We start from the raw sequence: 57671 nt of genomic DNA, 5'->3' as shown, positions 1-57671 counted from the left end.
ACCTTGAAGTTGGCAAGCCGCTCCCGCGTGTACGCGGTGAGTTCCGCCGCGTCGACCGGCGCCCCGCCCGCCGGTACGCAGTAGGCGACGCCGACCTCGCCGAGCCGCGCGTCCGGAGCGCCCACGACGGCCACGTCGAGGACGGCCGGGTGACCGCGCAGCACCTGCTCGACCTCCGCCGGGTACACGTTGAAGCCGCCCACCACGAACATGTCCTTCAGGCGGTCGGTGATCCGCAGGAACCCGCGCTCGTCGAGCACGCCCACGTCCCCCGTGTGCAGCCAGCCGTCCGCGTCGACGGCCTGGGCGGTGGCCTCGGGGTCGTCGAGATAGCCGTGCATCACGTGGTAGCCGCGGGTGAGGATCTCGCCCGGCTGTCCGGGCGGCGCGTCCACGCGCAGTTCCGTGCCCTCAAGGGCCGTCCCCGACGTGCGGGCCAGCGTCTCGGGGGACTCGTGCGGCGGGCAGATCGCGACCACGCCCGTCGACTCCGTGAGCCCGTAGGCGGTGTTGACGCTCCGCGCGCCCAGCTCCGTCCTGATCTCCTCGATGAGCGCCGTGGGGATGTTCGCGGCGCCCGTGACCGCCATCCGCATCGACGAGAGGTCGTACGACTCCCGCTCCGGGTGGTGGAGGAGGGAGGTGAAGACCGTCGGTGCGCCCGTCAGGACGGACACGCGTTCCTCCTGCATCCGCCCCAGCACTGCCCCCGCGTCGAACACCCGCTCCGGGAGGATCGTCGCCCCGCGCAGCAGGCAGGCGAGGACCCCGGCCTTGTAACCGAAGGTGTGGAAGAACGGGTTGACCAGGAGGTACCGGTCGCCGCGCCGGAGCGTGACCGTACGCGCCCAGGCGTCGTACACGCGCAGGTTCTGCTCGTGGGTGGTCGGCACGCCCTTGGGCCTGCCCGAGGTGCCGGAGGTGAACAGGATGTCGGCGGTGTCGGCGGGTCGGACGCCGGCCGAACGGGCGCGGCGCTCCTCCCCGGTCACCCGGTCCGCCTCCGCGAGGAAGGCCGGCCAGTCCGCGGAGTGCAGGGTCACCGTCCGTTCCAGGAGGGGGAGTTCCTCGCCCGAGGCGGCGAGCAGCACGCGGTAGTCCGTGCCCAGGAAGTCGTGTTCGGTGAACAGGAGCCGGGTGCGGGACCTGCGCAGGATGTCGGCGGCCTCCGCCGCCTTGTAGCGGGTGTTCACCGGGACGAGCACCCCGCCCGCCGCCACCGCCCCCAGCGCGGCCACCACCCAGCGGGCGCTGTTGGGCGCCCACACGGCCACCGCGTCACCGGGCCGCAGGCCGTGCGCGATCACCGCGCGGGCGGCCCGGTCGACCCGGTCGCGCAGCTCCCCGAACGTCCAGCGCTCCGCACCGAAGACCAGGGCCTCCTCGTGCCCGTACCTCTCCGCGGCCCAGTCCGCGAGCCCGGCGATCGTCTGCGCGCCCCTCATGATCTGTCACGTCCTCCCTGCGGCCCGGCCCCTCGGCCGGGGCGCGGGCGGTGGAACCACGGCGGATCGGAGCCTGTCAGGGAGGGGCTGTCCGGCGCAGGTGGCGGTTCCCGCTCACCGGGAAGTACGGGCGATCGGGCCCCGGCGCCCGGCCCCTTGACGCTCTTCGCGCGCCTCCCTACTGTCACGCCAGCATTTCGAACTATGTCCGAAATCCCGAACGCGAAGGGCAGTACGTGACCGACGCTTCCTCCCCGACCCTCCGCCGGCCCGCCGGGGAGGCGCTCGCCGCCCTCGGCCTGGGGGCACCGGCCCCGGCACCCGCCGACGCCTCACCGCACACCTTCCCCGGCGGCGGCCGCTGGCGCACCGAGATCCCCTCCTGCGAGGGCCCCGAGGTGCTGGACGCGGTCCTGGCCGAGGCCGAGCGGCTCGACGTACCGGTGCACCGGATCAGCCAGGGCAGCGGCGTCTGGATGCTGACCGACGCGGAGATCGCCGCCATGGTCGCCGCCACCGCCGAACGCGGCATCGAGCTCTGCCTGTTCACCGGCCCGCGCGGCACCTGGGACATCGGCGGCTCCGCACGCACCGACTCGCGCGGCGCCGGCCCGCGCGCCCGCGGCCACGACGCCGTCGCCGGCTGCGTCGAGGACGCCGTCCGGGCCACCGGACTGGGCGTCACGTGCCTGCTCGTCGCCGACGAGGGCGTCCTCTGGACACTGCACCGGGCCCGCCTCAAGGGCATCCTCCCGGCCGGCACCACGCTCAAGGTCTCCGCCCTGATCGGCCCGGCCAACCCCGCCTCGTACGCCGTCTACGAACGACTCGGCGCCGACTCCATCAACGTGCCCAGCGACCTGACGCTCGATCACCTCACCGGCATCCGGCGGGTCTCGGCCGCCCCCATGGACCTCTACATCGAGGCCCCCGACGACCTCGGCGGCTACGTGCGGATGTACGAGCTCGCCGAGCTCATCCGGCGCGGCGCCCCCCTCTACCTGAAGTTCGGCCTCTCCAAGGCCCCGGGCATCTACCCGTACGGCACCCATCTGCGGACCCTCGCCCTCGACACCGCCCGCGAGCGGGTCCGCCGCGGCCGGCTCGCCCTCGACCTGCTCGCCCGCCACGGCGCGGACGGCGCGATGGCGCCCCTCGGCTCCCGGCTGCCGGGGCCCCTGCACCGCTTCTACCCCGACGACGACGCCGTCGACCCCGACGACGCCGTCGACCGGCGGCCGGGGCGGGCGAGGAATAGACCCCGATCCACCGGACAGGCCTAAGACGCGGACCGCCCGCACCACAGCCGCCCCCGGAGGACACCTCACCATGGCCAAGCAGCTCGCGCGTCGGGAGACGCCCGTCCACGGTCCCGCCGACCCCCTGCGCCTGCTCCTCGTCGGCGCCGGTCTGCGGGGCAGAACGTACGCGGACCGCGCCGCCGACACCGGCCGGGCCGAGCTCGTCGCGCTCGCCGAACCCGACCCCGAGCGGGCGGCCTCCGCGCGGGCGAGGCATCCGAAGGCGGTGCGGTACGGGGACTGGCGCGAGCTGGCGGAGTCGGCGCCCGAGGCCGACGCGGTCGTCATCGCCACCCAGGACGCCGATCACGTCGAACCCGCCGTACGGTTCGCGGAACTCGGTTACCACGTCCTCCTGGAGAAGCCGATGGCCACCAGGGAGGAGGACGTACGCCGGATCGTGGCCGCCGTCACCGAGGCGGGGGTGATGCTCGCCGTGTGCCACGTGCTGCGCTACACCCCGTACACCCGGAGCGTGAAGGCGGTGGTGGACTCCGGCCGGCTCGGCGAGATCGTCAGCGTCGAGCACCTGGAGCCGGTCGGCTGGTGGCACCACGCCCACTCCTTCGTACGGGGCAACTGGCGGCGCGAGGACCTGTCCACCCCGATGCTGCTCGCCAAGTCCTCGCACGACCTGGACTGGCTCTCGTACATCGTCGGCAAGCCGGTGCGCAAGGTCTCCTCCTTCGGCGGCCTCACGCACTTCCGCCCCGAGAACCGTCCGGCCGGCGCGTCGGACAACTGCCTCGACTGCGCCGTCGAGTCCGCCTGCCCGTACTCCGCCCCGCGCCTCTACCTCGGGTGCCTGGGCGACCCGGCCCGCGAGCGGTGGCCACTGGCCGCGGTCACCCCGGCCCGTACGTCCGAGGGCGTGGTCCGGGCCCTGCGCGAGGGACCGTACGGGCGGTGCGTGTACGCCTGCGACAACGACGTCGTCGACCACCAGGTCGTCAACCTCGAATACGAGGGCGGCGCCACCGCGTCCTTCACCATGACCGCCTTCACCCCCCATGCCCATCGCAAGACCCGTGTCTTCGGCACCCACGGCTGCCTGGAAGGCGACGGCACGACCCTCACCGTCACCGACTTCGTCACCGGAAGGACCGAGACCCTCGGACCCGGCGTCACCGGTGCCGACGCCGGCTCGGGGCACGGCGGCGGCGACCAGCGGCTCGTCGACGCCTTCCTCGACGCCCTCGCCACCGGCGACCCGTCCCACATCCTCTCCGACCCCGTCACCAGCCTGGAGAGCCACCGCGTCGCCTGGGCCGCCGAACGCTTCCGCCACCAGGGCACGGTCGAGCACCTCAGCTCCTGACCCAGGCCCGCGGGCCGGAGGGGCGGGCCCTTATCCTCGTGCCGTGAAGACCGACTGGGCGGCGGAGTGCCGACGCCTCCACCGCGGGCACCGATACGACCGCCTGGACCCGGAGACGGTGCGGCGCCACGGGAGTCCGCTCGGGCGGCGCCTCACCGAGGCGGAGGTGCGGGAGGCGGAGGACGACCTCGGGATCGTGCTCCCGGCCGAGTACCGCGACCACCTCCTCCGGCACGGCGACGCCGGCACCCGCTTCCGCCCACTGTGGCGCGGCCCGCGGGGCTGGGTCTGGTACGGCGACACCGACACCAACTACGACCTGCTCGCCGAGCCCTTCCCGCACCCCGACTCGTACCGCGCGTACGACGACGAGCTCGACGAGCGCGAGCCCTCGCGCGAGGACACGCGGGCGTGGGAGGCGTGGGACAACGAGTGCGAGGTGCTCCAGGAGCGGAAGACCGCGGGCGCGGTCTACCTCCAGGAGGGCGGGTGCGGCTTCTCCACGCTGCTCGTCGTCACCGGGCCGCACCGCGGCGAGATGTGGTTCGACGGCCGGGCCAGTTGCGACCTGATTCTGCCGCTGCGGCTGGGCGGACGGCCCGTGACCTTCGCCGACTGGGTGGACCAGGGCATGAGCATGACCCCGTGGTAGGGGAGGCCCGGGTCAGGTGCGAGGGCCCGCGCCGCGGAGCAGGGTGTCGATGATGCGGGTGGCGAGGGCGTCGGCGTCGGCACCGGCGGTGTCGCCGTGGAGCGATTCGCCGATGAGGGCGTAGTAGACCCGGCGCACCCAGTCGAGGTCGGCGGACTCGTCGATGAGCTTGTCGGCCTGGGCGCGCCGCAGGACGGCGACGCAGCGGGCGGCGATGTCGCGCTGAAGGGCGGCGGCCTCGCTGTCCGGGTCCTCCGGGAGTCCCAGGGCGAACGCCCAGGCGCCCTTGACCTGGAGGACGTTGGCGGTGATGCGGTGCATCGCCACCAGGGGCGGGGCGGTGTCCGGCCGGCCGTCGTCGACGGCCTGGGCGAGCTGGCGCGCCGCCGAGGTCGCCAGCGCCTCGACGAGTGCCTGGCGGTGTGCGAACCGGCGGTGGATGGTCGTCCGTGACACCCCCGCCGCCGCGGCGATCTGTTCCATGGACGCGCCCGGATCTTCGGCGAGTACGCGCTCCGCCGCCTCCAGGATCGCGCGGACGCTGCGCTCCGCGTCCGCCCGCAGGGGTTGTGCCGCCTTCTCGCCCATCGCGCCTCCCAGGCCCGCGTCCTACCAGTTGCTACCGGAGACGTTACACCTCCGATGCGCCCAACCGGATAACTGAAACAGCGTTGTTGCATCTTGCCGTGAAAGGGGTACTCTCGGTGTCAGTTGCCATTCGGTTCAGACGACGGAGGAACGCATGAACAGCACCGCCCTCATCACTGGAGCCTCGTCCGGACTCGGAGCCGAGTTCGCCGCACAACTCGCCGCCCGCGGGCACGACGTGGTCCTGGTGGCCCGCTCCGGCGACCGCCTCGCGGCCCTCGCCGAGCGCCTGACCGGCGAGCACGGCGTCCGCGCTCACGTACTGGTCCAGGACCTCGCCCAGCCGGACGCGGCCACCCGCGTCGCCGAGGAGCTCGCCGCCCGCGGTCTGACCGTCGACCTCCTGGTCAACAACGCGGGCTTCGGCACCTGCGGCCGCTTCGAGGAGATCGACGGGGCCCGCGACCACGACCAGCTGATGGTCAACGTCGTCGCGCTCGTCGACCTCACCCACGCGCTGCTCCCCGGCATGCTGAAGCGCGGCGGAGGCGCGGTCGTCAACGTCGCCTCGAACGCCGGCTTCCAGCCCTCTCCCTACTTCGCCGTCTACGGCGCCTCGAAGTCCTTCGTGCTGAACTTCGGCCTCGCCCTCCGCCAGGAGTACCGGCGCCGCGGCATCCGCGTCCTCACCCTCTGCCCCGGCCCGGTGGAGACCGCCTTCTTCGACACCATCGGAACCCGCAAGGCGGCCGTCACCGGCAAGATGACCACCCCCGAACCCGTCGTACGGGCCACCCTCCGCGCCCTCGACCGCGACCGCGCCTACATCGCCCCCGGCCTCGGCAACGCCCTGGGCGCGCACCTCAACCCCCGCCGCCCCCGCACCCTCGTCGCCGCCATCGCCGAACGCGTCACCCGCAAGGTCCTGGACCCGGCGGACACGGCCGCCGCCCCGGCGCCGCGGGAGAAGGTCGCGTGAACGCCCGCGTTCGCCCGGGCGCGGCCGGTGACTAACCGCGGGTCAGCAGGCCGTTCTCCAGGGCCACGACCACCGCGCGGGTGCGGTCGCCGACGTCGAGCTTGGCGAAGATGCGCAGCAGGTGCGTCTTGACCGTGGCCTCGCCGATGAACAGCCGCTTGCCGATCTCGGCGTTGGACAGTCCGTCGGCGACCGCGCGCAGGACGTCGCTCTCGCGGGCGGTCAGCGTCACCCGCACCGGCCGCCGCATGCGGGCGACCAGCTGCTGTGCCACCCGCGGGGCGAGGACCGTCTCGCCGCGGGAGGCGGCGTGGATGGCGTCCACCAGCTGCTCCCGGGTGGCGTCCTTCAGAAGGTAGCCGGTGGCCCCGGCTTCGACCGCCCGCTCGATCTCGCTGTCGGTGTCGTAGGTGGTGAGGATCAGCACCCGGGTCCGGGGGTGCGCGGCCGTGATCGCGGCCGTGGCGCCCACCCCGTCCAGCACGGGCATACGGAGATCGAGCAGGGCCAGATCGGGTGCGAGGCGCGCCACGAGTTCCACGGCCGCGGCGCCGTTCTCGGCCTCGCCGGCGATCTCCAGGCCCGGCTCGGCGGACAGCAGGGCCACGAGGCCGGCGCGCATCACCGTGTGGTCGTCCGCCACGACGAGCCGGAGGCGGCGGTCCGGGGCTGTGGGGGTCACGTCGTTTCCTCGCTCTGGGCCGGGATGAGGACGAGGACGCGGGTGCCGTCCCCGACGGAGCTGGTGACGGTCAGTTCCCCGCCGAACTCGGCGAGCCGCCGCCGCATCCCGTCCAGGCCGAAGCCGGGGGACGCTCCGACGACGAACCCGCGGCCGTCGTCGGTGACCTCCAGCTCGATGGCCCCCGGCTGCCGGGCCAGGACCACGGAGACGGTGGAGGCCGCCGCGTGCTTGCGGACGTTGGCCAGCGACTCCTGCGTGCAGCGGAGGAGCGCGATGCGGGTCGGCTGGTCGCAGTCGATCTCGGCGAGTTCCGCCTCCACCGCGAGACCGGTGTCCTCGGCGAACCGGTCCAGGGTACGGCGCAGGGTCGTGGCCACCGATCCGGCGGCGGCCCCGCCGGCCGGGGCGGCACCGACCAGGACCCGGGCCTCGGCCAGGTTCTCGCGGGCCGTCTGCTCGATGGACCGCAGCTGACGGGCAGTGCGCTCCGGGTCGGCGTCGAGCCCGGAACGGGCCGCCTCCGCCAGGACGACGATGGAGGCGAAGCCCTGCGCGAGCGTGTCGTGGATCTCCCGCGCCAGCCGCTCGCGCTCCTCCGCCGCGCCCTGCCGCTTCTGAGCCTCCGCCAGTTCCGTGCGGGCGCTCTCCAGTTGGGCCCGCAACCGGGCCCGGTCGTCGCGCAGCTCGAGCGCCCTGGGGGTGACCAGGACCGTCAGGGCGCTCACCGCGAAGACCCCGATGGAGGAGACGGAGTTGCCGGCCAGGTCGCCGAGGCTCCAGCCCTCGCGCAGGGTGCCGCCGACGCTGACCGCCGCCGCCCCGAGAGCGCTGGCGGCCAGCGCGGACCGCGCGCTGTTCGCGAAGACCACGAACTGCGGCAGGACCACGAAGTACAGGGCCCCGAAGCCGTCGCGCATCCACGACAGCGTGCCGAGCACGGCGACCAGCAGACCCAGATAGGCGTACCCGGTCCGGACCGGGTCGCCCCCGCGCCCCCGGCGCACGTACGCGTTCGCGGCCCCGAGGACGGCCATCAGCGCGAGCGACCCGTACGCCCGCGCGGCGGGCACGTCCCCGAAGACGGTGGTCAGGGCCAGCACGCCCATGATCGCCCAGCCCAGGAGTTCCCAACCGTGCAGCAGCCAGATCCAGTACGGGTCGCCCCGCCGCGGTCGTTGCATCACGATCATCAGCGTACGGGGGCCCGGAGCGGAGGCCACCAGGCACGCTCGCCGAGCAGCAGGAGCGCCGCGGGCAGGATCAGGAGCCGGATGACGACCGTGTCGAGCAGGACCGCCAGGGCCAGACAGAACCCCATCTGCTTCATCTCGGTCAGATGCAGGGCGACGAACGCCCCGAAGACGGTGACCATCACGACGGCCGCGCTCGTCACGACCTTGGCGGAGGCGCCGATGCCGTGCATGACCGCCTCGCGGGCCGGCATGCCCGCCTCGCGCGCCTCCTTGATCCGGCTGACGACGAACATCTGGTAGTCCGTGGACAGGCCGAAGAGGATCACCAGCAGGAACAGCGGGACGCGGGAGGCGATGGCGCCGAGCGAGTCGAAGCCGAGCGGGTCCTCGGCCCAGGTGCCCTGGAAGACCAGGACGAGCGCGCCGAGCGCGGCCGCGGCGGACAGCAGGTTGAGCAGGACGCCGAGCAGCGCGACGACCGCCGAGCGGAACGCGATCGCCATGGTGAGGAAGGACAGCAGCAGCAGGGCCCCGACGACCAGGGGAAGCTTGGCGCGCTCGTCGGCCACGTAGTCCTGACTGCGGGCGACGTCACCGCTGACCGCGGTCTCCACTCCCGGCAGGGCGCCGACCGTGGCGGGCACGAGACCGGAGCGGAGCCGGTCGAGCGAGGCGATGGCCTCGGCGGTCGGCGCGGCGTGCGGCACGGCCAGCCCGAGGACGTGGACGCGCTGGTCCCGTGAGGTACGCAGCCGGGGCGCCGTGTCCCCGGCGAACAGCGGGTCGGCCTGGGCCCGCCGGCCGAGTTCGGCGAGGGCCCGGCGGACCTCGTCGGCCCGGTCGGGAGCGGCGCGCACCACCACCTCGTGTTCGACGAGGAGCTCGGGGAAGGCTGCGGTGAGCCGGTCGTACGTCCGCATGGCGGGGATCGACCGGGAGAACGTGTCCTTGCCCGGGTCCACCAGCTTCATGCCGAGGGCGGGCGCGGCGAGCGCGAGCAGGAAGAGGACGGAAGCGGCGACGGTGGCGACCGGACGCCTGCGGGCGAGGCCGAGGAGCGCCGTGAGGACGCGGCCGTTGCCGTGGACGTCGTCGCGGTCGCGGCCGGCGCGGCCCCGGAAGCCGTACGGGCTCCGGATCGCCGGCTTGCCGCGCCTCGCGCGCCGCCGGGCCTTGCGGGCGGCACGCCGTACGGACCGCTGACCGGTCTTCACCAGGAGCGCGGGCAGCACCGTGATTGAGCTGACCATGGCCACGGCGACGACCAGGATGGTGCCGGTGGCGAGCGAGGAGAAGATGACGTCGGTGGCGAGGTAGAGGGTCGCGGTGGACGCGATGACGGCGAGGCCCGAGGTGACGATGGTCCGGCCGGCGGTGGCCGCGGCCAGCTCCACCAGGGCCTCGGGGCCGAGGCGTCCGCCTGCCCGCGCTCGCTCCTCGCGTTCCCGCTTGAGGTAGAAGAGGGTGTAGTCGACGCCGACGGCGAGTCCGATCAGCAGGATCAGATTGGTGCCGACACCGGCGTCGGGCAGCACGTGCGAGACGACCATCGACAGGCCGAGCGCGGCGGCGATCGAGGTGAGCGCGAGCAGCAGCGGCACCGCCGCCATCACCACGGAGCCGAAGACCAGCAGCAGCGTGACGACGGTGATCGGCAGCGTGATGCGCTCGGAGAGCGCCAGGTCCCTGCCCCGCTGGTCGTTGACGCCCTTGCTGATCGCGGGGGAGCCGGTCTCCTCCACCACCACACCGGGATGCGCGGCGGCGGCCATCGCCGTCTGCTCCAGGAGCGGCACGACGTTCTTCCTGCCTTCGAGCTCCGGTCCGTTCAGGACGACCCGTATCCGCAGGGCCGTGCCGTCCGCCGAGCGGACCGGCTGCCCCACTTCGGCCACCTCCGGCAGCCTCGCCATCCGGGCCCGGACGTCCCGGGCCGCGGCATCGGCCGCCGCCCGGTCCAGCGGGCCGGACTCCGCGCGGATCAGGACGTGCTCGGTGGGCCGGCGCTGCACGCCGCCGTCGGTGGCGATGGCCTCGGCCCGCCCCGCCTCACCGACGCGGAAGTCCTCGGCGGTCGCGGCGTTGTTGCCGAGCGCGATGCCGCTTCCCAGGCAGAGGGTGACGAACAGGAACCAGGACACGATCGCACGCCACGGATGCCGGGCACTCCAGCGTGCGGTCCGTACGGGAAGGTTTCTCATGTACGGAACTCTGGCCGCCGGGGCACGGCGCCCGGCAGCCTCGACCGGTGGAACCGGTTGTCCACCACCCGGTGGACAAGACCCGGCCGCCGTCCTCCGTCACGAAGCCGCGCGGGTCCTCTTCGGGGCGGTCGCGGGGGACGAGTCCTGCTGGTAGAAGATGTCGATGTCGACCTCCTCGCCGCCGACGATCAGGGTGTCCCACGCTCCGCTCTCCCACAGGGTGCGCAGGGTGGAGGAGTCGAGCGTCTCCAGGTGGGTGCGGAGGGTCGCGTCGTCGGGCATGCCGGGGAGGCGTGACGACAGGCGGTCGCGGATCGACCGGAGCCGTTCCATGAGGGCGTCGACGTCCGCGGGCCTGTCGAGGTCCTTGCCCTCGCTCTCCTCGATGCTCTGCGCGATCTTCTCCTTGATCGGGCGGCTGACGCCGTTCTCGTCGGTGGTGATCATCGTGTTCCAGGCCCGGCTCTTGTGCCGGTACTGGAGCATCGACATCGCCGCCTCGTGCCGCGCGAAGTCCGCGTCGCGGAACGGCCGTCCCGTCCAGGCCCCGTTGAGCGACCGGGCCAGCGAAACGGCGGAGCCCAGACCGCTGTTGAGCCCGCGACCCGGCCAGAAGTGGATGGCGTTGGCGGCGTCGCCGAGCAGGAATCCGTACGTCCCCGGGGACGTCGACGTGGCCGAGTGCAGCCGCGTGGTGAACCTGGGCCGCTGCACCATGTCGAGCCGGAACGCGGTGACGGCCCTCAGGTCCCGCTCGGCGACCCCGAACAGCGCCAGCCCCTCGAGGACCCGCCGCCACAGCGCCGAACCCTTCACCATGGCGGGCAGGAAGAGCGTGCTGTGCGTCGAGCACTGGAAGTCGCCGTGGTCGTCACGGCCCATGACGCACGGGCGGGAGGCGATGCATTCCTCGAAGACGTGCCGGACCGGATCGATGCCGACGACCTCCGCGGCCTCGGCGTCGGTCAGCCGCATGTTCAGGAATCCCTCACCGCGCAGGGCGTTGAGGAGAAAGCGGTTCTGCGCCACGGTCAGCAGCACCGTCATGGGGTCCGTCAGCGTCGATGTGACGCGCAGCCCGAGGACGACGTCCTGAATGTGCTGCCCGTGCAGCGAGTAGATGGATTTGTCGGCGCTCCCGAATTTGTCGGCGAAATGCTCCCGCGTCCGCGACCGGCCGCCCTCGCAAATGGCGAGCACGTGATCCTTGGCCCCGGACTTCTCGTGCTCGGCCGCGTCGAATACCTCGGGTACGAGCCGGATACGGTCCGGTTTCTCGTTGGCCAGTTCGAGAAGCGTGTCCTCGATGTAGGCGATACGGAGGTTCCGGGGGCTGTGACCCCGGACCGAATCGGGGCCGACCGGCCACATCTCGGAGTACGCGTCCCCGCGGAACAGCCGCGCCTGCACCTCCTCGGGGAGGTTCAGATACTGCCGGCTCTGCACCGTCACGACCTGCTGCCGCCGCACGTTGCCCTGGCTCTCGCTCTTCCAGACGACCTTCGTCCCCTCCTGGGTCCACCGGCCGTCGTACACCGTGATCGCCACCCGGTGCCCCATCAGGTGCTCCAGGAGCAGGGCGAAACTCAGCCCCACCGGACCGCCACCCGACACCGTCACGTTCAGGACAGGACCCGCCGCCAGGGTCGCCTGCGCGGAGGGGCCGAGCGGCCGCAGCACGGACAGGTCGAGAATCGTCTCCATCGCGTCGGCCGCCTCGAAGCGGAACGTCTCCGTGCCGATCCGGATGAGATCCCCCGGCCGCAGCTCGTGCGAGGTGACGCGCTCCCCGTTGACGTGCGTCCCGTTGATGCTGCCGCTGTCGTACAGAACGAATCCATGGCCCTCACGGCGCACCTCGGCGTGAAAGCGCGAGACGTTCTCACCCACTATCACGACGCTGTTGTCGCCGCTGCGACCCAAGGTCACCGGTGTGCTGCCGATCGGGAACTGCTGTCCAGCCAGGGAGCCTTGATGGCCGACAAGCCGAGGAGGCATGGGTCACCCAATTCCATGAGTCACGGATCCGATGACAACGGAACAATCTTAGGGTGGCCGCGAGGTCGCTGAGAAGGCATACGGACCGACTTGTCACGACACGGTGGGCGGTCCGTTACGAGGTAACTGGACAGCCTGGCAGGCTAGTTGAGGTGGATGTGAAAGGTGGGGCGGTCTCCCTCCCGTCCGGCCGTCCCGCGCCGCCGGAGGGCGTACAAGACGACGCCGTCGAGCAGCGGGACGCCGGCGTCTAGGATGTCGGCCGCGCGTCGACGAGCCACCGGGCCGGACGCGCGGGCAACTGATCCAACGGGGGAGAACGTCGATGTTCGGAATCATCAGGCCGTGCCGCCATCGCCTGGGCGAGGGCCTGCGGACCGAGTGGATGGCCCATCTGTGCGGGCTGTGCCTGGCCCTGCGCAGCGAGTACGGACAGTTCGCGAGGGTCGCCACCAACTACGACGGCCTGATCGTCTCGGTGCTGACCGAGGCGCAGTCGCAGCGGACCGGGGACTGGCGCCGGGCCGCCGGTCCGTGCCCGCTGCGCGGGATGCGGTCGGCGGACGTGGCGCAGGGCGAGGGTGCCCGCCTCGCGGCGACGGTGTCGCTCGTCCTCGCCGCGGCGAAGATACGCGACCACGTGGCGGACGGCGACGGTCTGGTCGGCCGCCGCCCGGTGGCCCTCGCGGCCCGCCGGATCGCCCACGGCTGGGACCGGGCGGGCGCGGTGGGCGGCGAACGGCTCGGCTTCGACACCGCGGTGCTCCTCGGCGCGGTCGCGCGCCAGCCGGAGATCGAGCGGTCGACCGGCCCCGGCGGCTCGCTCCTGACCGTCACGGAACCCACCGAGACCGCCACGGCGGCCGCCTTCGCGTACACCGCCGTCCTCACGGACCGCCCGGGCAACGTCGAGCCCCTCACCGAGGCCGGCCGCCTCTTCGGCCGCCTCGCCCACCTCCTCGACGCGGTGGAGGACCTGGACGCGGACCGGGCCTCAGGCGCCTGGAACCCCATCGCCGTCACCGGCGCGCACCGGGCCGAGGTCCGCCGCCTGTGCGACGACGCCGTCCACGGCATCCGACTCGCCCTGTCCGACGCCGTGTTCGTCGACGGCCGCCTCGTCCAGGCTCTCCTGAGCAACGAGTTGGAACGCGCCGTCGACCGCGTCTTCGACCCCCGCCACCGACACCACCGCACTCAGGAGCGGCACCGCGAGCCGCGGGGACCGCGCTTGCTGCCCTGGCTGGGTCGCCGCACGGCCACGGAAACGCCATCGGAGGCCTCCACCGGCACGACGTGCGGCGTCGGCGCGCTCGCGGTGCCCCCGGAGGCGTCGGGCCGGCAGTCGGAAGGCCACTGCCGACGCTGCCGCGAGTGGCGCCGGCTGTGCTCCTCCTGCGGCCTGTGCTTCAACTGCTGCGACTGCGGGGACGACGGCGACGGGGACCCCTTCCCGTTCGGTGAGGGGAACGGTGGCGGCGGATCCAGCAGGGACGGCTCCGGTCGTGACGGCTCCGGCCGGGACGGCTCGGGCGGCGACGGCTGGTTCGGCGGCCACGGCGGCGGCAACTCCGGCGGCTCTCACGGTGGTTCGGGTGGCGGCGGCAACGGATTCGGCGGTTCGGGCGGATCGGGTGGATCGGGAGGCTCCGGCGGTTGCGGCGACGGTTGCGGCGGCGGCGGTGGTGGCGGTGGCTGCTGCAACCCGTGCAAGTGCTGCTGCGACTGCTGCGACTGAACCACGGGCGCGCCTACACGGACTCGTCCCGTAGCCACGCCAGCTTCTCCTCGGCGGCCCGTTCGCGTGGATGCCCCGGCCCGTAGATGCGCCGGTAGTCGCGGACGCAGCGTTCGAGGAGGGCGGCCGCTTCGGCGTGGCGCCCCACGTCGATCAGGACGTTGGCCAGGTTGTCCCGGGTCGTGACGGTGATCGGGTGGTCCTCGCCGTTGAGGGCCACCCGGCCGGCCAGGACGTCCCGGAGGAGGGGGACCGCGTCCTCCTCGCGCTGCATGGCGTGGAGGACGGCCGCCAGGTTGTTGCGCGCGGTGAAGGTGCTCTCGTGGCGGCGCCCGACGGTCACCTCGAAGGAGCGGATGACGGCGCGGAGGTGCGTCTCCGCCTCGCTGTGGCGGTTCAGCCGGACGAGGACGGCCCCCAGGTTGGCCCGGGCCGCCGCCGTGCGCTCGTGGTCGGGGCCGAAGCGCTCCTCCAGCCGGGGCAGGAGAGCGCGCAGCGCCCGCTCGGACTCCTTGTGGCGGCCGCACTTGAGCAGGGAGCAGGCGTGGGAGTTGGCGGCGGTCAGCACGTCCGGATGGTCGGGCCCGAGGAGCCTGGTGCGGCGTTCGAGGACGTCCCGTTGCAGGGGTTCGGCCTCGGGGGCGCGCCTGAGGTCCTCCAGGACGGCGGCCAGTCCGGCCGCGCGGCGCAGGGTGTCGGGGTGATCGCGGCCCAGGGCCTCGGAGCTGCCGCGGAAGGTGTCGCGCCAGGCCGACTCGGCGAGTTGCAGCTGCCCGGTCCGGTGAAGGAGGTCGGCGAGTTCGGCGGAGGTCCGCAGGGTCTCCTCGTGCCGGGAGCCGAGCACGGTCCACTGGCCTCGGGCCACCTGCTGGTAGAAGGCGACCGCCTCCTCGTCGCGCCCCGGCGTCGAGGCGAGCACGCGGGCCAGGTCGCGTACGGCGTCGAGGGCTTCCGGGTGTTCGGCGCCGAGCCGCTCCATGACGGCGCGGGCCCGCATCGTGTGCCACTCCTCGGGGGAGAACTCGATGTCGATGATCTTCTCCTCGGGACGGCCCTCCGTCACCTCGGTGAGGGTGATGCGCCCGGCGACCGGCTGCCCGGCCCGCTCCTCCTGAGGCGGCGGCGACTCCGCCCGCTCTCGTTCGTCGGCCGTACCGTCCCCGCCGCCTTCCCCGTCCCCTTGTGCGCCCCTGCGCCGCCACCATCGGCTCATCGTGACCCTCTCCTCCGTGTCCGTGCGGGGTGCTTCAGGCACCCGCGTGTACATGTGCGGCCCACAGGCTCGGGGCGGCGGCGAACGCGGTGCGGCACTCCCGGAGCGCCCGGTGCAGCGCGACCGCCGTCCGTCCGTCGTCCAGGGCGGGCCCGCCCCCGCCGTCGGTACGCAGCTCCCGGTAGAGCAGGCGGGTGACGCGGGCGGCCACGGCGTCGTGGACCGGCCACAGGGTGCCGACGGCGTGGGCGTATCCCGCGAGCTGGAAGGCGGAGGTGATGTGGATGGACTCGTCGGCGAGGTCCCCGTCCGCGCGTGCCGTGTCGCAGGCCGAGAGCACCGCGAGCCGCGCGGCCGGCAGGTCGAGCCGGGCGATCTGCCGGACGGTCAACGCCCTGGTCGCGTGGTCGTGCACGAGGAGCCGGCCCGCCGACGGATCGGCGGGTTCGCTGACGCCGTGGCAGGCGAAGTGGACGCAGGGGTGATCGGGCAGGGCGGCCATCACCCGGTCGAGCGTGGCCTCCTCCCCGTACAGCACATCGGTCGGCAGCAGCCCGCGCAGCGCCTCCACCTCGCGTCGTGCCCCGCCCAGCGGCCGGGCCCCCGGCGTCTCGGGAAGGGCCACGGCGAGGACCCGGCCGGGCGGCGCCGGGGCGGCGGCGCGGGCCCTGGCGTATCCGAGGGCCCGGACGGTCGGCGTGTACGAGGACACCACGCGGTCCATGACGGTGCGGGGCACGGGGCCCGCCCCCTCCGCGTGCCGCGGTACGTCACCGTGGTGGCCTGCCGCGTGCAGGGGCAGCGCCGAAAGCGTCCCGCCCGGTGCCCACCACAGCCTGGGCAGCTCGCCGCGCGCTCCTACCGCGCCGGACAGCCCGAGCCGGTCCAGCACCGGGCCGGTGACGTGGTCCCACGTCCACTCCAGGACCTCGGCGACGGTCCGCTGGGCGGCCTTGTCGCGGGCGGGGTCCATCGCGTCGGCGAGCGCGCGCCGGAGCCGTTCCGCCTGTTCGCCGACCGCTTCCGGCGTGGCCCGGGGCAGCGGTACGAGGAGAACGCCTCCCGGATGCAGGACGAGGGCGTCGCTGCGGTAGCCGCTGCAGTAGGCGAGGACCACGGGGCCGTCCTGCGCGCAGGCGAGCAGGGTGCCCCGGTCCGGTGCGGCGAGGAAGTCGGAGAAGCCCGGAGCCTGGCGGATCTCCGCCACCAGGTCTTCGAGCCGGCTCGCCAGGGTGTGCCGCTGGTCCGCGTCCGCGGCCGGGCTCAGGCCCAGAGGCGTGCCCGGCCCGTCGGCGGCTTCCAGCGCGTCGAGCCGGTCGCGGACCGCGACGAACCGCTCGGCGAGACCCGGATGGGCGTCGCGCAACCGACCGATGCCGTCCCGGGTGGCCATGGCCCGGCTGAGCAGGACACCACGGCCCTGCTCCAGGAGCGACACCGCGAGTTCCGGCCGCCCCGCCTGCACCGCGCACGCGGCGGCCTCGGCGGCGAGACCCCGCACGCGGGACAGACCGCGCTCCTGGTCCCGGCGGGCCAGACGGCCGGACGCCGCGAACGGCAGCAGTTCCAGGGCCAGTTCGTGACCACGGACAGCCTCGTCCCAGCGCAGGCCCGTCGCCGCGGCGGCTCCCCAGTCCCAGGCCGCGAGGACCCGCTCGTGGGCGGGCATGGCCTTCGTGGCGGCGGCCTGCCGGTAGGAGTCCTCGGCCGCGCGCAGCACCCCGGGGTCGCCGTCCTGGTGGTACAGGGCGCGTAACGCGTCGCCGTACGAGCGCAGGGCGAATCCGTGCGCCGAGCCGCCTTCGGGGACGGACCAGACGGCGCGGCCCAGGTCGCTGATCGCGTGCTCCAACAGGCCCTCTTCAGCGCTGTGGTGATGTTGCGTCAGGCGGGTGGAGCCGAGGTTCGAGAGCACCAGGGCCAGCGCCGGATCGCCGTAGGGCACCTGCTCGGCGGCCTCTTCGAGGAAGGCGACCGCCTCGTCGAGGTCCGCGAGGTCGGAGCGCTCGTCGAACCGTGCGCGCAAGGCGTTGGCCAGGTGGTTCAACCGGTCCGCGCGGACCGGGCCGGCCTGCGGGGCAAGTGCGAGCGCCCGGCGGGCCGTGTCGACGGCCTCGTCCGCGGCGGCCGTGTCGCCGGTCGCGCCGTGCCAGCTCTGGAGGACGACGCCGAGGTTGGCGAGGCGTACGACCTGGGCGGCGGGGGAGGCGGTGGCCGCGTCGAGTGCCTCGCGGGCCAGCCGGGTGGCTTCGCGCAGGGAGTCCAGATCGTCCGTGCGCAGCGCCCGCTCCCGCAGGGTGACGGCGAGATTGGCCAGGGTGTCGGCGTAGGGGACGCTGCCCGGCCGCTGCCGGGCCAGGGCGGACCGCAGGACGGCGATCGCCTCGTCGAGGACCGCCTCGTCCCCGGTCGACTGGGCCAGCCGGTGCAGCGTGTTGCCGAGGCTGTTCATCCGCATGGCCCGCTCGGGAGCGTCGGGGTCGAACAGCGGCAGGGCCTCGCGCAGCAGCCGCGCGGACTCGCGCAGGCGCGTGGGATCCCCGTCGGCCTCGGCGGCCACCCGCAGCGCCACGCCCAGACCCGCCAGCCGCTCGGGCCGGTCCGGGTGACCGGTCGGAGTCTCGGCGAGGGCCGTGCGGTGCACCTCCAGCATCTCCGCACGAGACGCCTCGTCGCCCTCGTGCTCGTGCCACTGGCGAAGAGCCTGGGAGAGGTTCGTCAGGACGAGCCGGCGCACCGCGCTGCCCCGCGGGCTCTCACGCAGTGCGGCCCGCCACATGTCCAGGGCCTCGCGCAGGGCGGCGGTGTCACCGCTGTGCAGATACGTGCCGTGGAGCGCCGTCGCGAGGTTGGTGCGGTAGCCGGGCCGGTCGGGCGAGCCGGGCGGCAGGATCTCCAGCGCGTCCCGTAACGCGCCCGCCGCCCGCGCGAGATCCGTTCCGTCGGCCGCCCGGGCGCCGGAGGCCCCGACGTGCGTGCCGTTCCGGTACCGCACTTGCAGGGCATCGCCCAGCGAGGCCAGCGCCTGCGCGCCCGACGCGGCGTCCTGGGGGAGGCCTGCGGCCCGGTCGAGCAGGTCGATCGCCTGGTCGAGATCGCTCGCACGGGCGTGGAGGTCGAAGCGCCGGCGGTAGGCCACGGCGAGCAGGAACACGTCCTGCGGGCGCACTGGTTCGACGGACACCCGCCGGCGGCCGAGAGCGATCACCGCGGTCAGATCGTCGGCGTCGCCCGTCAGTTGCCACCGCCGGTGCAGGGCGATCAGGAGATTGCCGGCGAGGCCCGGCACGCGTGCGTCGCCGGGCTCCGCGGCGGCGAGCTCCCGGCGGTAGGAGCCGATGGCCTCGTCGAGTGCCGCGCGGTCGCCCGTACGCAGATGCCGGAGCAGCAGTTGATCGGCGCCGGGCCCCGCGCCGGGTCCTCCGGCCGCCGCCGCGCCTGCCGTGCCGACCACGACCACCCCCGGTTGATGCCGCCCCGGACCGCGCGTCCCCGTGCGAGTGCCACGTGCGGGCCCCTGTTCACGATAGCCAAGATGCCCTCGGAGCGCCGGAGTCCGACCGTACAATCCCCACGAAGGGCAACCGGCGTCCGAGGAGGAGCGCGAGCGTGGCGAACACGGCCGACGGAGCGGACACCGGCGACGCGCGGCTCGGTGAGCTCTGCCGACGCCTCGCGGACCCCGTCACCTCGTCGGAGCTCGACGCACTAGGCGAGGAAGGCGCGCGGCTCGTCGCCACCATCGTCTCCGCCCTGCGCGACGGCCGTTCCCCCCAGCAACTCGGCGAGCAGCTCGACACGTTGGAGGACCTGCTCCTCGCCGCCGGACACAGCGCCGGGCTCGGCTCGTACCGCACGACGCCCCCTCCGACCGTCCCCGGCTTCCAGAGCCTGCCGGTCGCCGGGCCGGGTCACCCCGCGCTGTACGTGCTGGCCTGCCCCACGGGGCGGTGCGGGCGCGTCGAGGTGCCCGACGCCGCCGTCCCGAACCAGCCCGCCTGCGGGATCCTCGGCCGGCCCCTGAACCAGGTGTACCTCCGGTGACCAGTGCCTTCCTCAGCGCGCTGGGGGGCCGGATCGCCGAACGCTGGCTGACGCTCGTCGCACTGCCGGGACTGCTCTTCATCGCCGCCGTCACCACGGCGACGGTGCTCGGTCACGCACACTGGTCCGACGCGGGGACGCTACGGAACCGGCTCGACGCGCTGGCCGCTTCCCCCGCGTCCCGGAGCGCCGGCACCCTCGCCCTCGTGGCGCTCGGCATCCTGCTGGTCGCCGCCGCGACCGGGATGGCGGCCCGGGCCCTCGGCGGGGGAGTGGAACTCCTCTGGTGCGCCGAGCCACGCGGCCCCCTGTTGAGGCGCCTCGCCGACCGACGGCTCCACCGATGGCGCGCGGCCGACGAAGCGTTCCGCGAAGCGCTGGTCACCGCGGGCCGGGCCCGGATCTCCGGCGCGGACGACGCCGACCGGCTCGCCGACCTCGCGGAGCGCCACTTCGCCGACCGTGCCCGCATCGCGGACGCCGCGCCACGCCACCCCTTCGGCATGGGCGACCGGCTGGCCGCGCCCGGGCAACGGCTCTGGCGCACCTACCGCCTTGACCTCGCGGCTGCCTGGCCCCACCTCTGGCTCCTCGCCCCCGACGGGACCCGAGCCGAACTGCACGCCGCCCGGGAGCGGTTCGGCGCGGCGGCGCGGCTGTGCGCCTGGGGCGCCGGGTATCTCGTGCTCGGCGCCTGGTGGTGGCCGGCGGCCGTCATCGGAGCCGCCTGCGTCGCCGCGGGCATCCGGCGCGGGCGTGCCGCCGCCACGGCGTTCGCCGAACTCACCGAAGCCCTCGCCGACTTGCACGTCCTCGACCTGGCGACCTCGCTGGGCATCGACTCCTCGTCGGGCATGGACCGCGCCCTCGGTGAACGCCTCACCCGCTCCCTGCGCAAGCCCGGCTGACCCGCCGGAAGGCCCAGGCGGAGAGGCGGGGCTGGTCGTGCGGTGGTCCGGATGCGATCATGATCCTTCTCTGCGGGCGAGTTGGGGGATCGGACCATGGAATTCGTGCTGCCGCTGGACGCTGCCACCGCCACCTTGGAGTCGGCGGGAGGCAAGGGCGCGGCCCTCTCCGAGCTCGCCCGGGCAGGGCTTCCCGTACCCGGCGGCTTCCACATCACGACCGCCGCCTACCAGGAGTTCGTCACCGCGGCGGGCGTGAGCGACGGCATCCGTACCGAGCTCGCCGCCGGACCGGACGGAGCTCCGGACACCGGCGCCCGCATCAGGGCCCTCTTCGAGGAGGGCCCGCTGCCGCCCGCCGTCGAGCAGGCCGTCCTGGCGGCCTACGCGGCCCTCGGCGACGGCACGCGCACGGTGGCCGTACGGTCGTCCGCGACGGCCGAGGACCTGCCCGACCTGTCCTTCGCCGGCCAGCAGGACACGTACCTCAACATCACCGGCGCGGGCGCCCTCCTGGCGGCCGTCCGCCGCTGCTGGGCCTCCCTGTGGACCGACCGCGCCCTCGCCTACCGGACCAGGGCGGGCATCACCCACGAGGACGTGTCGCTCGCCGTGGTGGTGCAGGAACTGGTGGACGCCGACGCCGCCGGCGTGATGTTCACCGTCGACCCGCTCGGCGGGCGAACCGACCGGCTCGTGGTGAACGCGGCCTGGGGACTGGGCGAAGCGGTCGTCAGCGGTCTCGTCACCCCGGACACCCTGATCGTCGACCGGGCGAGCCTGGCCGTTGTGGAGGAACGTATCGCCGCGAAGGAGGTGATGACCGTACCGACCGCCGACGGCACCAAGGAACAGCCGGTCCCCGCCGACCTGCGCGAAGCCCCGGTCCTCACGGCGGCGGAGGCCGGTGAGCTCGGCCGCATCGGACTCGCGATCGAGGACCTGTACGGCGAGCCGCGCGACGTCGAGTGGGCCCGCGAGGCAGGCGCCTTCCGCATCCTCCAGGCACGGCCCGTCACCACCGTCGCGGCGCCCCGGCCCGAGGTGTGGAACGACAGCACCGGCACCGACTCCCTCTGGACGAGCGCCAACCTCGGCGAGGCCGTCCCGGACGTGATGACGCCCGCGACCTGGTCCTTCGTCAAGGCGTTCATGGGCGACGTCATGGTCGGCGCCACCCTCGAAGGACGCCCGATGTACGGAAACATCGGCGGCCGCTTCTACATGAACCTCAGCGTCACCGCCACCCTCGCCGCCGCGTTCGGACAGGGCCGCAAGTTCGCCCAGGCCAACGAGCTCGTCTTCGGCCGCCTTCCGCAAGGCGTGACGATCCCCTTGCTGCCCGCCTCCCGGCCCCGCGTCTGGCGGGACACCCTCGGCGAGGCGTTCGCCGTGATGAGCCGCATCCGTGCGAACGGCAAGCAGCTGCCCGCGTTCCTCGACGAGGCGCCCGTACGCTGCGAGGAACTGCGGGCCGTGGTCGCCGCGACGAAGACCGCCGGCGAGCTGACCGCCCTGTGGGAGTCCGAGGTGGCACCGTACTTCCGCCGCTGCTGCCACATGCTCCAGGCCGCCACCCGCCAGGGCGGCGACACCCTCGTCAAGGTACGCGGCACCCTGGAGTCCCTGGTCGGCGAGGAGGACGCCGACCTGATGACCACCGGCCTCGGCGACGAGGGCCAACTGGCCAGCATGGGACCCCTCCTCGGCCTGGAACGCCTCGCCCGCGGCGAGACCGACCGCGACACCTACACGCGCGCCTACGGCCATCGAGGCCCCCACGAGTTCGAGGTGTCCCTGCCGCGCCCCGCCGAGGACCCGCGGTGGATCGACCGGCAGCTCGCCGCCCTCGGCACGGTCGAGGAGGACGCGGCCGCGCGCCTCGCACGCCAGAACACCGCCCGCGCCGCGGCCTGGGACCGCCTCGCCGCCGCACACCCCGGGCGAGTGAAGGCCATCCGCGCCAAGGTCGACGCCTGGGCGGCCTCGGCCCGCCTGCGGGAGGCCGCCCGCACCGAGGTGGCCCGCGTCTTCTGGCTGCTGCGCGACTTCGTGCTGCGCGCGGGCGAGGTCGTTGGGGCGGGGAAGGCAACCGGGGCGGGCGAGGCCGGTGGCGCGGGGGAGACCGGTGGCGCGGGGGACGACCTGTTCTTCCTGTCCGTCGACGAGATCCTCACCGTCCTCCGCGGCGACCGGGCCCCGCTCGCCGCGGTGCCGGCCCGCCGCGCCGCGTACGACGGCTACCGCACCCTTCCCCCGTACCCCACCCTCATCCGCGGCGAGTTCGACCCGCTGGCCTGGGCCGCCGACCCGAACCGGCGGGCCGACCTGTTCGACGCGCACGACACCACACCCGCCACGGACACGGTCGCCGGCTCGCCCGCGTCCGGCGGCGTGGTGGAGGGCGTCGCCCGGGTCGTCGCCACCGTCGAGGAGGGCGAGGTCATCAAGCCGGGCGAGATCCTGGTGACCACCGTGACGAACATCGGCTGGACGCCGCTGTTCACCCGCATCTCGGCGATCGTGACCGACGTCGGCGCCAACCTCTCGCACGCCTCGATCGTGGCGCGTGAACTCGGCATCCCGGCCGTCGTCGGCTGCGGCAACGCCACGACCCGCATCCGCACGGGCGACCGCATCCGGGTGGACGGCGGACGCGGGACCGTGGACGTCATCGAACCGGCGCCGACCGCGACACCTCGACCCGACAGCCCTCGCACGAACGGATGAACAGACCGGTGCCCCAGCACGAGCAGGCCATGCGCCGCCACTTCCACGAGGCCGCGGCGCGGCGCGGATTCTCCATAGCCCCCGCGCAGGAACCGGCCGTCGATCGACTGTCCCGGCTGGCGGCGGAACTCGCCAAGCCGGCCTGGACGTTCCCCAAGCCGCCCCGCGACCTGTACGTGTGGGGCCCGGTCGGCCGCGGGAAGAGCTGGCTCGTCGACACCTTCTACGAAGGCCTGCCGACCGAGCGCAAGCGCCGTCTGCACTTCCACGACTTCTTCCGGCGGCTGCACGACGGCGTCACCCGGCCCGGTGCACGCCACGACGGTCAGAGCGCCGTCGACAGCGCCCTCGACGAGCTCGTCGGGGACAGCCGCGTCCTGGTCTTCGACGAGTTCCACGCGCACGACGCGGGCGACGCGATGCTGATCGCCCGCCTGTTCCGCACGCTCCTCGACCGCCGTATCACCCTCGTCACCACCTCCAACTACCCGCCCGCCGGCCTGATGCCGGACCCCCTCTACCACCACCTCTTCGAGCCCACCATCAAGCTCATCGAGGAACGGATGGACGTCCTGGACGTCTCGGGTCCCGTGGACTTCCGCCGCCTCGCGCCGCCCCCGTCCCAGGACGGCGGCCGCCGCTTCGCGACCGGCCTCTGCCTGCCCCCGGGCGATCCCGCCCTGGCGACCCACGGCCTCACCGCCCCGGCGCCCGCCGAGGCCACCTCCGTCCCGGCCCACCTGCGGGAGCTGCCCGCCCGTGCCGTGCGCGGCGACCTCGTCTGGTTCGCCTTCGACGCCCTGTGCGAGACCACCACCGCCGTGCCCGACTACCTGGCGCTCGCCGAACGCTTCGACACCCTGGTCCTGGACGGCGTCCCGCCCCTGGCCCAGGCCTCCGCCGACGGACGCCAGCGGTTCGCGAACCTCGTCGACGTCGCCAACGACCGCGACCTCCGACTCGTCCTCATCGGCGCCGACCCCCTCGCCTCCCTCCCCGACGGGCACGCCCTGACCCGCGACCTCGACCGCACCACCAGCCGGCTCGCCATGCTCGGCCGCCCCAGCTGAGCCCGGCGCCTACCGGACCCAGGCGCCGGCGACCAGCGTCCCCAGGGCCGTACGCCGATGGGTGACCGAGCGGCCCGTGCGGGTCGTCGTCGTCATGCCCGCCGACCTGAGCGCGGCCGCGTGGGACGAGGCGGTCGCGTTGCTGACGCGGAGGGCGCGGGCCAGGGACGTCGTGGTGTGCGGGTCGGCGAGGAGGAGCAGGGCGTCGAGCCGTGTGCGGCCCAGGACGGCGGCCAGGGCCTCGGTGGAGCCGACCGGGCCCTCGGCGGTGGGCGGGACCCCGCTGCCGGCCGGGTACGTCAGGACCGCCTGAAGGCCCGGGGTGTCCTGGAGCAGCGGGCCCGCGGGGTGATGGAAGGTGGGCAGCAGAACCAGGCCGCGCCCGTCGAGCCGGACGTCACGGGCCGGCGCCGCGCCGGGCCACTCCCACGCGCGCGCGTGGACCCGGCTTCCCGGGGCCAGAGCGGTCAGGGCGGCGGCCACACCGTGCTCGGCGACCGTCAGGGCGTAGCGGGTGAACTCCTCGCGGTGCAGATCCTGCACGACGGACCAGACCGGGGCGAGGACCGTCTCGTACGCGGCCCGCTGGGCGCGCCTCACCGTGTGCCAGGCCGTCTCGTCACCCGCGTACAGCCCCTGGATCCAGCCGGGGGCGGGCAGGCCGCCGTAGACCCGTTCGAGCTCGGACCGGACGAGCCCGGGGCCGGTGGCGCGGATCCGGTCGAAGGCGTCGGCCATGGTGTCGCCGAGGACGTCGAGGAACACGGGCGGCCGGCCCGCGGGGACCAGGTCGGCGAGCGGGTCGGTCGCGGCCGGGAGGGAGCGCAGGACACGGCCGCGCCACGGCGTGAACAGCGGCCCGCCACCGGGGGTCACGGCCGTCGTCAGCGCGGCGTGCAACTCCTGGAGCGGCGCGGGGCGGGAGGCGAACCGGATGCGGGCGAAGTCCTCCGTGGTGAAGTGGATCCGCAGCACGCGCACAGCTCCCCGTCCGTGTCCGGCCTTTCGGCCAGGGCCTGAACCTTCGCGTCGCCCCGGTCCCGTCCCGAGGATGTCCGCATGACTTCTCGACGCACTCTTCTGAAAGGCACCCTATTCGGGAGCGCCGCCGCCCTGCTTCCCACGGTCGCGTCCGCCTCCTCCGGCGCCGTCACCCCGCGGCTGCCGGGGCCCTCCGGCCCGCACCCCGTGGGCCTGCGGACGGTCCACCTCACGGATCCCGCCCGCACCGACCCCTGGGTGGGCGGCGCACGCGAGGTGATGCTCACCGTGCTCTACCCGGCGCGATCCGTACGCGGCCTCACCCGCGCCCCGCAGCTCACCCCGGCCGAGGCCGAGGTCTTCGCCGCGTACGCGCCGGCCCGCACGCCCGGGCTGCCGACGCCGGGAACGGTGGACTGGGGCGCGGTCCTCACCCACGGGTACGCGGGCGCGCCGCCGCTGCCCGGGCGGCGCCCGGTCCTCGTGTACTCACCGGGCGGCGGCGACTCCCGCACCCTCGGGACGACCCTCGCCGAGGACCTGGCGAGCCACGGCCGCGTGGTCGTCCTCGTCGACCACCCCGGCGACGCCTCCCAGGTCGAGCTGCCGACCGGGCTCCGGACGACCGTCCTCTTCGGGCCCCCGGACCCGGCGACCTTCCGCACGATGGTCGACACCCGGATCGACGACCTCCGGTTCGTCCTCGACCGGCTCGGCGACCTGCCGCTCGCCCCGGTGACGGACCTCGACCGGGTCGGGCTCTACGGGCACTCCGCGGGCGGCACGGCGGTCGTGTACGCGGCCCACGGAGACCGCCGGATCGGTGCCGTCGCGAACCTGGAGGGCTATCTCGACCTCCACCCGATGCCGGCCACCCCCGAGCAGCCCCTCCTGCTGTTCCGCACCGACGGATTCGAGGGCGCCGCCCGCATCGACTCCTCCTGGGCCGGCCTGCCCGCCCGCCGCGCCCTCCTCGCCGACGCGAACCACTGGGCCTTCACCGACTACGGCTCCCTGCTCCCGCGCCTCCAGGCCGCCGGCCTCGTCGCGGCGGACACCCGCGCGGCGCTCGTCGGCACCGGCGACGCGAAGGCGACCCTCGCCGAAGTACGGCGAGGGGTGGGGAGCTTCTTCGCCCGCCACGGGCTGTAGCGGGACGCCGAGCGGGGCGTGTGCCGTCCCACTACCCGGCCTGCCACAGGCCGAGCTTGTTCTGCTCGCCGTCAGCCGCCCTGCGGAGCGCGTCGGTCCGCCCCAGGAGGCCCTGGGGCAGATAGCCGGACCGTACCCGCAGGTCCCATCCGTGCACCTGGACGGCCAGGGCCGCCAGGGCGAGGGTGTCCATGGGCAGCAGCGTCCGAGGGGCCGGGTCCGCGTCCATGCTCTCGCGGTGTGCCACGAGCCGGTTCACGAGGGCCTCCTCGAAAGCCGCCTGGTCGTCGTCGAGCAGGACGCGCAGCAGCCGCTGGTCCGGCGTCGGCGCGCCGGCCGCGTCCAGACGCCGGGCGGCCTCGGCCCGCTCCTCCACGCCGGGCTTGCACAGGGTCACGACCGGCCAGCCCCGGGGATGATGCCCGCCCTCCTCCGTCAGATAGCCGCTCAGGGCCTCCATGGCCGCCAGATCCGCCTCCGTCGACACCGACGTCAGCTTCGAATACGGCACGCCGTCCCGGACCGCGGGCGCGTAGTCGTCCCTCAGCAGCAGTCCGATGACCCGCCGCCACTCCCACACCAGACCACTCACCACGACCGCCGCGAAGGCGTCCAGCCACGTCCGCGCCGTCGCCGCCTCGTCGACGACGTCCCGGAAGGACAGCTCCTCTGTCGTCAACTCCTCGCGGACCAGCGGGAACCGGATCTCCTGGTCGCCCTCGGGAAAGCAGCCCAGGCTGAGCACCCCCAGCGCGCACTCCGCCGCGGTCGACAGCGCGACCCGCGCCTCCTCGTCGAGCTCCGGCGCGCTCAGTCCGCGCGCGGCGACGTGGTCGAGGAGCTCATCGCTCATCTCCCGCAGACTGTCGAGCCGGAAGTACCCGTAACGCATGGTGTGCCAGCGCCCGAAAGCCCTCCCCTTGATGTCCTCCAGCGCGAGCGCGACGCGCTCCTCGCCGACTCCGTGATGTGCCACTTCCCTCACGACTGCCGTCCCTCCATGATCGAACCGGCCGGTCAGCGGCACGCTATCAACGCCCTCGGACACCCCCCGCCCGAGCCGAGGCACGCATCCGCCTCGCCGACTACCCTGACGATCCCGGCCGCACGCGCCCCGCGGCGAACGCCGACCCGGAGCGCGGCGTCCGTGCCGCGCCGCAACGCACACCTCACGCACCACGGAGCGGACGTGAAGATACCCGTCGTCGTACATCAGGCGCGTCTGGGGCCCGACGACTTCAGAGTCGTCCGGCCCGCCAGGCCGCTGACCCGTGCCGTACTCGTCGACCGGGACCACTACCTGGACGTCCGCCTCGACCGTGCAGCCGCCCGGACCGTCGCCGGGCTGTGGCTGCTCGCGGCACGCTCCCCGCGTTCGCTGATCCACCTGCCCCTGCGCGCCCAGCACGTGGCGGCCCGGGACGGGCAGGACGACCCGGGCGTACCGCTGGACCTCGTGCTCCTGCACCACTCGCTCCAGTTCGCGCCCTCCCGCTGGAAGGAGGTGCGGGCCCGCCTCGGCCCCGGCCGCCCGCGGACCGTCAGCCTTCCCGAGGCGGAGCGGGACGAGGACACGATGACCGAAGCCGACTACGCGGCCCGCCACTACTGCGAGAACCGCGACCTGTTCCACCAGGCCCTGCACGCCGAGACCCTGTTCATGACCGGCAGCGCCAAGGTCTTCCGGGAGACGGCGCGGAACTTCCTCGACATCGCCGACAAGGCTCCGGTCCACGTCGCCGCGCACCCTGACGACGGGCACTACTGCACGCGGCTGCACGGGAACGACGGGATCCTCGGGGACGACGCCCGCGAGATCCACATCGAGTACCGCGAGGGGTGGAGCGAGGAACAGCCGCCGGAAGGCGGCGCGTAAGGGGGAGCCCGGCTCAGAGCATCACGTGTTTGGGCCGGGTGTAGTCGAGGAGGCCGGAGAGGGATAGGTCGCTGCCGTAGCCGGAGTGCTTGGCGCCGCCGTGGGGCATTTCGGAGACGGTGGTGCCGTGGGTGTTCACCCACACGATTCCGGTGTGCAGGGCTCTGGTCGCTCGCATGGCGCGGTCGTGGTCCGTGGTCCAGACGCTCGCGGCGAGGCCGAAGCGGCCGCGGCGGCCGGCCTGCTCACCGCGGCCGAGCACCGGACCGCGGCCGGCCGGATCACGGTGACCACCGACATGGCACGGCTCGTCGACCGCGATCTGGTCGTCGAGGCCGTGGCCGAGGACGAGCGGGCGAAGACCGAGGTCTTCGCCCGGCTCGACGCCGTCGTGGAACGCCGGGACGCGGTCCTGGCCACCAACACCCCCTCCCTGCCCGTCATCAGGCGCGTGGCCGCGACCTCACGGCCCGCCCAGGTCATCGGCCTGCACTTCTTCAACCCCGTGCCCCGGCGGCCGCTGGTGGAGCTGGTTCCCTCGCTGCTCACCGGCGAGGACACCGTCCGCCGCGCGGAGACGTTCGCCACCGAGGTCCTCGGGAAGGAGGTCGTACACGCCCGGGACCGGGCGGGCTTCGTAGTCAACGCCCTGCTCGCGCCCTACCTCCTCGCGGCCGTACGGATGGCCGAGTCCGGCACGGCGTCGGCCGCGGACATCGACCGGGCCATGACCCTGGGCTGCGCCCACCCCCTCGGCCCGCTCGCCCTCGCCGACCTCATCGGCATCGACACGGTGGAGGCCATCGCCCGCTCGATGTAGGCCGAGTACGGCGAGCCGCTGTACGCCCCGCCGCCCCTGCTGGCCCGGATGGTGGAAGCGAGGCTGCTCGGCCGCAAGACAGGCCGGGGCTTCCACCCGTACCCGGAGCGCCCGGCGGGGGAGGATGGGCGGCGATGAAGATCCGATCTTCGCCGAGGCGATGACCCACTCCTTCGCCCAGACCGGCACGGACCTCGACGGCGGCGACGCCGACGTGCCGGCCTCCGTCCTCCTCGCCCGCATCGTCCGCACCATGCTGCCCACGGACGAGGAACTGCGCCAGGACTGGAAGCTCTGGCAGGAACTGTGGGTCCGCGCCCAGCGCGACGACGCGGCCCGCCGCCTCGCCGCCGACCTGTACGACCAGCTCCACACCTGGGTCGGCGGCGCGCTCGAACGGGGCGTCACATCCGGCGAGTTCACCCCCTGCGACATCGCCGCGACGAGCACGCTCGTCCTCGCGCTCTGCGACGGCCTCGGCATCCGCCTGATGCTCGCCGACCCCCAGGTCGACCTGTCCACCGCCCAGGCGACGATCTGGTCCGCCATCGCCCCGACGCTGGGCGTCCCGCCCGCCTTCCCCGAGGCCTGACCCGTCGTCGGCCGCCCGGACGTGCGGAATCGTCGCAGGAGGTGAGAGGCTGGTGAGCGGGCGCGCCGAAGTGTAAGGGGAACACGTGGGTTTGCTGCCTTCGACGGCTGCCGTGGCGAAGGGGGAGGACGGGTTCGACTGGTTCTGCGAGACGGTGTCGAGCACGGTCATGCCCGTCACGCTCAGCACGCTCGGCGCACGGCACGCGGCCGACTTCCGGGCGAGCATGACGGAACTGGATCTCGGCGTGGTGAGGCTGTCCGCCGTGATCTGCTCGCCGGTGGTGTCGCGCCGCACGCACACGCACGTCCGGCGGGGTGATCCGGAGCGCCTGCAGCTGGCGTTCATCAATCAGGGCGAGGTACGGATCTCCCAGCACGGCAACGAAGCGGTGGTCGCGGGGAGACTCGTCCTCACGGACACGTCAAGACCGAGCGAGGGGGTGTGCGGGGAGAGACCCATCGAGTCGGTGGCGCTGCAAATTCCCCGTCAGGCACTGGGGTTGAGCCCCGACCGGGTGGACCGCCTGCTGGCACGGCGCCTGGCGGCGGATGTGGGGTCGGGGGCGATCCTCGCCGACTTCCTGAAGACCCTGCTCGTCCGAGGGCCGCAATGCGACCCGGAGGAGCTGCGTACGGCGGGGTCGGTCGCGCTCGACCTGGCCACGGCGTTTCTCGCACGGCAGCTCGGTGAGCCCGGTGAGGCGCCCGCCGAGGCGCGGGCGCAGGAGACCCTCCAGCGCGTCCACCGCTTCATCGAGAGCAATCTCGGTGACCCGGGCCTGACTCCCGAGGTGATCGCCGAGCGGCACAACATGTCGGTGCGGGGCCTCTACCGCCTGTTCGACGACCAGCCCCTGACCGTCGCGGCACACATCCGCCACAGCCGCCTCCAGCGTGCCCACGCCGACCTGGCACGCGAGGAACTGAACGGCCTGTCCGTCCAGGCGATAGCGACACGGTGGGGATTCTCGAGCGCGACCGGGTTCAGCCGGGCGTTCCGCGAGGTCTACGGGATGACCCCGACAGAACACCGGGCGTCCTCGCCGGCGGACCCGCGGCACGCAAAGGACAGAAACCCGGCACGCGAAGCACACCATCGCGAGCCGCTCGCGCCTACATTCTCCGCTGGAGACTGCGCCACAGCGTGACCGGAGCCATGGGGACAACAACCCGGCCCGACACCTGACTTGCCACCGACAGTGGCCTCGATCTGTGACGTCCGCGTCTCCCTGCCCGTCGCCTCCCCAAGAGGAGGCGTCCGAGGTCCATCGCACGAGGGAAACCATGAACGTACGCAAGAAGATCGCGACCACTGTCGGGGCCACCGCCCTGGCGCTCGCCGGGGTACTGGGCTCCGCCGGCCAGTCGTTCGCGGGATCGAACGGCCAGCAGCTCCGCTTCCACGACACCAGCACCGTCGTCTACTCGATCCGCGTCGAGGGCTACAACCAGAACGGCCAGTCGGTGACGGGCTGCTTCAGCACGCCCACCAAGGACACCTGGATCAGCGGCTGGTGGTGGAAGGGCGAGGTCAGGGTCACCTTCTACCGGGGCAGCTCCTGCTCCTTCGCCACGTACTACGACGACACGATCGTCTGGGTCCCCACCGAGCAGAGCGGCGACTGGACGACGGTCTACTCCTGACCCGGCACTTCGCCCCCTCCCCGCTGTTCGGCCGGCACCCCGGCATGAATCGAAACGAGGAAAAGAAACCATGATGCGACGACGCGTATCGGCGATGCTCATCGCCGCGGCGACCCTGTTCGGCGCGGGGGTCACCACGGCCGCGCCCGCGCAGGCCTACGACTGCACCCCGGACCACGCCTGCTTCTATTCGGACGCGGACTTCAAGGGGTTCGTACGGGACGACTACTACTCCCGGTCCTCGTGGGACCTCACCTACGACGACGCCGTCAACATGACGCTCTACTGGAGCGAGAACTACCCGCACAACGTCAGCTCCATGGACAACATGGACCAGGACACCAGGATCTCGGTCTATTACCACTCCCAGTGGGTGGGCCCCTGCTTCAAGATCGCGGCCTACGGCTACGTGTCCAACTTCGCCTACATCAACCTGAGCAACGGCAAGACCGCCAACGACGTGATGAATTCACACCTGTTCGGCAACAACTGCTCGGGCACCGTCTACAACTTCTGATCCAGGAAAGAAGAATCATGATGCGACGCATATCGGCGATGCTCCTCGCCGTGGCATCCCTGTTCACCGCGGGCGTCACGCTCGCCGCGCCCGCGCAGGCGTACGACTGCACGAAGGACAACGCCTGTCTCTACTCGGACGCCGACTTCCAGGGGTACGTCCGGGACGACTACAACTCCCGCCACAACTGGGGAATCATCTACTACCCCGGCACCCCCGACATCCCGCTCTACGCCGGTGACAACTACCTGTTCAACGTCAGCTCCATGGACAACATGGACCAGGACACCAGGATTTCGGTCTACTACAACTCCTTCCACACCGGCCCGTGCTTCAAGATCGCGGCCTACGGCTACGTGTCCAACTTCGCCTACATCACCCTCAGCAACGGCAAGACCGCCAATGACGTGATGAATTCGCACCTCTTCGGCAACAACTGCTCGGGGACCGTCTACAACTTCTGATCTCCGGCCCAAGACCGTGGTGGGGCGGAGGCCAATTCCGCCCCACCACAGCACATCCACTCTATCCAGGGGATCCCCTTGCGTTTCACACGTCTTGTCATCGCCGCCGGGGTCGGCACGCTGCTGCTCACGGGATGCGCGGAGGGCGCCCCCGAAGGCACCGTCGCCGGCGGAGCCGGTTCCGCTCCCCGGGAGGTCGTCACGGAGGCCGACATCGTCCTTCCCGTGTCCGCGTACGCCTTCACGCCCGAGCAGCAGGCGCTGGTGGACACCGCGCACTCCACCCTGGCATCCGACTGCATGAAGCGGTTCGGGTTCGACTGGCCGGTCACCAAGGCCGAGCCCGCCCAGGTCGTGAGCCGTCGGTACAGCGTGGTGAGCGAGAAGGTCGCCGCCGAACACGGCTATCACATGGTCCCGTTGCCCGGCGACGACGGGCACGCCGAAGGGACCACGTCCCGCGCGGCCGACCTCCCGCCCGAGGCCGCCCTGGTCTACGGCGGCAAGGGCGCCAAGGGAGGCAAAGCCGGCTCCGGCCGGAACTACCGGGGCAAGGACATCCCCGAGGGCGGCTGCCTGGGCGAGGCCGCCCGCAAGCTGGGGCTCGACAAGGTGCAGGACCCGACCAAGGGCAAGATAGGACTTCTCAGCATCGACTTCTCCTCCTACGGCCAGGCCCTGAAGATGCCGGAGTTCGTCAAGGCGCAGGACGCCTGGGTGTCCTGCATGAAGAAGGCCGGATATCAGCACACCGCCTTCACGCAGCCCGCCGAGAAGTACACGCTCAAGGGAGACTCCGCTTCACCGGAGGAGAAGGCCGTGGCCAAGGCCGACGTCCGGTGCAAGCGGGACGCGAAACTCGCCACCGTACTGCTCCGCCTCGAAACACGGATCCAGAGCGACTACATCGAGCGGAACGCCGCCGGATTCGCCGAGATCAAGAAGGACCAGGGCGCGGTCGTCAAGTCGGCCAACGAGGCATTGGCGAACTGATGCGGAACGACGAACAGCACTCCACCGACGCGGCCGACACGGTCGACGGCCACGGGGGCGACGGCGTACGGACCAGGCGCCGCTGGCTCGCCCTCATCGCGGCCGGCGCCGTCGCGCTCACCGGAGCGGGCTTCGGGGCCTCCCTCCTCGTCAAGTCACCCGCCCAGGCGGCGGCGGACTCCCGGCCCCCCGCACCCTCCGTGATCACCGCCCCGGTCGAGTACCGGGCGCTGTCCTCCTCCGTGATCATCCGCGGCACCGTCGTCGCCGGCCAGAGCGTGGAGATCGCCCCCGGCGGCGTCGCCGAAGGTGGCAGTCCCACGGTCTCCAAACTGCCGCTCAAGGCCGGAGACCAGGTACGCGCGGGCGTGCTGCTCGTCGAGATCTCCGGCCGTCCGGTGATCGCGCTCCAGGGCACCGTTCCGCTCTACCGCGACCTCAAGCCCGGCGCCCAGGGCAGCGACGTCGGCCGCCTCCAGGACGCGCTCCAGCGCCTCGGCCACTCCACGTCCCCCGACAACCGGGGCCGCTTCGGCGAGGGCACGAAGACCGCGGTCACCGCACTGTACGAGTCCCTCGGCTACGAACCCGTCCCGGTCGGCGGCACCGACGGCCCGGCCACCGTCACCTCCGCCGAAGCCCAGGTGACCTCCGCCGAACGAGCCCTGGACGACGCCGAGGACGCGCTCGCGACGGCCGAGGCCGGCACCGGCTCGACCGCCGAGGCCGGTACCGGCTCGACCGCCGAGGCCGGTACCGGCTCGACCGCCGAGGCCGGTACCGGCTCGACCGCGGGGACGTCCGCGGGAGAGACCTCGGGCTCGACGGCCGGTACGTCCAGGGGCGAAGCGGCCGGAGACACGGAACACGGCGGCCGCGACACGGAAGCCCTGCGTAAAGCGGTCGTCCGCGCGCGCGAGGACCTGGCCACCGCACGCGAGACCCTCGTCGCCGCGCGGGCGGCCTCGGGCCCCATGGTCCCGTCGGGAGAGGTCGCGTTCCTGGAGAGCTTCCCGGCACGGGTGCAGGACCTCCCCGTGCGGCTCGGCGCGAAGGCGCAGGGAGCGGTGATGACCGTCGCCGCGGGTCCCCTGGTGGTGCACGGCTATCTGCCCGACCACCAGAAGGGCCTGATCAGGCCCGGACAGAAGGCGGAGATCCTCTCCGAGGTCGACGGCGCCACCGCCCCGGCCTCCGTACGGTCCGTCGCCACCACCCGCACCACGCCGCGCCCCGCGGGCGACGCGCAGGACGGAGCGCCGGCCGGCGGGCAGGCCGACGGGGACGGCTACCTGATGACCCTGACGCCCGGCCGGCCGCTCGAAGCCTCGTGGACCGGACAGAACGTCCGGCTGACCGTCCAGGCCGCCACGACCGGCGGCAAGGTCCTCGTCGTACCCGTCACGGCGGTGTCGGCCGGCGCCGACGGCTCCACCGCGGTGACCGTACTGGAGGAGGACGGCAGGCAGCGCCGGGTCCGGGTGAAGCCCGGCACCACCGGAGACGGCCATGTCGAGGTCATCCCTCTGGACGGCGGCGCCCTCGGCGAGGGCGACCGCGTGGTGACCGGCGTCCGGGCCGGCGCCACCGAGCGGGAAGGCATCGGATGACCCCGGCCCCGCCCCCGTACGAACCACCCGTCATCGAGTTCCGGCAGGTCGGCCTCACCTATCCGGGACCGCCGCCCGTGGAAGCCTTCCGACCCAGCGATCTCACGGTCCGCCAGGGCGAGTTCATCACCGTCGTCGGCCCCTCCGGATCGGGCAAGTCCACCTTCCTGAACATCGCCGGACTCCTCGACACCCCCACGACGGGCAGCTTCCTCCTCGACGGCATCGACACCGGCCGGCTCAAGGACGTCGAGCGCACGGCGCTGCGCGGCCGCCGCATCGGCTTCGTCTTCCAGGCCTTCCACCTGCTACCGCACCGCAGCGCCCGCGAGAACGTCGAACTCGCCATGGTCTACAGCGGCGCCCCGCGCCGCGAGCGCCCCCGACGGGCCCGCGAGGCCCTGGCCCGCGTCGGCCTCGGCCACCGGACCGAGGCGCTGCCCACCCGGCTGTCCGGCGGCGAACGCCAGCGCGTGGCCATCGCACGGGCCCTCGTCGCCCGGCCCTCGTTGCTGCTGTGCGACGAACCGACGGGAAACCTCGACACCGGGAACGCCGAAGCGGTGCTCCGGCTCCTCGAAACCCTCAACGCCGAGGGCATCACCATCGTCCTCATCACGCACGACCCGACCGTGGCCGCCCGCGGCCGACGCACGGTCACCATCCGGGACGGCATCCTGAGCGAGAGCGAGCAGACACCCGCATGCTGACCCGGAACCGCGAGGACGCCCGGACCACGCCCTCCACACCCCCGCCGTCCATCGGGCGCTCCGCGTTCGTGCCACGGGACCTGCTGGCCGAAGCCGTGGCCGGGATGCTGCAACGCCCCGCCCGCTCCGCGCTCACCATGCTCGGCACCGTCCTGGGAGTCGGCGCCTTCGTCGCGGTGCTCGGCCTCACCGCCACCGCCTCCTCGCAGATCGACTCCCGCTTCGACGCGCTCTCCGCGACCGAGGTGACCGTCGAGGACATCGCGCGGGAGCAGAACGAGTTCGCCGACGCGGCCTTCCCGGACGACGCCACGGACCGCGTCGAGCGGCTCAACGGAGTCCGGCACGCCGGTGTGCTGTGGACGGCGACCTCAAGACCGGGCACCGGCGAACTCACCGTGATCGCCGCCCCCGTCGGCGACACCCGAGGAGAGGCAGTCGACGTCGTGGCCGCCGCCCCCGGCGCGCTGCGCGCCGCCGAGCCCCGGCTTTCCCAGGGCAGGCTGTACGACGACTTCCACCGCGACACCCGTCAGCGCGTCACCGTGATCAGCACGGGCATCGCCGCCCGCCTGGGCATCACCACACTGGAGACCCGGCCGGCGATCTTCATCGGCGGACAGCCGTTCACCGTCACCGGCATCATCGAGGACGTCCAGCGCCAGCCGGACGTACTCCTCTCCGTACTCGTCCCCGACACCACCGCCGTCGAACTCTGGGGCCGCCCCGCCCAAGGCGCCCGGATGCTCATCGCCACCGAACTCGGCGCGGCCCGCCAGGTCGCCGACGAAGCCCCCACCGCCCTGCGCCCCGACCACCCGGAGTACCTCAAGGCACTCCCGCCCCCCGACCCGCGCGGCCTCCGGACCTCCGTGACCTCCGACCTCCGGCAGCTCTTCCTGCTCCTCGCCGCGGTCTGCCTGGTCATCGGCGCCGTCGGCATCGCCAACACCACCCTGGTCGCCGTCCTGGAACGCACCGGCGAGATCGGCCTCCGTCGCGCCCTCGGCGCCCAGCGCCGCCACATCACCGCCCAGTTCCTCGCCGAATCGGGCACCCTCGGCACCCTCGGCGGCCTCATCGGCACCACCCTCGGCACCCTCGCCGTGCTGACCGTCGCCCTCCTCAAGCACTGGACCCCCGTCATCCACCCCCTCATCCTCGCCACCGCCCCCCTCATAGGCCTGGCCACCGGCATCCTCGCCGGCCTCTACCCCGCCCACCGCGCCTCCACCACCCAGCCCGCCGACGCCCTCCGCGGCTGACCGCGGGCGCCCCACCCGCCGGAAGACCGGAGGTCGTCAACTCCCCTGGACGCAACGGAAATTACCCGAGAGTAGGGCCGCGGATTCGCGAAAATCAATACTGGACGAACTTATTTATTTGCCGGTACGTTTCCGCCGTGTTGCCGAAACAAGCACGGCCGCTTGTAACTGCACCGGCCGAAACCGCCATCCTCAGCCTCCTGTTGGCCGAGAGTCCGCTCAGCCGGGTCGAACTGGCCCGACGCACCGGACTCTCATCGACCGCGGTCACCAAGGCCGCACGACCTCTGATCGACGACGGCTACCTGCACGAGCTCCCGCCGGAGCGCACCGCTCCGGGGGCCGGACGCCCGGTGAACCCGCTGTCCGTCACCCCTGACCGGGAGTTCTTCGTCGGAGTGAAGATCAGTGCCGACACCCTGTACGGCACGGTGTGCGACCTCCGGGCCCAGCCACGGGTCCACGCGAGCCGCCCCCTGGACGACCGCGGTCCGACCGCCGTGTGCGCGCTGATCACCGAGCTCGTCGATGAACTCCTTGCCATGGAAACGCAGTTCAGGGACCGTACCCGGCACCTGGGCATCGCGGTCTCCGGCGATGTGGACCGGCCCCGCGGCCACGTGCGGTACTCGGTGCTCCCGGGGTGGCGCGACGTACCGCTGGCCGGGACCCTGGCCGCCACGACCGGCCTGAACGTCGTCATCGACAACGACGTGAAGGCGCTGACCGTCGCCGAGCACTGGTTCGGCGACGGCATCGGAACCGAGGACTTCGCGCTGGTCACCATCGGCGCCGGAATCGGCTCCGGCATCGTGGTCAACGGCCGACTGGTCGACGGGGCCTACGGTGTGGCCGGCGAGATGGGCCACATCAGCGTCGACCCCGCCGGCCCCCGCTGCCACTGCGGCTCCATCGGCTGCGTCGAGTCGATCGCCTCCAGCGACGCCATCCTCCGCACCGTACGCCGGGCCACCGGACGTGCGGACCTCGACTTCGAGGGCACGATCCGCCTCGCCCGCGACGGAGACCCCGCCGCCCGCGAGGCCTTCGCCAGGGCCGGACGCGCCATCGGCGTCGGCATCGCCGGCCTCGTCAGCCTCCTGGGGCCCGAACGCGTCGTCGTCAGCGGCGAAGGCCTCGACACCTACGACCTCTTCGGAACGCACATCCGCGAGGCCTACACCACGCACTGCTTCAAGGCCGCCGCGAAATGCCCGCTGACCCTGCGGCCCCTCCCCTGGGAGGAATGGGCCCGCGCGGCCGCCGTCGTCAGCATCCAGGCGCTCTTCCCGTAACCACGTGAATCCGCGGCCCCACGACTCCGGACCGCCGGTCCGGAACGCGGTACCTCCTGCCACACCCCACACCCCGGAGGACAGCACCATGAGATCACGCACGCCCGACGGCGGCCTCGCGCAGACCGTCACCCGGGCCCTGACCACCGCGCTCGCCACGGGCGCCCTGCTCGTCGGCGCGCTCCCCGGCACGGCGACCGCCGTCGCAGACACCGCCGTGACCGGCGCCCCCGTCGCGCTGACCGGGCCGCAGCTCGCCGCCTCATGGCAAGGGCCGCTGAGCACCCGGGGCCGGTACGTCGTCGACGCCGACGGCGACCGCTTCAAGCTGAAGGCAGGCAACTGGTCGGGGGCCCAGGGCACCTGGGAGGGCAGCGGCAGCCAGAGCGACCCGGCCAACCACCAGGCCGACCAGATGTCGAACAACATCCCGCTCGGCCTGGACCGCACCCCGATCAGCCGGATCCTGGCGGACTTCCACGCCCTCGGCCTGAACAGCATCCGGCTGCCGTACGCCGACGCGATGATCGCCGACAAGACGATCGTGCCGGACCACGCCGTCGCGGCCAACCCGCAGCTGGAGGACAAGACCCCCCTGGAGATCTACGACGCGGTCGTCAAGGCCCTCACCGACGACGGCTTCGCCGTCATCCTCAACAACCACACCACCACCTACCGCTGGTGCTGCTCCCTGGACGGCAACGAGCGCTGGAACACCAGCCAGACCACCCAGCAGTGGATCGACAACTGGCTGTTCATGGTGAACCGCTACAAGTCGAACAAGCGCGTCGCCGGGGCCGACCTGCGCAACGAGGTCCGCCGGGACTGGAACGACGACCCCAACTGGGGCTGGGGCAACGACCACGACCTGTACAACGCCTACCAGCTGGCCGGCAACAAGATCCTCGAAGCCGACCCGGACATGCTCGTCATCATGGAGGGCATCAACTGGCAGGGGATCCCGCAGGGCATGTTCCCCCACGGCCGGCCGACGCTCACCCCGGTCCGCAACCTGTCCAACACCCTGATCAACTCGGGGAAGCTGGTCTACGCGGCCCACTTCTACGGCTTCACCGGCCCCCACCACACTGGCTCGACCGGCGGTTGGCAGAACGGCGAGACCAATGACCCGCGCTACCGGGACCTCAGCCCCCAGGACCTGATCAAGGTCGTGCACGACCAGGCCCTCTTCGTCACCGAGTCCGGGCAGCACTTCACCGCTCCGGTGTGGATCAGCGAGTTCGGCACCGGCGGGCGCGGCCAGACGGACCAGAAGGAGATCGACTGGTTCAACCGCTTCGCCGACATCCTGGTCGCCAACGACACCGACTTCGCCGTCTGGCCGCTCATCGGCTGGACCACGAACGGCAGGATCAACGACAACTGGGCGCTGATCTCCTACGACGACGACGGCACGCGCCAGAGCGTCCTCGACCCCGGCGACTGGCGGGCCACCGCCTGGAACAAGCTCGCCAACGCCACCGGCAGGACCGGCCCGGTCGCCGGGACGGACCACTGGAACATGATCGACCTGGACTTCGCCGACCAGAACCTCTCCGCCACCATGCGGCGGCAGGCGGACTGGAGCGTCGGCAACCGCAAGGGCAACTGCCCCGACAGCCAGCGGCTCGTCGCCCTCGCCCGCAGCAACAACCGAGGCCTGTGCACCGACGCCGGCGGCGAACGCGCCAAGGCCGACACCATGTGGATCACCGTCGTCGACGAGCGCTACGTCAAGAGCGGCGACTGGGCCGGCGGCTACAACAAGCTGGAATGCCCCAAGAACACCTTCGCCGTCGGCTACAGCGTCAACGGCAACGCGATGGCCGCCCTGCTCTGCGCCCCCTCCGCCACACCGCTGCCCACCACGAACCGGCTCCTCTGGTTCGACCACGGAGACAACAGGCCCGCCACCGGCGGCTCCACCGCGAGCGACTGGGCACCCGGCGCCTACAAGGGCCAGTGCCGGGACGACGAGTACCTCGCCGGCGTCGCCTACACCTGGAAGTGGCAGCACGGCGGCGCCCCCGACGCCCTGCTCTGCCGCCCCCTCGCCTGACCGACCCCTACGGACCCCTGACCCCGGTCGAGACCTACGTCGACCGCCGGTCAGGCCCGTGGGACGCGCGGGTCGAGGTGGAACTGGAACCCGAGGGTGCCCGGGTCGAGTGCGGTGGCGCCTCCGTCGACGGTGAGGACCGCACCGTTCACGAAGGAGGCGGCCGGGGACAGCAGCCAGGCGATGGCCTCCGCGACCTCTCGCGGCTCACCGGGCCGTCCGGCGGGCAGGACCCGGGTCACCTCGTCGTACGCCGCCTCCGGACCGTCCCCCTCCAGGCCCGCCTCGTCGGCGAACCGATTCATCCTGCGGTCCGCCATGTCGGTGCGCACCCAGCTCGGGCACACGGTGTTGGCACGCAGGCCGGCGCTCCCGTAGTCGACCGCGAGCGAGCGGCACAGCTGGAGCAGGGCCGCCTTCGAGGTGGCGTAGGCGGCGTTGCCGACGCCGTTGCGCAGGGCGGACACGGAGGCCACGGCGACGACCGCTCCCCGGGCGTCGAGCAGATGGGGGAGGGCGGCGCGCAGCAGGAGGAACGGTCCGGTGAGGTTGGTGCGCATGACGTCGTCCCAGTCCTGGAGGGTCACCTCGCCCACCCCGCCGCCCCGGCCGATGCCGGCGTTGAGCACCAGGCCGTCGAGCCGCCCGTACCTGCCCACCACCGTCTCGACCAGCGCGGCCACGGCGGCGGGGTCCCCGATGTCCGACGGTACGGGCAGGGCGCCCGTCTCCTCGGCGACCAGCCGCAAAGGTTCGGGGCGCCGCCCTGACACCGCGACCTTGTGTCCCGCCCGGGCCAGTGTCCGGGCGGTCGCCGCCCCGATCCCCGTTCCGCCCCCGGTCACCAGGTACACGCGTTCGTCCGCCACTCGGCTGCCTCTCTCGTGTCTTGTCCGCCGTCCTGGTGATCTTAGGCGTGGGCCGTGACCTGGCCCGTGGAGTGCGGGGCGCACGCCGGCATAGGAACCTGGTGGTGTGGTGAGGCCAAGGGCGGGGGCGAGCGGGGAGTACCGGCGCGGTTGGCTGAGTGGGGCCCCGCCGCCCCGGTGGGTGCGGGTCCTGCCGGTGCTGCTCCTTGTGGGGGTGGGGGCGGCCTCGCTGAGCGACTCCGTGCCGGTGGACATCGGCTTTCTGCTCGGCGCGGTGCCTCCGCTGGCCGTCCTGGCGTACGGGCCGTGGGCCACGGCTCTGCTCGGCGCCGCGACCGTCGGGCTGCTGACGATTCCTTCCTTCCATCTGGACCGGCCCGGTAACACCGACGTCTTCACGCTCGGTTTCGTCGCGACGCTGAGTGTCTTCGTCTCCTTCGTGCGGGGGCGCCGGGACGAGCAGCTCGACCTGGAACGTACGGTCGCCGAGACGGCACAGCGGGCGATCGTCCCGGACGTGGGGCCGCGGGTCGGGGCCGTGCGCTGCGCGAGCCTGTACCGCGCGGCCGAGCGGGGCACGCTGGTGGGAGGGGACTTCTTCGACGTCAGGGACGGCCCGAACGGGGTGCGGTCCGTCCTCGGGGATGTGCAGGGGCACGGTCTGGCGGCGGTCGCGACGGTCGCGTCGATCCTGGGCGCGTTCCGCGAGGCCGTACTGGACGACGTGGACGCCGAGGCGAGCGCGGCGCGGCTGGAACGCAGGCTGGTGGTCGACTCGGGGCGGACGGAGCACGCGGAGCTCTTCGCGACGGCCGTCCTGCTGGACTTCGCGCCGGAGGGGCGTGAGGTCCGTGTGCTGGCCTGCGGGCATCCGCCGCCGGTGCTGCTGCGCGGTGGGGCCGTGAGCACCCTGGACCTCGACCCCGGCCCGCCGCTGGGCCTAGGCCTCGCCGATGTCATGCCCGGCACCGCCGTGACGGTGTCGCTGCTGCCCGGCGACCGGCTGGTCCTCGCGTCGGACGGTGTGCTGGAGGCACGGGACGCCTCCGGCGCGTTCTATCCCTTCGCCGAGCGTCTGGCCGGGATGACCGGTGCGGGACCCGACGCGTTGCCCGAGGAGATCTGGGCGGACCTCAGCCGCTTCGCGCCCAGGATCCAGGACGACGTCACGCTCCTGATCCTCACCGTGGACCCCTCGGGGCCGTACTGAGGGCGCGTCCACCTCCGCCCACGGGAAACGCCCGGCCGGGAAGACCCGGCCGGGCGTTTCGCGTACACCGCGGGGCGTCAGCCCTGCGGCTCGAACACCACCTCGCTCACGTCCCAGAGGAACTCGCCGCCCAGGGGGTTCTCGGGCCAGGCGGCGCGGAAGGTCCGGACGAGGAACTCCACCATGCCGCAGTCGTACCGACTCCACAGCATGTCGCCGCGGTGGTAGACGAGGACCGGCCACTGAGCCGGATCGTCGGTCGAGGCGTCCCAGCAGAGCATGTCCGCGGTGGCGGACACACCCCAGGTGATCAGGACCGGAGAGGTGCCGTCCAGCTCGGGCGTCTTCTCCTCCGTCTCCCAGTCGGCCTCGGCGTTGGCCGTCTCGATCACCATGCCGTCGGGCTCGGCCCGCTCCAGCGGCACCTTGGCCTCGGGCCTGCCGATCGACAGGTACTTCTCCACCGCGCCGGCCCCGTAGACCTCCATGAAGCGGCGGAAGTCGTCCGGGAAGGGCTTGCCCCATGACGCGGCCAGGGCGGTCCAGTCGACCGTCGTGTCCCCGTTCGGCGGCGGCGGCATCAGCCGGCGCAGCTCGTCGAGGTCGGTCGGCTCACTCATCGGTGCCTCGTTCCGTATCCGTGTGGTCCGTGTGGTTCGTGCGGCGGGCCCTGGTCCCCGTCATGGTGTGCTCCCTGTGGGTACCGCCGAACCGTTGTCGCTCTGTGTGCCGAGATTGTCTCCCGTGCTCAGGGTGTTCGGGATGAACACCTGGAAGTCGATCCCGACCGAACCGTCGGGATTCACGCCGTACGCCGAGATGTCGTAGCCGGTCGGCACCGTCCGGCTGCCGTCGTAGCGGGGGGACACGGAGTACATGACGTCCTGGCCCGCCATCACGGCGTTGTAGACCTGCAGTTCGTACGTCCTCATGTGGTCGTCGCCCTGCGTGGAGCCGATCTGCTTGGCGTTGGCGCCGCGCGCGCACGGGGAGAGGTTCGCCAGGACTCCCTTGCCCGCCAGCTTGTTGCCGATGAGGTGGCACGCGTTGACGTTCTTCTGCGCGTCGAGCCCCTTGCCCTTGGCGTAGTCCTGCGCCCACTCGTATCCGGGCGGGTTGGAACCCACGCCGGTTCCCTTGTTGTTCTTCAGGTACTCCTTGGTCAGGCAGGCCTCGGCGGCCGTGGCCCGGTTGCCGTTGGCCGCGTCCCGGTCGCCGTACTTGATCCAGCCCTTGCCGCAACGCGAATCGTCGTCATCGTCGTCGCCATCGGGCTCGGGCTGGGGCCGCGGCACGCGCCGCGGATCGGGTGCGGGTTCGTCGGCGGTGTCGTCACGCGACCGGTTGGCCTCGTCGATCCGGTCCCGGACCTCGTTGACGACGTACTCGACGGCGGCGGCGACCGCGATGACGGCGACGACCACCACGACGGCCGCGACGAAGGCGACGGCGACCGCCGGGATCGCGAGCGCGAACCAGTGCCCGTCGATCTCGACGTTGCTGATCGGGTTGCCGCCGGTGAAGGCGTAGCGGTTGCCGGTGAAGGGGTCGCTGCCCAGGCCCATGTCGGCCAGGGCCCCGTTGTACATGTCGCGGCTGGTGAAGCGGTTCAGGCCGGGGTCGTAGTCACGGAAGCCCATGTCGTACGTGCCGGACCCGGCGTCCCACCGCTTGGCGCTGTAGCGGTAGGAGTTGTACTCCTCCTTCGTCGGGTCGGCGGCGTCCGGCTTGTCGATGCCGGTGAACTCCGACGAGTCGTCGTTGCCGTAGGCCGTGTAGCCGTAGGTGGCCTTGGTGTCGCCGGTGGCGTCGGTCAGCGTCTCGACGTCGGTGTGGCTGTTGTAGCCGTAGTAGGCGTCCTCGGTCGTCCCGTTCTCGTTGTGCTTGACCTGGGAGAGACGCTGGCCCCACGGGCTGTACTGGTAGGACTTGGTGAGCTTGCCGGCCACCTCCTCGGTCAGCACCTCCTGGGAGAGGCCGAGGTAGCGGTAGTCGGTGGTCTTGCCGTCCGCGGTCTTCGACGAGGTGCGGTCGAGCGGGTCGAAGGTGTACTTCGTCGACTTCATCGCGCCGGTGCCGTCCCGCTGCTGGGACTCGACGACGTGGTCGAAGCCGTCGTAGATGCTGCGCGAGACGATCTGCCCGCCCTGGGACGTCGACTCCTGACGGCCCAGCGGGTCGTAGTTGAAGGAGGTGACGGATCCCGCGCTGGTCGACGTCTGGAGCCGGTTGCGGTCGTAGCGGAAGTCGGTGGCGGTGCCTCCGACGTTCTGCTGGACGACGTTGGCGTTGTCGTCGTGGACGTACGTCTCGGTGGCGGCGCCGTTGCCGGTCTTCACCGACTTGGCGATCCGGTCGACCGGGTCGTAGGTGTAGGCGGTGGTGGACTCGAGATACGCCGCGTGGTTGTCGGCGTTCATCTTCTTCGCCGCGTCCTGCGCCTTGTTGCCGTTGGCGTCGTAGGCGTAGGTGTGCGAGGCGACGAGCGTGCCGTCGGCCTTCTTCTCGGCGCTGGTCCTGAGCGCGCCGTCGAGGAAGTACGTGAAGTCGACGGTGTTGCCGTTGTCCTTGGTCTCCCGCAGGTTCTCACCGCGGTCGGTGTAGGTGTACGAGGTGACCTTGGGGTCGGTGTCCGTGGGCGAGGTGCCCACCGAGACGGCCTTGACCTTCTCCCGCAGGTCGTAGGTGTACTTCGAGTACTGGTCGGGGTGGGTGATGCTCTCGGGCTGGTCGTTGGCGTCGTAGGTGTAGGTCGTGCTGGTCTTCTGCTGGCCGGCCAGGGTCTCGGTGATGCCGGACACCCGGTTCAGACCGGTGTACGAGATCGTGTACGCGTCGACCTTGGCGCCGGACGACAGGTCGTCGATCAGCGAGAGGTTGTCGTTCAGGTCGTAGGCGTAGCGGAAGTGGTGCTTCTCCGCGTCGATGTCGCCGGTGAGGTCGCGCACCAGCTTGACCCCGTCGGCCACGACCTTGCCGTCGGTGGCCTGGAACAGTTCCAGCTTCGCCGCGTTGCCCTGGGTGAAGTCGTACGTGCCCAGGCTGACCCAGGTGCCCGCCGCGGTGGACTGGTCGACCGTGCGGTCGGTGCTGCCCGCGCCGTGCGTGACCTTGTACTTGGCGGTCTTGCTGGCGCCCGTGACCTGCGGGAACTTCACGTACGCGGTGTACTTGCCGTTCTTCGGGATGTTCAGCGTCCAGGAGTACGCGTCCGTCCCGGCTCCGGCCGCGTGCACGCGGTGGTCGAAGCCCTGCTGCCCCGTGAGGCTGGCCGTGGTCCAGGTGCCGGTGGAACCGGTGTTCTGGGCGTCGGAGTTGTCGACGAGCGGCACGGCGGTGCCGACGGGCACGCCGTCGTCGGTCTTCTCCTTCAGCTTTCCGTTGGGGTAGTAGCTCCAGCCCATGGTGCGGCTGACGGACCCGCCGGCCGAGCTGAGCGTCCTGGAGGTCTGCAGCCCCAGGTCGTTGTACGCGTAGCTCGTCTTGATGTCCCACGGGTCGGTGGAGCTCTTGGTCCACCCGTTGTCGTAGTAGGTGAACTCGGTGTCGTTGCGGACGGTCTGGCCCTCGGAGGGCGGCTGCGAGGTCCGCGTGACGCGGCCGGCCGCGTCGTAGAACGTCTGCGTGTAGACGTTCGGCTTGTTGTAGCGGGCGTCCGCCGGGTCGTACGGCAGGTACTGCTTGACCGGCCGGTTCAGCTCGTCGTACTCGGTACGACTGGTGAAGTCGTCGGCGTTCGCGGTCTCCGTGCCGCGCGGGGTGATCACCCGGGTGGCGTTGCCGACCTGGTCGTACTCGTAGCGGGTGGTGCGGTAGGTGGTGCCGCTGCCGCTGCCCGAGTGCGGAACCCGCTGCTCGATCTTGCGGCCCCGCTCGTCGTATCCGGAGTAGGTGGTGTTGCCGAGGGGGTCCGTGTCGGCGACGACGAGCGCGTCCTTGTCGTAGGCGCGTCGCGTCACGTTGCCCAGCGGGTCGGTGACCGAGGTGACCCGGTGCTCCAGGTCGTAGGTCATCTTCGACGAGAAGTCGTCGGGGTCGGTCGTCCGGTTCTTCTTCGGGTCGACGACCTTGACGTTGTTGCCCACCTCGTCGTACGTGTACGTGATCTTCTCGCCGAGGGCGTTGACCACGGAGGCGAGCTGGTAGATCTCGTCGTAGTTCTGGGTGGTGGTGTAGTCGTCCGGGATCCCGGTCGTGGCCACGCCCTTGGGCTCGGTCGTGGTCTTCAGGTGGCCGGTCTTGTCGTAGGTGTAGACCGTCCGGCGCAGCGGCGCGGTCGGCGTGTCCTGCGGCGAGGTGGCCTCGGTGAGCTGGTCGGCCGCGTCGTAGACGGCCGTGGACACGGCACCGGTGGGCGCGATCGCCTTGGTGACGTTGTCGTTGGCGTCGTAGTCGGGTGCCGGCACGGTGATGAGATCACCCGCGGCCTGGTCCCTCGGCGCCGTCCTGACCAGCGGCCTGCCGTACGTGTCGTACGTCTGGGTGGTGCGGCTGCCGAGCGGGTCGGTCGTCTTGGTGACCTTGCCGCGCACGTCGTACTCGTAACTCAGGCTGTTGCCGAGCGCGTCCGTGATCTTGGCCGGGTAACCGGTCGGTGTGAAGGCGCTGTTGACCGTGGCGTGGCCGTTGGCGTCGGTGGCCTTGGTGAGCTGGCCGTACGTGTCGTACTCGTAGGCGGTCGTGTAGTCGCCCGCGGTGGGCGTCGCGACGCCCTTCGGGTCGGTGACCGTCTTCAGGTTGCCGAAGGCGTCATAGCCGAACTGCCAGGCCCGGCCCTCCGGTGACGTCTTGCGGGACAGGTCGGAGGAGTAGCCGTCCAGTCGCTTGACGTACTCGAACTTCTGCGAGTCGGCCGGGTACTTGCCGGGGGCGCAGTCGCTCTGCGGCGGGACCCCGGCCTTGTTGTGCTCCGCGGTGCGCTTCCACAGCGGGTAGCCGGTGAGCGTGTCGTAGCAGTAGGCGGTGACGGCGCCGTTGTTCTCCTCCATGTACGTGACGTTGTTGTCCGCGTCCCACGCCAGCTTCGTCTGCTGCGCCTTGGCGTTGACGGACCGCACCGGACGGCCGAAGTCGTCGGTGACGTACGTGGCGTCGTGGCCCTCGGCGTCGGTGACCACGGTGGAGGTGAAGCGGGTGTCGGCCGTGTCGGCGGCGTACGCAAACCCGGTGACACCGCTGATGCGGTCGGTGATGGACTGGGTCCACCAGTGGTACTTCGGGTCGTCGCCCTCGCTCGGGTAGTAGTAGTCGAGAGCGGTGGCGTTGCCGCGCGGGTCGGTGACGCGGACCAGCTTGACGTTCTTGTTGCCCTGCTCGGCGTCGTACGTGAAGCCGAAGACCTTCGGCTGGGACGAGCCCGCGCCGTCGGTCAGCTTGGTGAGCAGCCCCTTGTCCGAGTACTCGAAGGCCAGCTTGCGGCCCGAGACGTCGGTGATCGTCTTCAGGTGGTCGACGATCTTCGGGCTGGTCGCCTCCGCCTTGGTGAAGTAGGTGGCGGTGAGCGTCTGCCGCCCGGCGGGGTCGGTGATGTACGACAGGAACTTGGTCGGCTTGTTGTTCGACTTGCGTTCCTCGTACGTGAACGTCTGCGTGTTGCCGTTCTTGTCGACGACGGACGTCTGGTAGCCGTCACAGCCGAACAGGAAGCGGGTGCCGTCCGGGCGCGTCAGCGTCCAGGCGTCCGGGATCGGGTCCTTCGCCGGCGTGCAGTCGAGACCCGGCTTGGCCGAGAGCCGGAAGTGGACGCCGGCCGGCGCCTTCCACGTGCCGTCCGGCTGTACGCGGAAGACGTGGGTGGTGCCGTCCCCGTCGGGGAGCCGCACCTCCCTCGGGTTCGGGTTCGGGTGGAAGTCCAGCGGGGCGCCGAGCCGGATCGGCCCCGCGGCCTGCACGGACCAGCCGTGACCGGCGACGGTGTCCGAGGTGTCCTGGGTGTTGTAGGCGAAGCGGACGAAGGTGTTGAGACCGCGGCCAGGGTTGCTCAGCGCGTTGTACTGCCAGACGCTGTTCCCGACGGCGGTGTTGTTCATCAGCGACGAACCCGCGCCGGTGTTCTTCCCGTTGTACGAGTAGAACTTCTCCAGGCCCAGCTGGTCCGAGGTCGGGTCCTCGACGGTGACGTTCTGCCGCAGGCCGGCCGGACCGCCCGTCGCGGACAGCCAGGTGCCCGCCACCGTGTCCCGGACGTCCCAGGTGAGGACGTACTCGGTGCGCTTGCTTCCGGAGCCCGAGTTGATCGGGGCGCGCAGCCGGGCCTGCAGGGTGACCGAGTCACCGGGCAGCAGATCGGCGGGCAGGGCCGTCTGGAGCTGGTTGCCGCCGTTCGTGGCGTCGGTGCCGTCCGGGAGCGCCCACCGGTAGCTCAGGACGTGCGTGCCGGCCTTCCACACGGACGTGGTCGTGTTGGTGAGGGTGAACTCGACCGTGTGGTCGCTGTTCGGGGTGATCCGGGCCGGGGTCTGCGGCGCGTAGTACGTCGACTCGGTGGTCGAGTCGATGTACGTGACCGCGATCCTGGGCCGCAGCCGCTGCTCGGTGCCCTCGGAGGACAGGAAAAGCGTCCGCTCCTGCTGCGCGGCCTCGTCGGCCATCTTGAGGACCACACCGCGCTGGGACGACGGGGTCGTCACCCACGACTGCGCGAGCGAGGTGACGTTCCAGTTGTGCCGCGACGGGTCGTTCGTCTTGGACCCGGTGTCGCTCGCGACCGCGCCGAAGTCACCGCCCGCGACCGTCCAGTTGGTGGCCGCGTCGGCCTTGACCCAGGTCGCGGCGGACTCGTCGAAGTCGCGCGTCAGCGGCCGGAGTTCGTAGGCCGCGCCGGCCGCGTCCGTGGTGGTCTGGGTGCTCCACAGACGGACGTCCGCCTCGACGACGCGCGCGGTGGCGGGGATGCCGAGGGCCGGGAACTTCAGCACGGCGCGGGTGTCGCCGAGGGTGGCGGAGTTGTTGCCGACGCTGAGCCAGTTCTTCGGGCCGCCCTCGTCGATCGTGTCGAGGGGCGAGGTGGGCCGGGCGGAGGACAGGGTGGTGTCCTGCGTCGCGTCGAGCACCTTCGTCGTCCGGCCCGCCTTCGGCAGCCGTACGAGCTTGCTGGGCGCGGCGAGGACCTGGCCGTCCCTCGTCTTGACCGCGACCATGTAGTAGTAGGCGCGGCCGAGCGGGTCGGGGTCGTCGGCCCTCGTCGGCACGGCGCTCGTGTCCGTGTACGAGGTCGTCGAGGACGCGACGGGCGCGACGAGGGTGGCGGCCGACGGGGTGAAGGCCTGGGTGACGGAGCGGTGGACCTGGTATTCGACGATGTCGTCGCCGGTCCCGATGGGGTCCGGGTCCTGATACGCCGACCAGGCCAGCTCCGCACCCGTGTCGTGGATGACGGCCGGGGTGGCGAGGTCGACGCCCTGACGCCCGAAGGTCATGACGAGACGCGGGTAGTGGGCGGTCTCGCCGCCGTACCCGTACTCGCTGCCCTCGTACCGCGGTCCGCCCTTCGGGCCGTTCGCGGACTCGTCACCGGCCTTGATCACGAAGCCGTTGTTCGCGTAGGCCCCGTCGATCCACTGCTGGACCGTCTTCGTCACCGCGAAGGAGTGCCAGGTGTTGAGCTCGCCCGGCTTCTTGGTGACGACGCCGCCCTTGGTGAAGCGGACGGCGTCCGCGATCACCGAGGTCGTCGTCGAGGTCCCGGCGTCCCCCAGGGCGATCTTGCCGAGCGTCCCCGCCTTGAACGGGTGGGAGCCCAGCGTCTTCCAGACCCCGGCCGTGCCCGCCTGCTGGTCGACCGTGTACGCCTTCGACCCGCCGTCGTACGTGACGGTGTACGGGGCACTGGTGGCGCGGTCCGAGGCGGGGACGTAGTGCGCCTCGACCTGGTAGGTGCCGTCCTCGGGAAGGTTCGGCTGCCAGGTGTACGTGTCACCGGCGACCGAGTCCTTGTTGTACAGGTAGTCCTGGTTCACCGCGTACTGCGTGTACGCGGTGTTGGCCGAAGCCGGCCAGGCTCCGACGGCGGCCGTCCGTCCGGCGTCGCCGTCGTCCACCACGACCGACGTGCCCGACAGCTCGCCCGTGAGCGCGTTCGCGCTGTTCCAGGTCGCCTTGTCCTCGGTCCACGCCTGGGTGGCGCGGTGCGCCTCCAGCTGGACCTCGGTGTCGCCGGTGGTGTGGGTCTGGTCGTAGTACAGCTTCAGATCGGCCGAGTCGAGCTTTGTGCCGGCCGGCACGCCGGTCAGCGGGAACCGCAGCAGCGCACGCGACGTGCCGGTGCTGGTGTTGCCGACCGAGAGCCGCCAGTTCTGGTCGTAGTTGTGGGCCGGACCGTCCGAGGAGATCATCACGTCCTGCGCCGTGCTCGGCGTCGGCGCGATCGAGATCGTCGGGTCGATCGTGACCGGATACTGCCGCTCCGGAGCCGCGAGCCACTTCGCGTCCGGTGTGACCGTCAGCTTCCAGCTCTTGCCGGCCTTGACGAGCTTCTGCTCGACCGCCGAGCTGTGCCGCGTGCCGTACGGCGCGGAGGCGTCCTTCCTCGCGTCCGTCATGAACGCGGCCGGCACGACCAGGACCGGATCGGCGCCCTCGCCGTAGAACCGGATCGAGCCGTCCTCGCCGGCCTTCGGCGTCAGCCCGCCCGCGTCCAGCGTGAACGTGAACGTCACCGGGCCGGCCGGCCGGGCGTCCAGGACGATGTTCTCCTTCACCCGCCCCGGACCCACCTGGTACGTCAGGTCCGCGCCGGCCACGGCGTCCTTGTACGTGACGCTGTCGCCCTTGGCGACGGGGGTGAGCGCGCCCGCGCCCTCCAGGCCCAGGGTCACCGCGTGACCGCCGCCGGCCTCGAAGCGCAGCAGCTTCGCCGCGTCCTTGCCGAAGGAGGTGCGCGCGACGTTCGTCGCGTTGGTGAAGACGAAGCCCCCGGGCCCGCCCGCCGTGACCGTCGGGTCGATGTCCTTCCACGACGTCCCCGACCGGTACGCCGTCGGCTCCGCCGACACCTCGGCCTGAACCCGTCCGTCGGACAACTTCCAGTACCGGGCATGGGGTGTACGACGATCCGTCAGTTCCCCGACCCGCTGCGGCTTTACGGCCGCTTTACCGGGCGGAAGCTTCTCCCTGCTCGGCAATAGCGGGGTTCCGCCGGTCGACGGCGATTCAGGCCTGTTCTCGCCCTCGCCCTCATCCTCGTCGTCGGCGAACCATCCCGCTAAAGTCTCGCCGATACCCTTGCCGTCATCCGTTGAAACCGGTGCCGCATAGGCGACTTGTGGAATCATGGTGCCGACGACCGCGGACACCACGAGGCAGGCTATCGCCGGCCCGTATCTCGCTTTCACGCCATTCCCCTCTTCGGTGGACCCGACATCGACCGAAGCGCCTGAACGCATGGCAAATCAGACCACCCTCCCCATACGGGGAAGTGGCCTTGCCGAAGCCTCGATCGCGGGCTGGGGGATTCTTCACCACGGAACTCATGCGCCGTCAACCGACTGCCCATTAAGGACATTTGACTGACCCGCCATCGGCCATTAAGGCCGCCTTGCCCGACATTTCCGCTGCCTGGCGCCCACCGAATGCGGTGGTGTATAACCCAGTCCGATTCCTCGACGGAAGGTCCCCCCATGCCGACGCCCGAAGCACCGAAACGCCGCGTCCCGGTCATCGCCGCGGCTCTGCTCCTCGCCTGCGGCGCGTTAGTCGCCCTCCTCGCCTACGGATTCCCCGGCACCGGAAACGAGGAGGAGGCCGCGGGCCAACAGCCCACGACCTCCACCACTCAACCGACCTACGACGTCACCTACGAGGTGCTCGGCGAGGGCGCGGCCGACATCTCCTACCGAGGCGCGACCGCCGACAAGGCACAGGTCGCCACCCACGTCGACCTCCCCTGGCGCAAGACCGTACGCGTCCCCCTCGACGCCCCTCCGGTCGTCAACGTCACCCTCGGCGAGAAGGGCGGCACTGCCACCTGCACCCTCGCCGTCCGCGGCGACCACGTCCAACGCGCCACCGCCACCGGCACCTTCGGCCGCACCACCTGCGCGGCCCAGGCGCCCGCCACCTCTCAGTGAGCGGTCAGCCGACGAGCAGGTCCTTCCTGAGCCGCTTCAGTTCGCGGCGGTCGATGCCGAGACCGTCCTTCAGGTAGCGGTCGAAGGTGCCGTACTCCTCCTCCACCTCCGCGTAGCCGGAGTTCAGGTACTCGGGGCGGACGTCCAGCAGCGGCTTGTAGACGGCGGCCTGCTGGGGCGGCAGGTGCCCGAGGATCGTGTCGTTGGCCGCCTCGCGGTACGCGTTGCTGGCGAGGTAATCGGCCATGACGGTCTCCCGCGGCACACCGAGCGCGGTGAGCAGGGCCGCGTTCGCCCAGCCGGTGCGGTCCTTGCCGGCCGTGCAGTGGAAGAGCACCGACCGCCTGTCGTCCTCGCCGATGCCGTCGAAGACCTTGGCGTACGCCTTCCTGCCGCCCTCTCCGCCGACCATCGCCTTCTCGGCGTCGATCATCATCCGCTCCGCCTCGGCCGGGCTCTTGGGCATGGCTTGAAAGGCGCCGGATCCCGCGAAGACGTCAGCGACGACATAGTCGGCGCCGGCCGGAACGACGTCCGGGGCCTTGCTCCGCTCGTCCTGCGTCCGCAGGTCGAAGACGGTCCTGACGCCCAGCCGCCGGAGCTCGGCCAGGTCCTCGCCGCTGAGCCTGTCGAGTGCGTCGGAGCGGTAGACCTCGCCCATCCTCACCCACTGCCCGTTCCCCGTCCGGTACCCACCCGCGTCCCGCAGATTGACCGTCCCTGACAGCCGCACGAGACGGTCGGCGAGCCTCAACCCCTGCCCCCGGTCACCCTGGAACCAGAACCACTGCCGACCCGAGGCCGACAGCCCGCTCACCACGGCCCGCCCACTGGCCCCGCCCTTCGCCACCACCTTCCCGTTCGCACGTATCTCCACCCGCCGTACCCCTTCCGCCGCCCAGGTCAGCGTGAAGGAGCCGTCCTTGCCGGCCGTGACGGTCGCCCCGGTGAACGGGATGGCCTGCCCCGACCGGTGCCGCGAGGCGTCGCGGGGAAGCTCCCGCGCCGAAGCGGTGACGGGAGCGGTGAGGGTGAGGGCGGCGGCTACGGCCGTCGCCGAGAGGATTGCTTTGTTCATGGCCGTGACGATGGGCGGCCGCGGCGAACCTCACATGAACACGACATGGCTGGATACCGCCCTGCCGAGGGCAAAGGGCAAAACGTGCCACCTGTGCATCACGTGCACGATGGATGGCGTCCGCTTCCCGGGGTCAGCCGAGTGCCGCCGCCGAGTGGGCGTTGCGCAGGAGCAGGAGGGGCTTGCCCGAGCCGTCGGCTGGGACGGACCAGAGGTCCTTGGTGCCGTCGTCGTGTTGTTGGGCGTAGGCGAGGGTGGAGCGGGCTGGGGCCCGTACGTGCTTCTACTGGCCCGTGCCGTCGCCGGGGACGGGACCGCCGCCGCGGATGCCGCGTGGTGACGCCCCGAGTTCGCGGCGGCAGGCCTTGTTGAACGCCTGGAGGTCGGGGATGCCGACCGAGGCGGCGACGGCGGGGATGGAGAGCGTGGTGGCCCGTAGGAAGTGGCGGGCGCGTTCCATCCGGCGGGCCCGGATGTAGCCGACGACGGTCTCGCCGGTGGCGGCGCGGAAGAGCCGGGTCAGGTGGTTGTGGGAGACGCCGGCCGCCCGCGCGATCTCCGGGACCGTCAAGGACTCCGTCAGCCGCGCCTCGATCAGGGCCGTCGCGGCCGCCACCGCCGGGTGGACGGACGGGGCGTTCGGCTCGCGCAGGGGGGTGAGCCGGGCGATCCGCCACAGGGCGGCCCACACCTCGGCGGTGGCCCCCGCCGGGGTGTTCGGCCAGGCGGCCAGCGCCTGCCGCAGCCGCGCGGTGAGCGGGTCGAGTTCGCGTCCGGCGGGCTGGATCACGGGAATGCTCCGCGGGGTACCCGCCGTGCCCAGGCGAAGGTGGGCGTAGAGGTGCTCGGAGCGGCCCCGGTAGCGGTAGCGCACCACGGTTCCGGGCGGTACGAGACTGACCCGCCCGGGGCGGATGGCGTACGCGGTTCCGTCGACCGTCAAGTCGGCCTCGTAGCCGTACAGATGGAGTTGCCAGAGGTCCGGCAGCGAGAACACGTCCACGTGGCCGGCCGGACCGTGGACGCCGATCCCGAGGGCGGCGACGGTGGGAGGCTCGTCGAGATGGGCGAGGACCGTCTGCATGGTCACGTGTTCTACCACGGCCCGCGCCGCCCACCCCGGGGGCCAGGGTTCGACGTACGGGCCCGAGGACAGGGTGAGAATCGACCAGTGGAAGGTGAACGCGGCCCACGCGGTGCGCGTCGGCCGGTCCTAGCGTGACGGGCATGGAGAACAGGCAAGAACTGCTGAGCTCGGTGCGGATGGCGCGCTTCGTGGCGTCCGGATCGGTACGGCTCGACGCGGTGGTCCCGGCGGAGATGAACGCCGAGGGCATGGAGGTGCTCGCGCGAGGAGTGCCGCCGGTGCCGTACGGGACGCCGCTGTCGGAGGCGTACGCGAAGGGCTCCTTCGTCCGCAGGCTCCTTGAGCTGCCGCAGGTGGCAGGTGCCCTGCACAGCCTGGTCGGCCCGGAGCCGTGGGTCGACCACCACTTCGTGCACACCCGCGAGCCGCACGGAGGCGCCGCGCAGTCCCTGCACGGGGACGCCATCATCGACGTCCGGCCGGACGCCTTCGACGTCCAGTTGATGTACTACCCGCACGCGGTGACGCTGGAGATGGGCGGAACCCTCAGCGTGCCGGGCAGTCATCTGCGGCGGACCAACGAATCGGACACCGGCCGCTACCAGAACCTGCGCGGGCAGGACCGGCTGGTCTGCCCGGCCGGCACCGTGGTGTTTCTCCACCACGGCATCTGGCACGGAGGCCGGCGCAACGACAGCGACACCCTCCGCTACATGTTCAAGATCCGGTTCAATCCCAGGGTGCGCCAACGACGCCTGTGGGACACCTCGGACCTCCACGACCCCCGGGTCACGGCCGAGCTGGACACGATGTTCCCCTGGTACGAGGGAGCGACCGGCCGGCTGGAGCGGTACAACCGCATCCTGCTGTGGCGGGAGCTCACCGGCGACGACGGCTTCGACCTCGACCACTGGGTCACCAGGGTCTCCAACCGCCCGAAGGGAACCGTGGCATGACGACCGAAGCGACCCTTCCCGCCCCGGCGGACACCATGGCCGCCACCGTCCCGGTACTGCGCCAGCAGGTCCTCGTGCTGTACCTGTCGGACTCCTCGCTCGACTCCCACGTCGTCGGCTGGTCGCGCTACGACGGCACCGGCCGCACCTCACCCACCACCGGCGACACCGACGCACCCCCCTACGAGTCGGGCGTGGCCGCCCTCCGCGACGGCTGGCGGCTCTTCCAGGCCGCCCAGCTCATCCCGCCCTACCCGGGGCACGAGTACGACGTCTCCTTCCTCAAGCACGAGTTCTTCTTCGAGCGGCTCGTCGACGTGGGCTCAGCCGTCGAGCCCGCGTAGAGAGCCGTCCTCGGACGACCGAGCCGAAGAGGGGATACGAGTCACCCCTGGGGTGCCGCGCCACGCCGGTTGAAGGGAAGCCGGCCGAGGACCACCGCCATGCCACAGGTGTCGGTCAGCGCGGAGAACACCAGTCCTCCCGCGACGCCCGCCGACAGCAGCTGGAACGCCGGATGCACGAGCAGCCCGAGCACCAGGCCGAGCAGCACCAGGGCACCGGCGGTGAAGCGCACCTGCCGCTCCATCCCCCAGACCGCGCGTGCGGGACCCGGCGGGTGCTCCAGCCGGTGACCGGCGGCGGCCCAGGCCCGGGTGCCGCCGGTCAGGCCGGCCGCCGTGATCCCGTGGGAGGCGAGGACGTCGGCGGCCTTGCCGGAGCGGGCGCCGGAGGCACACACCAGGAGCAGGGTGCCGCCTTCGGCGGCGCTCCGCAGCTCCGCCAGGCTGCCCTCGACGCGGTCCAGGGGGATGTTGACGGCGCCCGGCAGGTGGCCGGAAGCGAACTCGCCGGGGGTACGGACGTCGACCACGTGCAGTGCGGCCAGCCGCGCTTCTGCCTCGGCGACATCAAGGACGCTGGAAATGCTCATGTGGAACCTGCCCTTGGCAGAGGTGGATGACGGCCCCGTACCACCAGCACAGGGCCGTCAACGGATGCTAGGCGCGGCCGAGCGGTTCCGACGGGAGGCGGACGGTATGGCCACGGGGTTGCCATGACGGCTTCATGCCACGGCAACAATCCGAGGCTGATCCGCCGATCCGCCGATCCGCCGATCCGCCGCTGGGCCGCACCGTGCGTCCGGCGAGAGCGTCCGTTCCGCCCGCCGGCCCCGTTCCGCCCGCGGCCTCCGCTAGGCGACAGGTCCGCGCTCGCGGGGGATCTTCTCGCCCGCCTCGATCGCGACGGGCAGCCGGTTCTCGGCGGGCGGCAGCGGGCAGGTCGCGAAGTCGGTGTAGGCGCAGGGGAGATTGGTGGCGCGGTTGAAGTCCAGCAGCACCGTGCCGTCGGGTCCGGGCGCGGCCAGGCCGAGGGTGCGGTTGGCCGCGTACGTGGTGACGCCCGAGGTCTCGTCGGTGAACAGCACCGTGAGGGCACCGGGCGCCTGCCCGTTGAACGCGGTCAGGCTCAGTTCCTGCCCGTCCAGGTCGAAGACGACGCGGCCGGGAGCGTCGTACACGTGCCGGAGGCCCTCGACGGAGGCGCCGACCGTGGTCGGCCGCGGCTCGTCGAAGGCTTCGTAGCGGCCCGTGACCACCCATTCCGGGTCGGGAGCGTAGGCCGGCGTGCCGGAGAACGCGACCCGCAGCGGGTGCTCGGGGTGCCGTGGCCGGACGATGTCGTGGCCGCCGCGCTTGGCGACCTCGATCACCGTGTCGCCCCAGACGGCTTCGACACCGCCACGCTCCGGGATGGCGCCGAAGACGTACCGTCCCCGTACGACCCCGCCGTCGACGACGAACTCCGTCCCCTCGTCGAGCTCCACGGCGACGCCCTCGGGTCCCGTCGACCAGGTCCCCGGGATGCCGGGGATGCTCTGAGGCTCCGCGGAGAGCCAGTGCAGACCGGTGACCGCGAGGAATCCGTGCTCCGAGGCGAGCCGGGCGTCCTTCGCCCGGTGCCACTCCTCCCACTCCTCGGCGAAGACCTCCGGATCGGGTACGTCGGCGGTGCTGGTGCGGGCCTGGGGGATTTCGTGGACGCTCATGCGTCTCCTCCTGAGGTGGTGGGGTGGTGGGTGGTGGGGTGGTGCGCGAACGAGACCCCCGAGAGGCGCGCGGGAGCCCTTCGGGGCGAGCGCGTCGAGATCGACGTCAGGTGCGGTTTCCGCTGGGCGCGGTGGCTCTTTCCAGCCGGGCACGGAAACCGGCCAGCTGGTTCCTGAGCCGTCGCAGGGGGGTGGGTGGCAGTGCGCGGGCGGAGCCGCGCGCGTAGTGGCGCTCGACGTAGAACTGCCCCGCGCTGAGCACGGTGGTGACGGCGATGTACCAGAGGGTGGCGACCATCAGCAGCGGG

At 72.1% G+C, this 57671-nt stretch carries 45 protein-coding genes and 1 pseudogene (2 of these 46 cut by a window edge); 27 read left to right on the top strand and 19 right to left on the bottom strand.

The features are described from left to right. Positions 1 to 1445, bottom strand: partial view of a FadD3 family acyl-CoA ligase gene (locus ACZ7G1_RS17245; RefSeq protein WP_470877173.1) — the 5' portion only. It extends 109 nt beyond the left edge of the window; the window shows 1445 of its 1554 coding nt (coding positions 1-1445); it begins with the start codon at positions 1443 to 1445; the stop codon falls past the left edge of the window. Positions 1446 to 1681: 236 nt separating this feature from the next. Here ACZ7G1_RS17245 and ACZ7G1_RS17240 point away from each other — a divergent pair, with 236 nt between their 5' ends. From ACZ7G1_RS17240 to ACZ7G1_RS17230, 3 genes are read left to right on the top strand one after another with little or no spacing between them, the layout of a single operon-like run. Then, positions 1682 to 2728, top strand: a complete 1047-nt coding sequence (locus ACZ7G1_RS17240) for a hypothetical protein (RefSeq protein ID WP_470877174.1) — start codon at positions 1682 to 1684, stop codon at positions 2726 to 2728. 46 nt (positions 2729 to 2774) lie between these two features. Beyond that, positions 2775 to 4064 carry a Gfo/Idh/MocA family protein gene (locus tag ACZ7G1_RS17235; RefSeq protein ID WP_470877175.1) on the top strand — a complete coding sequence of 430 codons (1290 nt, stop codon included), beginning with the start codon at positions 2775 to 2777 and terminating at the stop codon, positions 4062 to 4064. A gap of 43 nt (positions 4065 to 4107) precedes the next feature. Continuing rightward, the gene (locus ACZ7G1_RS17230) at positions 4108 to 4716 is read left to right on the top strand and encodes an SMI1/KNR4 family protein (protein WP_470877176.1); all 609 of its coding nucleotides are present in this window, start codon (positions 4108 to 4110) and stop codon (positions 4714 to 4716) included. A gap of 12 nt (positions 4717 to 4728) precedes the next feature. Here the strand turns inward: ACZ7G1_RS17230 and ACZ7G1_RS17225 are convergent, their stop codons facing one another. Continuing rightward, entirely contained in the window at positions 4729 to 5304 is a 576-nt protein-coding gene (locus ACZ7G1_RS17225) for a TetR/AcrR family transcriptional regulator (protein ID WP_470877177.1), read from the bottom strand. 154 nt (positions 5305 to 5458) lie between these two features. Here ACZ7G1_RS17225 and ACZ7G1_RS17220 point away from each other — a divergent pair, with 154 nt between their 5' ends. Beyond that, on the top strand, positions 5459 to 6283 hold the full coding sequence (locus ACZ7G1_RS17220; protein ID WP_470877178.1) for an SDR family NAD(P)-dependent oxidoreductase: 825 nt from the start codon (positions 5459 to 5461) through the stop codon (positions 6281 to 6283). A gap of 31 nt (positions 6284 to 6314) precedes the next feature. Here the strand turns inward: ACZ7G1_RS17220 and ACZ7G1_RS17215 are convergent, their stop codons facing one another. The 4 genes from ACZ7G1_RS17215 to ACZ7G1_RS17200 all read right to left on the bottom strand — a co-directional run bounded on the left by ACZ7G1_RS17215 (position 6315) and on the right by ACZ7G1_RS17200 (position 12363). Further along, entirely contained in the window at positions 6315 to 6965 is a 651-nt protein-coding gene (locus tag ACZ7G1_RS17215) for a response regulator (protein ID WP_470877179.1), read from the bottom strand. Then, positions 6962 to 8152, bottom strand: a complete 1191-nt coding sequence (locus ACZ7G1_RS17210) for a sensor histidine kinase (protein WP_470877180.1) — start codon at positions 8150 to 8152, stop codon at positions 6962 to 6964. Before ACZ7G1_RS17210 ends, ACZ7G1_RS17215 begins: the two co-directional genes overlap by 4 nt. Positions 8153 to 8157: 5 nt before the next feature. Then, complete coding sequence (locus ACZ7G1_RS17205; protein WP_470877181.1) at positions 8158 to 10362, bottom strand: MMPL family transporter; 2205 nt, start codon at positions 10360 to 10362, stop codon at positions 8158 to 8160. 99 nt (positions 10363 to 10461) lie between these two features. Next, positions 10462 to 12363, bottom strand: a complete 1902-nt coding sequence (locus ACZ7G1_RS17200; protein ID WP_470877182.1) for an FHA domain-containing protein — start codon at positions 12361 to 12363, stop codon at positions 10462 to 10464. Positions 12364 to 12688: 325 nt separating this feature from the next. Here ACZ7G1_RS17200 and ACZ7G1_RS17195 point away from each other — a divergent pair, with 325 nt between their 5' ends. Beyond that, positions 12689 to 14101, top strand: coding sequence for a DUF5685 family protein (locus tag ACZ7G1_RS17195; RefSeq protein WP_470877183.1), 1413 nt, complete (start codon positions 12689 to 12691; stop codon positions 14099 to 14101). A gap of 13 nt (positions 14102 to 14114) precedes the next feature. Here ACZ7G1_RS17195 and ACZ7G1_RS17190 read toward each other — a convergent pair whose 3' ends face one another. Continuing rightward, positions 14115 to 15314: a tetratricopeptide repeat protein gene (locus tag ACZ7G1_RS17190; protein WP_470877184.1), complete on the bottom strand. Its 1200-nt coding sequence runs from the start codon at positions 15312 to 15314 to the stop codon at positions 14115 to 14117. A gap of 34 nt (positions 15315 to 15348) precedes the next feature. Next, complete coding sequence (locus ACZ7G1_RS17185) at positions 15349 to 18768, bottom strand: CHAT domain-containing tetratricopeptide repeat protein (RefSeq protein WP_470877185.1); 3420 nt, start codon at positions 18766 to 18768, stop codon at positions 15349 to 15351. Between the two features lie 155 nt (positions 18769 to 18923). Between ACZ7G1_RS17185 and ACZ7G1_RS17180 the strand changes: the two genes are divergently transcribed. The 4 genes from ACZ7G1_RS17180 to zapE all read left to right on the top strand — a co-directional run bounded on the left by ACZ7G1_RS17180 (position 18924) and on the right by zapE (position 24066). Then, a complete protein-coding gene (locus ACZ7G1_RS17180; protein ID WP_470877186.1) occupies positions 18924 to 19358 on the top strand; it encodes a hypothetical protein in 435 nt (144 codons plus the stop codon). Further along, the gene (locus ACZ7G1_RS17175; protein WP_470877187.1) at positions 19355 to 20266 is read left to right on the top strand and encodes a hypothetical protein; all 912 of its coding nucleotides are present in this window, start codon (positions 19355 to 19357) and stop codon (positions 20264 to 20266) included. The genes ACZ7G1_RS17180 and ACZ7G1_RS17175 overlap by 4 nt, the downstream gene beginning before the upstream one ends. A gap of 96 nt (positions 20267 to 20362) precedes the next feature. After that, positions 20363 to 22996, top strand: a complete 2634-nt coding sequence (locus tag ACZ7G1_RS17170; RefSeq protein ID WP_470877188.1) for a PEP/pyruvate-binding domain-containing protein — start codon at positions 20363 to 20365, stop codon at positions 22994 to 22996. Positions 22997 to 23004: 8 nt separating this feature from the next. Further along, positions 23005 to 24066, top strand: a complete 1062-nt coding sequence (zapE, locus tag ACZ7G1_RS17165) for a cell division protein ZapE (RefSeq protein WP_470877189.1) — start codon at positions 23005 to 23007, stop codon at positions 24064 to 24066. Between the two features lie 9 nt (positions 24067 to 24075). Here zapE and ACZ7G1_RS17160 read toward each other — a convergent pair whose 3' ends face one another. Further along, a complete protein-coding gene (locus tag ACZ7G1_RS17160; protein ID WP_470877190.1) occupies positions 24076 to 25041 on the bottom strand; it encodes an ArsR family transcriptional regulator in 966 nt (321 codons plus the stop codon). 264 nt (positions 25042 to 25305) lie between these two features. Between ACZ7G1_RS17160 and ACZ7G1_RS17155 the strand changes: the two genes are divergently transcribed. Beyond that, the gene (locus ACZ7G1_RS17155; protein WP_471204161.1) at positions 25306 to 26199 is read left to right on the top strand and encodes an alpha/beta hydrolase family protein; all 894 of its coding nucleotides are present in this window, start codon (positions 25306 to 25308) and stop codon (positions 26197 to 26199) included. 31 nt (positions 26200 to 26230) lie between these two features. On the opposite strand, the gene ACZ7G1_RS17150 is transcribed toward ACZ7G1_RS17155, so the two are convergent. Continuing rightward, positions 26231 to 27184 carry an immunity 49 family protein gene (locus tag ACZ7G1_RS17150; protein ID WP_470877192.1) on the bottom strand — a complete coding sequence of 318 codons (954 nt, stop codon included), beginning with the start codon at positions 27182 to 27184 and terminating at the stop codon, positions 26231 to 26233. 204 nt (positions 27185 to 27388) lie between these two features. Here ACZ7G1_RS17150 and ACZ7G1_RS17145 point away from each other — a divergent pair, with 204 nt between their 5' ends. Beyond that, positions 27389 to 28075 carry a hypothetical protein gene (locus tag ACZ7G1_RS17145; protein WP_470877193.1) on the top strand — a complete coding sequence of 229 codons (687 nt, stop codon included), beginning with the start codon at positions 27389 to 27391 and terminating at the stop codon, positions 28073 to 28075. A gap of 13 nt (positions 28076 to 28088) precedes the next feature. On the opposite strand, the gene ACZ7G1_RS17140 is transcribed toward ACZ7G1_RS17145, so the two are convergent. Further along, positions 28089 to 28253: an aldehyde dehydrogenase family protein gene (locus tag ACZ7G1_RS17140; protein WP_470877194.1), complete on the bottom strand. Its 165-nt coding sequence runs from the start codon at positions 28251 to 28253 to the stop codon at positions 28089 to 28091. Here ACZ7G1_RS17140 and ACZ7G1_RS17135 point away from each other — a divergent pair. From ACZ7G1_RS17135 to ACZ7G1_RS17080, 12 genes and pseudogenes are all read left to right on the top strand, one after another. Continuing rightward, positions 28203 to 29033: pseudogene (locus ACZ7G1_RS17135) on the top strand (3-hydroxybutyryl-CoA dehydrogenase). The gene ACZ7G1_RS17140 and the pseudogene ACZ7G1_RS17135 overlap by 51 nt on opposite strands. Then, positions 29020 to 29487, top strand: coding sequence for a TetR family transcriptional regulator C-terminal domain-containing protein (locus tag ACZ7G1_RS17130; protein ID WP_470877195.1), 468 nt, complete (start codon positions 29020 to 29022; stop codon positions 29485 to 29487). The pseudogene ACZ7G1_RS17135 and the gene ACZ7G1_RS17130 overlap by 14 nt, the downstream one beginning before the upstream one ends. Positions 29488 to 29572: 85 nt before the next feature. Further along, positions 29573 to 30637 carry an AraC-like ligand-binding domain-containing protein gene (locus ACZ7G1_RS17125; protein ID WP_470877196.1) on the top strand — a complete coding sequence of 355 codons (1065 nt, stop codon included), beginning with the start codon at positions 29573 to 29575 and terminating at the stop codon, positions 30635 to 30637. 136 nt (positions 30638 to 30773) lie between these two features. After that, positions 30774 to 31133 carry a hypothetical protein gene (locus tag ACZ7G1_RS17120; protein WP_470877197.1) on the top strand — a complete coding sequence of 120 codons (360 nt, stop codon included), beginning with the start codon at positions 30774 to 30776 and terminating at the stop codon, positions 31131 to 31133. 70 nt (positions 31134 to 31203) lie between these two features. Next, positions 31204 to 31650 carry a hypothetical protein gene (locus ACZ7G1_RS17115; protein WP_470877198.1) on the top strand — a complete coding sequence of 149 codons (447 nt, stop codon included), beginning with the start codon at positions 31204 to 31206 and terminating at the stop codon, positions 31648 to 31650. Between the two features lie 17 nt (positions 31651 to 31667). Next, entirely contained in the window at positions 31668 to 32114 is a 447-nt protein-coding gene (locus tag ACZ7G1_RS17110; protein ID WP_470877199.1) for a hypothetical protein, read from the top strand. A gap of 78 nt (positions 32115 to 32192) precedes the next feature. Next, complete coding sequence (locus tag ACZ7G1_RS17105; protein ID WP_470877200.1) at positions 32193 to 33107, top strand: hypothetical protein; 915 nt, start codon at positions 32193 to 32195, stop codon at positions 33105 to 33107. Beyond that, positions 33107 to 34717 (top strand): hypothetical protein, encoded by a 1611-nt coding sequence (locus ACZ7G1_RS17100; protein WP_470877201.1) that lies wholly within the window; start codon positions 33107 to 33109, stop codon positions 34715 to 34717. The genes ACZ7G1_RS17105 and ACZ7G1_RS17100 overlap by 1 nt, the downstream gene beginning before the upstream one ends. Beyond that, entirely contained in the window at positions 34714 to 35427 is a 714-nt protein-coding gene (locus tag ACZ7G1_RS17095) for an ABC transporter ATP-binding protein (protein WP_470877202.1), read from the top strand. Before ACZ7G1_RS17100 ends, ACZ7G1_RS17095 begins: the two co-directional genes overlap by 4 nt. Next, on the top strand, positions 35421 to 36692 hold the full coding sequence (locus tag ACZ7G1_RS17090; protein ID WP_470877203.1) for an ABC transporter permease: 1272 nt from the start codon (positions 35421 to 35423) through the stop codon (positions 36690 to 36692). The genes ACZ7G1_RS17095 and ACZ7G1_RS17090 overlap by 7 nt, the downstream gene beginning before the upstream one ends. A gap of 137 nt (positions 36693 to 36829) precedes the next feature. After that, on the top strand, positions 36830 to 37987 hold the full coding sequence (locus ACZ7G1_RS17085) for an ROK family protein (protein ID WP_470877204.1): 1158 nt from the start codon (positions 36830 to 36832) through the stop codon (positions 37985 to 37987). Positions 37988 to 38075: 88 nt separating this feature from the next. After that, complete coding sequence (locus ACZ7G1_RS17080) at positions 38076 to 40046, top strand: glycoside hydrolase family 5 protein (RefSeq protein ID WP_470877205.1); 1971 nt, start codon at positions 38076 to 38078, stop codon at positions 40044 to 40046. A 50-nt stretch (positions 40047 to 40096) separates the two neighbouring features. Here ACZ7G1_RS17080 and ACZ7G1_RS17075 read toward each other — a convergent pair whose 3' ends face one another. Then, a complete protein-coding gene (locus ACZ7G1_RS17075; RefSeq protein ID WP_470877206.1) occupies positions 40097 to 40915 on the bottom strand; it encodes an SDR family NAD(P)-dependent oxidoreductase in 819 nt (272 codons plus the stop codon). A gap of 106 nt (positions 40916 to 41021) precedes the next feature. Here ACZ7G1_RS17075 and ACZ7G1_RS17070 point away from each other — a divergent pair, with 106 nt between their 5' ends. After that, complete coding sequence (locus tag ACZ7G1_RS17070; protein WP_470877207.1) at positions 41022 to 42125, top strand: PP2C family protein-serine/threonine phosphatase; 1104 nt, start codon at positions 41022 to 41024, stop codon at positions 42123 to 42125. Between the two features lie 77 nt (positions 42126 to 42202). Here ACZ7G1_RS17070 and ACZ7G1_RS17065 read toward each other — a convergent pair whose 3' ends face one another. Both ACZ7G1_RS17065 and ACZ7G1_RS17060 read right to left on the bottom strand, forming a co-directional pair. Continuing rightward, positions 42203 to 42745 carry a hypothetical protein gene (locus tag ACZ7G1_RS17065; protein WP_470877208.1) on the bottom strand — a complete coding sequence of 181 codons (543 nt, stop codon included), beginning with the start codon at positions 42743 to 42745 and terminating at the stop codon, positions 42203 to 42205. Between the two features lie 60 nt (positions 42746 to 42805). Next, entirely contained in the window at positions 42806 to 51145 is an 8340-nt protein-coding gene (locus ACZ7G1_RS17060) for a golvesin C-terminal-like domain-containing protein (RefSeq protein ID WP_470877209.1), read from the bottom strand. A 597-nt stretch (positions 51146 to 51742) separates the two neighbouring features. On the opposite strand from ACZ7G1_RS17060, the gene ACZ7G1_RS17055 reads away from it, so the two are divergent. Further along, a complete protein-coding gene (locus tag ACZ7G1_RS17055; protein WP_470877210.1) occupies positions 51743 to 52192 on the top strand; it encodes a hypothetical protein in 450 nt (149 codons plus the stop codon). Between the two features lie 4 nt (positions 52193 to 52196). Here ACZ7G1_RS17055 and ACZ7G1_RS17050 read toward each other — a convergent pair whose 3' ends face one another. Together ACZ7G1_RS17050 and ACZ7G1_RS17045 are read right to left on the bottom strand one after the other, a co-directional pair. Continuing rightward, a complete protein-coding gene (locus ACZ7G1_RS17050; RefSeq protein WP_470877211.1) occupies positions 52197 to 53270 on the bottom strand; it encodes a tyrosine-protein phosphatase in 1074 nt (357 codons plus the stop codon). 283 nt (positions 53271 to 53553) lie between these two features. Further along, positions 53554 to 54354 carry a helix-turn-helix domain-containing protein gene (locus ACZ7G1_RS17045; protein ID WP_470877324.1) on the bottom strand — a complete coding sequence of 267 codons (801 nt, stop codon included), beginning with the start codon at positions 54352 to 54354 and terminating at the stop codon, positions 53554 to 53556. Between the two features lie 143 nt (positions 54355 to 54497). On the opposite strand from ACZ7G1_RS17045, the gene ACZ7G1_RS17040 reads away from it, so the two are divergent. Together ACZ7G1_RS17040 and ACZ7G1_RS17035 are read left to right on the top strand one after the other, a co-directional pair. Next, the gene (locus ACZ7G1_RS17040; protein WP_470877212.1) at positions 54498 to 55313 is read left to right on the top strand and encodes a phytanoyl-CoA dioxygenase family protein; all 816 of its coding nucleotides are present in this window, start codon (positions 54498 to 54500) and stop codon (positions 55311 to 55313) included. Then, positions 55310 to 55657, top strand: a complete 348-nt coding sequence (locus ACZ7G1_RS17035; protein WP_470877213.1) for a hypothetical protein — start codon at positions 55310 to 55312, stop codon at positions 55655 to 55657. The genes ACZ7G1_RS17040 and ACZ7G1_RS17035 overlap by 4 nt, the downstream gene beginning before the upstream one ends. Positions 55658 to 55698: 41 nt before the next feature. Here the strand turns inward: ACZ7G1_RS17035 and ACZ7G1_RS17030 are convergent, their stop codons facing one another. The 3 genes from ACZ7G1_RS17030 to ACZ7G1_RS17020 form a co-directional block, all read right to left on the bottom strand. Further along, positions 55699 to 56247, bottom strand: coding sequence for a rhodanese-like domain-containing protein (locus ACZ7G1_RS17030; protein WP_470877214.1), 549 nt, complete (start codon positions 56245 to 56247; stop codon positions 55699 to 55701). Between the two features lie 261 nt (positions 56248 to 56508). After that, positions 56509 to 57363, bottom strand: coding sequence for a DUF1684 domain-containing protein (locus ACZ7G1_RS17025; RefSeq protein ID WP_470877215.1), 855 nt, complete (start codon positions 57361 to 57363; stop codon positions 56509 to 56511). 106 nt (positions 57364 to 57469) lie between these two features. Next, on the bottom strand, positions 57470 to 57671 hold the end of the coding sequence (locus tag ACZ7G1_RS17020) for an amino acid ABC transporter permease (RefSeq protein ID WP_470877216.1). 941 nt of this gene lie beyond the right edge of the window; the window shows 202 of its 1143 coding nt (coding positions 942-1143); its start codon lies beyond the right edge, outside the window; the stop codon is at positions 57470 to 57472.

This window comes from Streptomyces sp. NPDC037273, from assembly GCF_055603625.1.
The sequence above is the reverse complement of the archived record's forward strand: the minus strand, read 5'-3'. Positions and strand labels throughout refer to the sequence as shown.

Bases quoted from the DNA above. Each gene is read 5' to 3' on its own strand.
- ACZ7G1_RS17170 (WP_470877188.1), top strand. From the start codon at position 20,363: ATGGAATTCGTGCTGCCGCTGGACGCTGCCACCGCCACCTTGGAGTCG.
- ACZ7G1_RS17120 (WP_470877197.1), top strand. From the start codon at position 30,774: ATGAACGTACGCAAGAAGATCGCGACCACTGTCGGGGCCACCGCCCTG.
- ACZ7G1_RS17220 (WP_470877178.1), top strand. From the start codon at position 5,459: ATGAACAGCACCGCCCTCATCACTGGAGCCTCGTCCGGACTCGGAGCC.
- ACZ7G1_RS17140 (WP_470877194.1), bottom strand. From the start codon at position 28,253: ATGCGAGCGACCAGAGCCCTGCACACCGGAATCGTGTGGGTGAACACC.
- ACZ7G1_RS17030 (WP_470877214.1), bottom strand. From the start codon at position 56,247: ATGAGCATTTCCAGCGTCCTTGATGTCGCCGAGGCAGAAGCGCGGCTG.
- ACZ7G1_RS17190 (WP_470877184.1), bottom strand. From the start codon at position 15,314: ATGAGCCGATGGTGGCGGCGCAGGGGCGCACAAGGGGACGGGGAAGGC.
- ACZ7G1_RS17050 (WP_470877211.1), bottom strand. From the start codon at position 53,270: ATGAACAAAGCAATCCTCTCGGCGACGGCCGTAGCCGCCGCCCTCACC.
- ACZ7G1_RS17110 (WP_470877199.1), top strand. From the start codon at position 31,668: ATGATGCGACGCATATCGGCGATGCTCCTCGCCGTGGCATCCCTGTTC.
- ACZ7G1_RS17025 (WP_470877215.1), bottom strand. From the start codon at position 57,363: ATGAGCGTCCACGAAATCCCCCAGGCCCGCACCAGCACCGCCGACGTA.
- ACZ7G1_RS17195 (WP_470877183.1), top strand. From the start codon at position 12,689: ATGTTCGGAATCATCAGGCCGTGCCGCCATCGCCTGGGCGAGGGCCTG.
- ACZ7G1_RS17040 (WP_470877212.1), top strand. From the start codon at position 54,498: ATGGAGAACAGGCAAGAACTGCTGAGCTCGGTGCGGATGGCGCGCTTC.
- ACZ7G1_RS17065 (WP_470877208.1), bottom strand. From the start codon at position 42,745: ATGAGTGAGCCGACCGACCTCGACGAGCTGCGCCGGCTGATGCCGCCG.
- ACZ7G1_RS17130 (WP_470877195.1), top strand. From the start codon at position 29,020: ATGGGCGGCGATGAAGATCCGATCTTCGCCGAGGCGATGACCCACTCC.
- ACZ7G1_RS17055 (WP_470877210.1), top strand. From the start codon at position 51,743: ATGCCGACGCCCGAAGCACCGAAACGCCGCGTCCCGGTCATCGCCGCG.
- ACZ7G1_RS17095 (WP_470877202.1), top strand. From the start codon at position 34,714: ATGACCCCGGCCCCGCCCCCGTACGAACCACCCGTCATCGAGTTCCGG.
- ACZ7G1_RS17035 (WP_470877213.1), top strand. From the start codon at position 55,310: ATGACGACCGAAGCGACCCTTCCCGCCCCGGCGGACACCATGGCCGCC.
- ACZ7G1_RS17090 (WP_470877203.1), top strand. From the start codon at position 35,421: ATGCTGACCCGGAACCGCGAGGACGCCCGGACCACGCCCTCCACACCC.
- ACZ7G1_RS17200 (WP_470877182.1), bottom strand. From the start codon at position 12,363: ATGCCTCCTCGGCTTGTCGGCCATCAAGGCTCCCTGGCTGGACAGCAG.
- ACZ7G1_RS17115 (WP_470877198.1), top strand. From the start codon at position 31,204: ATGATGCGACGACGCGTATCGGCGATGCTCATCGCCGCGGCGACCCTG.
- ACZ7G1_RS17205 (WP_470877181.1), bottom strand. From the start codon at position 10,362: ATGAGAAACCTTCCCGTACGGACCGCACGCTGGAGTGCCCGGCATCCG.
- ACZ7G1_RS17225 (WP_470877177.1), bottom strand. From the start codon at position 5,304: ATGGGCGAGAAGGCGGCACAACCCCTGCGGGCGGACGCGGAGCGCAGC.
- ACZ7G1_RS17235 (WP_470877175.1), top strand. From the start codon at position 2,775: ATGGCCAAGCAGCTCGCGCGTCGGGAGACGCCCGTCCACGGTCCCGCC.
- ACZ7G1_RS17045 (WP_470877324.1), bottom strand. From the start codon at position 54,354: ATGCAGACGGTCCTCGCCCATCTCGACGAGCCTCCCACCGTCGCCGCC.
- ACZ7G1_RS17100 (WP_470877201.1), top strand. From the start codon at position 33,107: ATGCGGAACGACGAACAGCACTCCACCGACGCGGCCGACACGGTCGAC.
- ACZ7G1_RS17080 (WP_470877205.1), top strand. From the start codon at position 38,076: ATGAGATCACGCACGCCCGACGGCGGCCTCGCGCAGACCGTCACCCGG.